General features: G+C 69.9%; 59 protein-coding genes and 3 tRNA genes (2 of these 62 running past the window's edge). 38 read left to right on the top strand and 24 right to left on the bottom strand.

All coding sequences use genetic code 11. From position 1 onward, the window contains the following. The 6 genes from hisD to IWX63_RS08135 all read left to right on the top strand — a co-directional run. On the top strand, positions 1-1337 hold the 3' portion of the coding sequence (hisD, locus tag IWX63_RS08160) for a histidinol dehydrogenase (RefSeq protein ID WP_199277653.1). The gene continues 10 nt to the left of window position 1, outside the view; 1337 of the gene's 1347 nt are visible here — the last part of the coding sequence; the start codon falls outside the window, past its left edge; it ends in the stop codon at positions 1335-1337. After that, positions 1334-2143 (top strand): ABC transporter substrate-binding protein, encoded by an 810-nt coding sequence (locus tag IWX63_RS08155; protein ID WP_199277652.1) that lies wholly within the window; start codon positions 1334-1336, stop codon positions 2141-2143. Before hisD ends, IWX63_RS08155 begins: the two co-directional genes overlap by 4 nt. 81 nt (positions 2144-2224) lie before the next feature. Continuing rightward, positions 2225-2839, top strand: coding sequence for an amino acid ABC transporter permease (locus tag IWX63_RS08150; RefSeq protein WP_199277651.1), 615 nt, complete (start codon positions 2225-2227; stop codon positions 2837-2839). Then, the gene (locus IWX63_RS08145; RefSeq protein ID WP_199277650.1) at positions 2832-3692 is read left to right on the top strand and encodes an amino acid ABC transporter ATP-binding protein; all 861 of its coding nucleotides are present in this window, start codon (positions 2832-2834) and stop codon (positions 3690-3692) included. Before IWX63_RS08150 ends, IWX63_RS08145 begins: the two co-directional genes overlap by 8 nt. A 74-nt stretch (positions 3693-3766) precedes the next feature. Continuing rightward, on the top strand, positions 3767-3925 hold the full coding sequence (locus IWX63_RS08140; protein WP_199277649.1) for a hypothetical protein: 159 nt from the start codon (positions 3767-3769) through the stop codon (positions 3923-3925). Between the two features lie 61 nt (positions 3926-3986). Continuing rightward, positions 3987-4682, top strand: coding sequence for a DsbA family oxidoreductase (locus IWX63_RS08135; RefSeq protein ID WP_199277648.1), 696 nt, complete (start codon positions 3987-3989; stop codon positions 4680-4682). 94 nt (positions 4683-4776) lie between these two features. On the opposite strand, the gene IWX63_RS08130 is transcribed toward IWX63_RS08135, so the two are convergent. Both IWX63_RS08130 and IWX63_RS08125 read right to left on the bottom strand, forming a co-directional pair. Continuing rightward, a complete protein-coding gene (locus IWX63_RS08130) occupies positions 4777-5622 on the bottom strand; it encodes a metal-dependent hydrolase (RefSeq protein ID WP_199277647.1) in 846 nt (281 codons plus the stop codon). A gap of 100 nt (positions 5623-5722) precedes the next feature. Continuing rightward, a complete protein-coding gene (locus tag IWX63_RS08125; RefSeq protein ID WP_199277646.1) occupies positions 5723-6055 on the bottom strand; it encodes a hypothetical protein in 333 nt (110 codons plus the stop codon). A 125-nt stretch (positions 6056-6180) separates the two neighbouring features. Between IWX63_RS08125 and IWX63_RS08120 the strand changes: the two genes are divergently transcribed. From IWX63_RS08120 to IWX63_RS08100, 5 genes are all read left to right on the top strand, one after another. Next, positions 6181-7152, top strand: a complete 972-nt coding sequence (locus tag IWX63_RS08120; RefSeq protein WP_199277645.1) for an MsnO8 family LLM class oxidoreductase — start codon at positions 6181-6183, stop codon at positions 7150-7152. Between the two features lie 138 nt (positions 7153-7290). Further along, positions 7291-8247, top strand: a complete 957-nt coding sequence (locus tag IWX63_RS08115) for a PRC and DUF2382 domain-containing protein (RefSeq protein WP_199277644.1) — start codon at positions 7291-7293, stop codon at positions 8245-8247. Positions 8248-8351: 104 nt separating this feature from the next. Continuing rightward, entirely contained in the window at positions 8352-8780 is a 429-nt protein-coding gene (locus IWX63_RS08110) for a hypothetical protein (protein ID WP_199277643.1), read from the top strand. A 61-nt stretch (positions 8781-8841) separates the two neighbouring features. Beyond that, entirely contained in the window at positions 8842-9978 is a 1137-nt protein-coding gene (locus tag IWX63_RS08105) for an aminotransferase class V-fold PLP-dependent enzyme (protein WP_199277642.1), read from the top strand. A 251-nt stretch (positions 9979-10229) separates the two neighbouring features. Further along, positions 10230-12020 (top strand): immune inhibitor A domain-containing protein, encoded by a 1791-nt coding sequence (locus tag IWX63_RS08100; RefSeq protein WP_442859116.1) that lies wholly within the window; start codon positions 10230-10232, stop codon positions 12018-12020. A 176-nt stretch (positions 12021-12196) separates the two neighbouring features. Here the strand turns inward: IWX63_RS08100 and IWX63_RS08095 are convergent, their stop codons facing one another. The 6 genes from IWX63_RS08095 to IWX63_RS08070 form a co-directional block, all read right to left on the bottom strand. Next, positions 12197-12955, bottom strand: coding sequence for a hypothetical protein (locus tag IWX63_RS08095; RefSeq protein ID WP_199277641.1), 759 nt, complete (start codon positions 12953-12955; stop codon positions 12197-12199). Between the two features lie 141 nt (positions 12956-13096). Then, positions 13097-13561, bottom strand: a complete 465-nt coding sequence (locus IWX63_RS08090) for a GtrA family protein (RefSeq protein WP_334685733.1) — start codon at positions 13559-13561, stop codon at positions 13097-13099. Positions 13562-13685: 124 nt separating this feature from the next. Beyond that, positions 13686-14210: a flavin reductase family protein gene (locus tag IWX63_RS08085; protein ID WP_199277640.1), complete on the bottom strand. Its 525-nt coding sequence runs from the start codon at positions 14208-14210 to the stop codon at positions 13686-13688. A 34-nt stretch (positions 14211-14244) separates the two neighbouring features. Continuing rightward, positions 14245-14697 (bottom strand): redox-sensitive transcriptional activator SoxR, encoded by a 453-nt coding sequence (soxR, locus tag IWX63_RS08080; protein ID WP_043443035.1) that lies wholly within the window; start codon positions 14695-14697, stop codon positions 14245-14247. A gap of 128 nt (positions 14698-14825) precedes the next feature. Beyond that, positions 14826-15464 (bottom strand): nucleoside/nucleotide kinase family protein, encoded by a 639-nt coding sequence (locus tag IWX63_RS08075; protein WP_199277639.1) that lies wholly within the window; start codon positions 15462-15464, stop codon positions 14826-14828. A 91-nt stretch (positions 15465-15555) separates the two neighbouring features. Next, on the bottom strand, positions 15556-16305 hold the full coding sequence (locus IWX63_RS08070) for a hypothetical protein (RefSeq protein ID WP_199277638.1): 750 nt from the start codon (positions 16303-16305) through the stop codon (positions 15556-15558). Positions 16306-16508: 203 nt separating this feature from the next. Between IWX63_RS08070 and IWX63_RS08065 the strand changes: the two genes are divergently transcribed. The 5 genes from IWX63_RS08065 to IWX63_RS08045 all read left to right on the top strand — a co-directional run bounded on the left by IWX63_RS08065 (position 16509) and on the right by IWX63_RS08045 (position 23041). Next, the gene (locus IWX63_RS08065) at positions 16509-16823 is read left to right on the top strand and encodes an MmcQ/YjbR family DNA-binding protein (RefSeq protein ID WP_199277637.1); all 315 of its coding nucleotides are present in this window, start codon (positions 16509-16511) and stop codon (positions 16821-16823) included. A gap of 369 nt (positions 16824-17192) precedes the next feature. Continuing rightward, complete coding sequence (locus IWX63_RS08060; RefSeq protein WP_334685732.1) at positions 17193-18653, top strand: hypothetical protein; 1461 nt, start codon at positions 17193-17195, stop codon at positions 18651-18653. A gap of 58 nt (positions 18654-18711) precedes the next feature. Then, on the top strand, positions 18712-20406 hold the full coding sequence (pelF, locus tag IWX63_RS08055; protein ID WP_199277636.1) for a GT4 family glycosyltransferase PelF: 1695 nt from the start codon (positions 18712-18714) through the stop codon (positions 20404-20406). Further along, on the top strand, positions 20403-21482 hold the full coding sequence (locus tag IWX63_RS08050; protein ID WP_199277635.1) for a putative glycoside hydrolase: 1080 nt from the start codon (positions 20403-20405) through the stop codon (positions 21480-21482). Before pelF ends, IWX63_RS08050 begins: the two co-directional genes overlap by 4 nt. Before the next feature lie 50 nt (positions 21483-21532). Then, positions 21533-23041, top strand: a complete 1509-nt coding sequence (locus tag IWX63_RS08045) for a hypothetical protein (protein ID WP_199277634.1) — start codon at positions 21533-21535, stop codon at positions 23039-23041. Between the two features lie 9 nt (positions 23042-23050). Here IWX63_RS08045 and IWX63_RS08040 read toward each other — a convergent pair whose 3' ends face one another. The 5 genes from IWX63_RS08040 to IWX63_RS08020 all read right to left on the bottom strand — a co-directional run bounded on the left by IWX63_RS08040 (position 23051) and on the right by IWX63_RS08020 (position 28829). Beyond that, positions 23051-24031 (bottom strand): acyl-CoA thioesterase, encoded by a 981-nt coding sequence (locus IWX63_RS08040; RefSeq protein WP_199277633.1) that lies wholly within the window; start codon positions 24029-24031, stop codon positions 23051-23053. A gap of 64 nt (positions 24032-24095) precedes the next feature. Beyond that, positions 24096-25139, bottom strand: coding sequence for a zinc-dependent alcohol dehydrogenase family protein (locus IWX63_RS08035; protein WP_199277632.1), 1044 nt, complete (start codon positions 25137-25139; stop codon positions 24096-24098). 52 nt (positions 25140-25191) lie between these two features. Next, complete coding sequence (locus tag IWX63_RS08030) at positions 25192-26817, bottom strand: BCCT family transporter (protein ID WP_199277631.1); 1626 nt, start codon at positions 26815-26817, stop codon at positions 25192-25194. 329 nt (positions 26818-27146) lie between these two features. Continuing rightward, positions 27147-28370 carry an MFS transporter gene (locus IWX63_RS08025; protein WP_199277630.1) on the bottom strand — a complete coding sequence of 408 codons (1224 nt, stop codon included), beginning with the start codon at positions 28368-28370 and terminating at the stop codon, positions 27147-27149. Positions 28371-28553: 183 nt separating this feature from the next. Next, positions 28554-28829 (bottom strand): hypothetical protein, encoded by a 276-nt coding sequence (locus tag IWX63_RS08020; protein ID WP_199277629.1) that lies wholly within the window; start codon positions 28827-28829, stop codon positions 28554-28556. A 135-nt stretch (positions 28830-28964) separates the two neighbouring features. Here IWX63_RS08020 and IWX63_RS08015 point away from each other — a divergent pair, with 135 nt between their 5' ends. From IWX63_RS08015 to IWX63_RS08000, 4 genes are all read left to right on the top strand, one after another. After that, entirely contained in the window at positions 28965-29306 is a 342-nt protein-coding gene (locus IWX63_RS08015; protein WP_199277628.1) for a thiamine-binding protein, read from the top strand. A 53-nt stretch (positions 29307-29359) separates the two neighbouring features. Then, positions 29360-29896, top strand: coding sequence for a GNAT family N-acetyltransferase (locus IWX63_RS08010; RefSeq protein WP_199277627.1), 537 nt, complete (start codon positions 29360-29362; stop codon positions 29894-29896). Positions 29897-29910: 14 nt separating this feature from the next. Further along, entirely contained in the window at positions 29911-30735 is an 825-nt protein-coding gene (locus tag IWX63_RS08005; protein ID WP_199277626.1) for a spermidine synthase, read from the top strand. Between the two features lie 82 nt (positions 30736-30817). Continuing rightward, positions 30818-32548, top strand: a complete 1731-nt coding sequence (locus IWX63_RS08000) for a cation:proton antiporter (protein ID WP_199277625.1) — start codon at positions 30818-30820, stop codon at positions 32546-32548. 12 nt (positions 32549-32560) lie between these two features. Here IWX63_RS08000 and IWX63_RS07995 read toward each other — a convergent pair whose 3' ends face one another. Continuing rightward, a complete protein-coding gene (locus tag IWX63_RS07995; RefSeq protein WP_334685731.1) occupies positions 32561-33466 on the bottom strand; it encodes a LysR family transcriptional regulator in 906 nt (301 codons plus the stop codon). A gap of 134 nt (positions 33467-33600) precedes the next feature. Between IWX63_RS07995 and IWX63_RS07990 the strand changes: the two genes are divergently transcribed. Both IWX63_RS07990 and IWX63_RS07985 read left to right on the top strand, forming a co-directional pair. Continuing rightward, complete coding sequence (locus IWX63_RS07990) at positions 33601-35007, top strand: MFS transporter (protein WP_199277623.1); 1407 nt, start codon at positions 33601-33603, stop codon at positions 35005-35007. After that, on the top strand, positions 35004-35789 hold the full coding sequence (locus tag IWX63_RS07985; protein ID WP_199277622.1) for a 3-hydroxybutyrate dehydrogenase: 786 nt from the start codon (positions 35004-35006) through the stop codon (positions 35787-35789). Before IWX63_RS07990 ends, IWX63_RS07985 begins: the two co-directional genes overlap by 4 nt. A gap of 151 nt (positions 35790-35940) precedes the next feature. Here the strand turns inward: IWX63_RS07985 and IWX63_RS07980 are convergent, their stop codons facing one another. Then, positions 35941-37392, bottom strand: a complete 1452-nt coding sequence (locus IWX63_RS07980; protein ID WP_199277621.1) for an NCS2 family permease — start codon at positions 37390-37392, stop codon at positions 35941-35943. A 134-nt stretch (positions 37393-37526) separates the two neighbouring features. Between IWX63_RS07980 and IWX63_RS07975 the strand changes: the two genes are divergently transcribed. Further along, positions 37527-38144, top strand: a complete 618-nt coding sequence (locus IWX63_RS07975) for a copper resistance CopC family protein (protein WP_199277620.1) — start codon at positions 37527-37529, stop codon at positions 38142-38144. 35 nt (positions 38145-38179) lie between these two features. Here the strand turns inward: IWX63_RS07975 and IWX63_RS07970 are convergent, their stop codons facing one another. Continuing rightward, a complete protein-coding gene (locus IWX63_RS07970; protein WP_334685730.1) occupies positions 38180-38824 on the bottom strand; it encodes an FAD-dependent monooxygenase in 645 nt (214 codons plus the stop codon). A gap of 254 nt (positions 38825-39078) precedes the next feature. Here IWX63_RS07970 and IWX63_RS07965 point away from each other — a divergent pair, with 254 nt between their 5' ends. After that, entirely contained in the window at positions 39079-40098 is a 1020-nt protein-coding gene (locus IWX63_RS07965) for a universal stress protein (RefSeq protein ID WP_199277619.1), read from the top strand. Positions 40099-40125: 27 nt separating this feature from the next. On the opposite strand, the gene IWX63_RS07960 is transcribed toward IWX63_RS07965, so the two are convergent. Further along, positions 40126-40497, bottom strand: coding sequence for a metallopeptidase family protein (locus IWX63_RS07960; protein WP_334685729.1), 372 nt, complete (start codon positions 40495-40497; stop codon positions 40126-40128). A gap of 146 nt (positions 40498-40643) precedes the next feature. Between IWX63_RS07960 and IWX63_RS07955 the strand changes: the two genes are divergently transcribed. The 14 genes from IWX63_RS07955 (at position 40644) to IWX63_RS07890 (ending at position 49096) form a co-directional block, all read left to right on the top strand. Then, positions 40644-40716 (top strand) — tRNA-Glu (locus IWX63_RS07955). A gap of 114 nt (positions 40717-40830) precedes the next feature. Beyond that, a tRNA-Asp gene (locus IWX63_RS07950) sits at positions 40831-40904 on the top strand. A 71-nt stretch (positions 40905-40975) separates the two neighbouring features. After that, positions 40976-41048 (top strand) — tRNA-Phe (locus IWX63_RS07945). A 123-nt stretch (positions 41049-41171) separates the two neighbouring features. Further along, positions 41172-41384 carry a hypothetical protein gene (locus IWX63_RS07940; RefSeq protein ID WP_199277618.1) on the top strand — a complete coding sequence of 71 codons (213 nt, stop codon included), beginning with the start codon at positions 41172-41174 and terminating at the stop codon, positions 41382-41384. A 234-nt stretch (positions 41385-41618) separates the two neighbouring features. Further along, the gene (locus IWX63_RS07935; RefSeq protein WP_199277617.1) at positions 41619-42098 is read left to right on the top strand and encodes a hypothetical protein; all 480 of its coding nucleotides are present in this window, start codon (positions 41619-41621) and stop codon (positions 42096-42098) included. Positions 42099-42162: 64 nt separating this feature from the next. Further along, positions 42163-42621 carry an Asp23/Gls24 family envelope stress response protein gene (locus IWX63_RS07930; protein WP_199277616.1) on the top strand — a complete coding sequence of 153 codons (459 nt, stop codon included), beginning with the start codon at positions 42163-42165 and terminating at the stop codon, positions 42619-42621. A 7-nt stretch (positions 42622-42628) separates the two neighbouring features. After that, positions 42629-42820, top strand: coding sequence for a DUF2273 domain-containing protein (locus IWX63_RS07925; protein WP_199277615.1), 192 nt, complete (start codon positions 42629-42631; stop codon positions 42818-42820). A gap of 44 nt (positions 42821-42864) precedes the next feature. Then, the gene (locus tag IWX63_RS07920; protein WP_199277801.1) at positions 42865-43245 is read left to right on the top strand and encodes a hypothetical protein; all 381 of its coding nucleotides are present in this window, start codon (positions 42865-42867) and stop codon (positions 43243-43245) included. Then, positions 43242-43844, top strand: a complete 603-nt coding sequence (locus tag IWX63_RS07915; protein WP_199277614.1) for a DUF6286 domain-containing protein — start codon at positions 43242-43244, stop codon at positions 43842-43844. Before IWX63_RS07920 ends, IWX63_RS07915 begins: the two co-directional genes overlap by 4 nt. After that, positions 43841-44500, top strand: coding sequence for a hypothetical protein (locus IWX63_RS07910; RefSeq protein ID WP_199277613.1), 660 nt, complete (start codon positions 43841-43843; stop codon positions 44498-44500). Before IWX63_RS07915 ends, IWX63_RS07910 begins: the two co-directional genes overlap by 4 nt. A gap of 170 nt (positions 44501-44670) precedes the next feature. Beyond that, positions 44671-46017, top strand: coding sequence for an ABC transporter substrate-binding protein (locus IWX63_RS07905; RefSeq protein WP_199277612.1), 1347 nt, complete (start codon positions 44671-44673; stop codon positions 46015-46017). Between the two features lie 140 nt (positions 46018-46157). Beyond that, complete coding sequence (locus tag IWX63_RS07900; protein ID WP_199277611.1) at positions 46158-47123, top strand: carbohydrate ABC transporter permease; 966 nt, start codon at positions 46158-46160, stop codon at positions 47121-47123. Continuing rightward, positions 47120-48082 carry a carbohydrate ABC transporter permease gene (locus IWX63_RS07895; RefSeq protein WP_199277610.1) on the top strand — a complete coding sequence of 321 codons (963 nt, stop codon included), beginning with the start codon at positions 47120-47122 and terminating at the stop codon, positions 48080-48082. The genes IWX63_RS07900 and IWX63_RS07895 overlap by 4 nt, the downstream gene beginning before the upstream one ends. 3 nt (positions 48083-48085) lie before the next feature. Then, the gene (locus IWX63_RS07890; protein WP_199277609.1) at positions 48086-49096 is read left to right on the top strand and encodes a LacI family DNA-binding transcriptional regulator; all 1011 of its coding nucleotides are present in this window, start codon (positions 48086-48088) and stop codon (positions 49094-49096) included. Between the two features lie 61 nt (positions 49097-49157). Here the strand turns inward: IWX63_RS07890 and IWX63_RS07885 are convergent, their stop codons facing one another. From IWX63_RS07885 to IWX63_RS07855, 7 genes are all read right to left on the bottom strand, one after another. After that, entirely contained in the window at positions 49158-49997 is an 840-nt protein-coding gene (locus tag IWX63_RS07885) for a hypothetical protein (protein ID WP_199277800.1), read from the bottom strand. A 5-nt stretch (positions 49998-50002) separates the two neighbouring features. Next, positions 50003-50812 (bottom strand): exodeoxyribonuclease III, encoded by an 810-nt coding sequence (locus IWX63_RS07880; protein ID WP_199277608.1) that lies wholly within the window; start codon positions 50810-50812, stop codon positions 50003-50005. A 26-nt stretch (positions 50813-50838) separates the two neighbouring features. Beyond that, positions 50839-51663 (bottom strand): ammonia-dependent NAD(+) synthetase, encoded by an 825-nt coding sequence (gene nadE / locus IWX63_RS07875; protein ID WP_199277607.1) that lies wholly within the window; start codon positions 51661-51663, stop codon positions 50839-50841. 111 nt (positions 51664-51774) lie between these two features. Continuing rightward, entirely contained in the window at positions 51775-52773 is a 999-nt protein-coding gene (locus IWX63_RS07870) for a sugar phosphate isomerase/epimerase family protein (RefSeq protein WP_199277606.1), read from the bottom strand. Then, positions 52770-53993, bottom strand: coding sequence for a Gfo/Idh/MocA family protein (locus IWX63_RS07865; RefSeq protein WP_199277605.1), 1224 nt, complete (start codon positions 53991-53993; stop codon positions 52770-52772). The genes IWX63_RS07870 and IWX63_RS07865 overlap by 4 nt, the downstream gene beginning before the upstream one ends. Further along, positions 53990-54898, bottom strand: coding sequence for a sugar phosphate isomerase/epimerase family protein (locus tag IWX63_RS07860; RefSeq protein ID WP_334685728.1), 909 nt, complete (start codon positions 54896-54898; stop codon positions 53990-53992). The genes IWX63_RS07865 and IWX63_RS07860 overlap by 4 nt, the downstream gene beginning before the upstream one ends. A 41-nt stretch (positions 54899-54939) precedes the next feature. Continuing rightward, positions 54940-55548: the 3' end of a substrate-binding domain-containing protein gene (locus tag IWX63_RS07855; protein ID WP_199277798.1), read on the bottom strand. Its footprint extends 630 nt past the window's final position; the window shows 609 of its 1239 coding nt (coding positions 631-1239); its start codon lies off the right edge, out of view — the gene reads right to left on this strand; the stop codon is at positions 54940-54942.

Below are 55548 nucleotides of genomic sequence, written 5' to 3'. Positions count from 1 at the left end.
CGGCGCACCATATGTCCTCGGTCACGGGCTCCTACGAGTGCCTGAAGAGCGCTGCAATCGGGGGCGTGCCGGCACAGCGGCTGCCGCAGGTCGTCGAGACGGTGTCGGAGATGCTGTCGGTCATCGAGAAAGGCGGGCGCGACGCCGTCGCCGAGTATTCGCGGGTCCTCGACGGATGGGGCGGCGGTGACGTCGAGGTGGATGCCGACGCCCTGCGGCGGACCGGCGATGCACTGACGCCGGCCCTGCGGACCGCGCTCGAGGCGGGGGCCGAGCGGACCCGGACGTTCGCCGGCCTGCAGCTCCAGCACCTGCAGGACGTCGAGGCCGAGGTGATGCCCGGAGTGGTGGTGGGTCATCGGTACGTCCCGGTCCAGCGTGTCGGGGCCTACCTGCCGGCCGGACGATTCCCCATCCTTGCCAGCGCCTTCATGACCGTCGGCGTCGCCAAGACGGCAGGGGTTCCCACCGTGATCGCGTGTTCGCCTCCCACATCCCCGACGGCCGGCAACCCCGCGGTGTTCTATTCCGCCTACCTCTCCGGCGTCGACCGGGCCTTCGTGGTCGGCGGCGTCCAGGCCCTGGCCGCCATGGCCTTCGGATTGCTCGGCGAACAGCCGATGGACATGCTCGTGGGCGCCGGCAACGCCTACGTCACCGAAGCGAAGCGGCAGCTGTTCGGCAGGGTCGGCATGGACCTGCTCGCCGGTCCCTCGGAGGTCGCCGTGATCGCGGATCACACCGCGGACCCCGTGATCGTCGCCGCGGACCTCCTCGGCCAGGCGGAGCACGGCCCCCAGTCACCCGCCGCCCTGGTGACGACGTCGCGGGAACTCGCCGTCGCGGTCATCGCGGAGGTGGACCGCCAGCTCACGGACCTGAGCACGCGCGATATCGCCGGTGCCGCCTGGCGGGACTACGGAACGGTCTACCTCGTGGAGGACGACGCCACGGCCGTCCAGCTCATGGATGTGCTCGCCCCCGAGCACCTGGAGGTCATCACGGCGGACGACGCCTACTTCCAGAAGAACCTGACGAACTACGGATCCCTCTTCCTGGGGCCCTGGTCGACGGTGGCCTATTCGGACAAGGGCATCACCGGGACGAACCACGTGCTGCCCACGGGGGGCGGGGCGCGGTCCTCCGCCGGCCTCTCCGTCGCCCGGTTCCTCAGGCCCCTGACCTTCCAGCGCATCGACCGCACGGCGACCATGGACCTCGCCCCCTTCGTGTCCGAGATCTCCGCCTACGAGGGGATGGAGGCGCACCAGCGCACGGCCGACCTCCGCATCACGCGATTCGAGACCCACCCAGCATCGACCAAGGAGCAATCATGAAGAGCAGGCGCACAATGACGTCCTTCGCAGCGGCAGCGATGGGGGTCGCCCTGGCCCTCACCGCGTGCGGGGGAGGAGACAGCGGCGGAGATGCGGCCGGAGGAGGCGACGGCGGAGCCATCGAGACGATCACTATCGCGACCTCCAATGATGCACCCTTCTCCTTCACGGACGAATCGGGTGCCCTCCAGGGCATCGACGGCGAGATGATCAACTGGATCGCCGACAAGAAGGGCTGGGAGGTCGAGGTCTTCGTGTCCGAGTTCGCCACCCTGATCCCTGCCATCCAGGCAGGCAAGGCGGACGCCGTCGTCGACGCCATGTATATCACCGACGTCCGCAAGGAAGAGGTCAACTTCACCGATACCTGGTACCAGCAGGGCGAAGGCATGGTGATCCCCGGAGACTCGACCATGACCAGCCGCGAGGATGCCAAGGGGACCGTGATCGGCGTCCAGACCGGCACCACCTTCATCGAGCTCGCCGAATCGCTCGAGCCGAAGGAGATCAAGTACTTCGACTCGCAGGCGGCACTCCTGAAGGCCGTGGAGAACAAGCAGGTCGACGTCGTCTTCACCGACGCGGCCGTGGTCGCCTACAGCCTCGTGCAGAATCCCAACGACGCCATCAAGATCGTGGACCCCTACGAGCCCTACTTCCCGGGCCTGATCGGCGCCGCCGTGACGAAGGAGAACACCCAGTTGCTCGAGGAGCTGAACTCGGGGCTCGCGGAGCTGAAGGCCTCGCCGGACTACATGAAGATCCTCACCAAGTACGGACTGACCGAGAGCAACGCCGTCGACTGACCCTGCTTCTCCCGTCCACCGAGCTCGAAAGGAAGTCCGGCCATCGATTTCATCCAGGGCACTCTCAGCTACTTCCCGCGATTGCTGGCAGCCGCGCCGGTCGTCGTCCAGCTCGCGCTCGGGGCGATGGCCCTCGCCCTCGTGCTCGGCCTGCTGGTGGCACTGGCGCGGCTCTCGAAGTCGCGGATCCTCCGGGGGATCGCGCTCGTCTACGTGGAGGTGATGCGAGGGACGCCGCTCCTGGTCCAGCTCGTCTACATCTTCTTCGTCCTGCCGGCCATCGGGATCAACATCGACCCGATCCCGGCAGGGATCCTCGGGCTCGGCCTGAACTACGCGGCCTACCTGTCCGAGGTGTTCCGCTCGTCCATCCTCGCCGTCGAAGGCGGCCAGACGGAGGCTGCCCTGTCCCTCGGTTACACCCCGGGCAAGGCGCTGTGGAAGGTGGTCCTCCCGCAGTCGTTCATCGTCTCCCTGGGACCGATCGGCAACTACTTCATCGCGATGGTGAAGGACACGGCCCTGACCTCGGTGATCGCCGTGACCGAGATCCTGAAGACCGCGAACGTGATCAACGCGCAGACCTTCGAGACGACGCAGATCTACACGGCCGCAGCACTGCTGTACCTGCTGATCAGCCTCCCGCTGTCCCGCATCGTGAGTGCCCTGGAGAAGAGAGCGAGGATCCATGTCTGACGAAGTGATCGTAAGCGCCCGGGACGTCCACAAGACGTTCATCGTGACCAAGACTCCCGGGCTGTTCGAGCGACTGCGGGGGAGACGGCATGAAGTCAACCGGATCGAGGTCCTGAAAGGCGTCGACCTCGATGTCCACAAGGGGGAGACGGTGGTGATCCTCGGCTCGAGCGGTTCCGGCAAGAGCACGCTGCTCCGCTGCATGAACAAGCTCGAGACGATCGACAGCGGCCGGATCCTCGTGAACGGGCACATGGTCGGCTACGAGGAGCGCGGGGGGAAGCTCGTGGACGAGAAGGCGTCCGTGACGGCCCTCAAACGCACCGATCTCGGCATGGTGTTCCAGCAGTTCAACCTGTTCCTGAACAAGACCGCCCTGGGCAACGTGATGGCACCCCTGCGCGATGTGAAGAAGATGTCCAAGGAAGCCGCGGAGAAGCACGCGCTCGAGAACCTGAAGAGGGTCGGCCTGCTGGACCGGAAGGACAACTACCCGTCCAAGCTCTCCGGCGGGCAGAAGCAGCGCGTCGCGATCGCCCGGGCGCTCGCCATGGATCCGAGTGTGATGCTGTTCGACGAGCCCACCTCGGCGCTGGACCCTGAGCTCGTCGAGGAGGTGCTGGCGGTCATCAAGTCCATCGCCGCCCAGGGCACCACCATGGTGATCGTCACCCACGAGATGCAGTTCGCGCGCGACATCGCGGACGTGATCGTGGTGATGGACCAGGGCATCATCGTGGAGGCGGGCACGCCGGACGAGGTCTTCTTCAGGCCGAAGCACTCCAAGACCTACGCCCTCCTGAAGCGTTCCGGCCTGGCCGTCGAACCGCCGGGACACCTTGATGCGCCCTAGGGCGGGGAGCGCGGGATAAACTAGTAAGCCACCTGATGTTCTCGGGTGCAGACGCGCAACCGAAGGAGACCATCATGGGAATCAGCAACACGCTCAAGAACGCCGCGGGCCGTTACCTCGGCAACAAGGGCACCGGCACTGCCGGCAAGCCTGCCGGTACCGGTCAGCGCGGAACGCCCGTCCCCGCGGGCAAGGCCGGCGGAATCCTCCGCGGCCTGCTGAACCGCAAGTAGCGGCGACGCTCAGGCGCTCCCTGCGGGAATAGCGCCTGAGCGTTCCGTGGTTGCGCAGGATATGCATATCGAGATCTGGTCCGACGTCAAATGCCCCTGGTGCTACGTGGGCAAGCGCCGCTTCGAGAAAGCCCTTGCGGGATTCCCCCACCGGGACAGCGTGGAGGTGACATGGAAGAGCTTCCAGCTCGATCCCTCCCTCCCCGACCACTACGACGGTACCGAGCAGCAGTACCTCGCCGAACGCAAGGGCATCGCTCCGGAGCAGGTCCAGGAGATGTGGCAGCACCTCGTCCAGCAGTCCGCCGGGGACGGTCTCTCCTTCGACTTCGACCGCGTGGTCGTGGGCAACAGCTTCACTGCGCACCGCTTCCTGCATCTTGCGAAATCCCGGGGACGGGGTGACGCGGCGAAGGAAGCCATCATGTCCGCCCACTTCGAGCAGGGACTGGACACCTCCGACGTCGAGGTCCTCGTCTCCCTCGGGACGGGCATCGGCCTCGGCGAGGACGAGATCCGGGACACAGTCGCGGGTGACCGGTTCGCCGCCGACGTCCGGGACGACATCGAGGAGGCCCGCACGCTCGGCGTACAGGGCGTGCCGTTCTTCGTCGTCGACCGCAAGTACGGGATCTCCGGGGCGCAGCCCGTCGAGCTGTTCCGCCAGGCACTGGACCAGGCGTGGCGCGAGTCCCACCCCCTGGTGTCGCTCACGCCGTCACCCGACGGCCCCGCCTGCGGCCAGGACGGCTGCTGACCGCGGTCCGAAGGGCACCCTGCATCGACCTCTCCCTCATCAGGCATCGGTACGGACCCGGCCCGGCCGTGTTCCAGCACGTCCCGCCGCGCCGTCAGCCGGCTCCCGCGGCTCGGGCGATCACCATGGCGCCGTCGTCGATCTTCATGACGGCCCACCCGATCCCGCCGAGAGCGTAGAGCGAGACGGGCACGAGCAGGCACCACTCGCGGAGTGATCCGGCGTTGCCGAGGACCGGCACCGCGATGTTGCCGTTGGGGCGCCACACCTGGGCGACGACGGGCATCTTCGCCAGGCTGCGCGGCCTCCTGAGCCGGAACGGGTACACCGGGTTGCAGCCGCCGGTGGTCAGCATGTCGCCGAGGATGTGCACCACGACGCCGATGCCCACCGCGAGCGGGAACCAGAACTGCTCCTCGGGCGCGAACGCCGTGATGAACGCGCCGGCGGTGAGGCCCACCGCCCACGGCGACCTCCGCATCCGGTCCGGGATGATCTTCAGGGCTTTCGCCGCGAAGGAGACCAGCAGGACCGTGAGGAGTCCCGCGCCGGGATAGATGGTCCCGAAATCGGCGGTCTCGACGGTCCACAATCCGGCGACGAACGCGACGGCGACGAACGCCACGACCCCGAGTGCGGAGTGGGTGCCGCGTCGGTGGCCTCCTGAGATGGCCCCGACGCCGGCGCAGAACATGTTGGACAGCGGGGGCAGGGAGTGGGCGATCGTGGCGCTGTGGTGATCGGCGTCGGGCAGGAGCGCCGCACCCGCCGTGACGAGGGCGCCGGTGACGACGCCGACAGGACTGACGTCGAGGAGCCCCAGGCCGAGGGTGACGGTGTCGGGCAGAATCGGCAGGAGATGGCCCGGATGGATCTCGATGCGGGTGGTGGCTGCTACCCAGGCGGCGGCGCCGCAGGCAGCATGGTGGGCGCCCATCATGGCGGGAGTCCTTTCGGTGAGACCGCGCCGGTCCGCAGGATCACGGCCGACGACGAGATCCCATCCTGACGCGTGCCACCGTCATTATCGGACCGGGGTCCTAGTGGGGCCGGTACTCGCGCCCATCCGCGGGGGCCTGCAGGGGAGTGGAGCGCAGCCACACCTCGACGTCGTCACCGATGTCCGTCGGGAGGGCGACCTTCTCGATGCGCTTCCGGAAGCTCGCCGTGATCTCGCGCTGGATGCGCAGGCGAGCCTCGTCGCCCGCTTCCGCGCGGCCCGCGGCAACGCGATCGGAGATCAGGAGAAGCCGTGCCTGGGAGCCGGCGATGCTGTCCGCGAGGCGAAGAAGCCCAGCCTCCCCGCTCAGGGCGGGTGCCGCCGGCGCCGGCAGCTGCTGTGTCCTTCGACGGAACCTGGTGAAGATGCCCATGACGCTGACCCCGCTGGTGTTCTGGGCCGGCCGTACCCCGTTGTCCGGCTGGCTCGGGCGACATCCCTGACGCCTGTGGCGCCACACTACCGGAATGGTGCCGCGGCGTCGTTGGTTCCAGGGATATGACCTCCTTCGCCCGCGTGTCCATCCTCGACCGCGCCCAGTCCCGGACCGGTTCCTCCGAGGCCGAGGCCCTGCAGCACGTCATCACGCGGGCGCAGCGGGCGGAGCTGCTCGGCTACCGGAGGTTCTGGGTCGCTGAGCACCACGGTGTGCCCGGTATCGCGGGGTCGGTGCCCGCCGTGCTGGCGGCCGCCGTCCTCTCCGCGACGACGAGGATCCGCGTCGGGACGGGCGGCATCATGCTGCCCAACCACCAGCCCCTGGTGGTCGCCGAGCAGGCAGCGACCCTGAACGCGCTGAGCGGGGGTCGGTTCGACCTCGGTGTGGGCCGGTCGCTCGGTTTCACCTCCGCGGTGCGCACCGCGCTCAGGGCCGGCAGGGAAGATGCCGACCGGTTCGAACAGGACATCGCCGATCTCCTCGCGTTCCTCGGAGGCACCGCCCCGATCACCGCCCGTCCGGCGGACGGCGGCCGGACACCGGTCTTCGTCCTGGCTACGGGCCAGGGTCTGGACATCGCAGCGCGAGCGGGCCTCGCCGTCGTGCTCGGCGGACCGGCCCTGTCCCGGGACGCCGATCCCGCGCTCGAGCGTTACCGGGAGTCCTTCCGCCCGTCCCCGTGGTGGGACGCGCCGCACGTCACGGTGTCCCTGAACGTGGCGGTGGCACGCACGACGGCGGAGGCTCGGCAGCTGCTCCTGCCCGAGGCCCGGGCGCTCGCCGTCTCCCGCACGAAGGGATTCTTCCCATCCCTGGACGATGCCGCGGACCCGTTGACGGAGCGGCAGGACGGGCTCGTGCGGGAGTCCCTCGCCGGGGCCGTGTACGGGACGGTGGCGGAGGTGCAGCAGCAACTCACCGCGCTCCGGGCGCGGACGGGCGCCGATGAGCTGCTGGTCGGCGGCGGGGCCCACGACCTGGGGGCGCAGGCGCGATCGGACGAACTGCTGGCCGCGCTCGTCCTGGACTGAGGCCCGCCGGAAGCATCCACGGCCGGTGGACGCCTGGCCCGGTCGTGATAGTAAGCATGCTTGTTATATGGGGGTGGATCGCTCTAGTCTGTCGTCAATGCGTCGCTTCACGCGGGCGACACCGACGACAGGAATCCCATGCTCACGATGCACGATCTCGATCACCTCCTCGGCCACCGCACCGCGGTCGTCACGGACCAGGGGGACAAGGTGGGCTCGATCGGCGAGGTGTACCTGAACGACGCCACCGAAACGCCGACCTGGGTGACCGTCCACACCGGCCTGTTCGGCACGAAGGAGTCCTTCGTGCCCCTCGAGGGCGCCGCCGTGCAGGACGGCCGGCTCGTCGTCGCGTATCCGCGGGACCTCATCAGGAACGCCCCGTCGATCGAGCGCGACGGACACCTGAGCCCGGAGGACAAGGGCGTGCTGTACGCGCACTACGGTCTGGATGAGAGAACGACGGCATCGGCGGCGACGACGGCGGAGGACGTGACGGCGTCGGACGACGGCGCGGTCACCCGGGAGCGGCGTGGCGGCGGCGAACCCTGGATGATCCGCTCCGAGGAGCAGCTCCGCGTCGGGACGGAGGCGTACGAGGCCGCCCGCGTCCGGCTGCGGAAGTACGTGATCACCGAGGAAGCCACCCGGACGGTGCCCCTGCTGAAGGAGGAGCTGCTGACCGAGCGGGAGCCGATCACCAAGGCCGACGCCACGATGGACGATTCTCTTTTCCAGGAGGACGTCGTCGAGCTCGTCGGCCACGAGGAGCGGGCCGTCGTGCTGGGCAGGGAGACCGTGCCCGTCGAGCGTGTCCGGCTGGCACGGACCACCGTCACGGGCAGGACCACGGTGAGGGAAGAGGTCCGGAAGGAACGCATCGTCACCATCGTCGACGGCGAATCGATGACCGACGCCGATGCCGGCTCCGACACTGACGACCGCTCCCGCCGGTCTGCGCGGCCTGGCCGCGCGCGCGGCAGGGCGGCCCGCACTGCCGGGCGCGGGCGGGCCGTGCCGGCCGACGATCGGTCGGAGCGGATCGCCACGAACAGCCCCAACCCCCTGCTCAAGGGCAAGAACAAGCGCCGCTGAGGGCCGGTCGCACACGCTTCCACCGCGCGCGGCGCAGTCGAGGTTCCGGATCCGGGCCTCCCCGCATGCAACGATGAAGGCACTGGAATCACACTGGGGGAATCTTGAAGAAACTGTTGACGCTCACTGCACTGCTCCTCGCACTCACGGCCTGCGGCTCGCAGGAGCCTTCGTCCGAAGCATCGCAGCAACCACCGGCCGAGGTGTCGCAGCAGCCGACGCCCCAGGCATCGCAGCAGCCGACGGCCGAGGCGTCGCAGCAACTGTCGACCGAAGACACGTGCTCCGAAGTCGAGGTGATTCTGAAGCCCATCGACTCCGGTATGTCGGACGAGAAGGTCGCGGAGATGGCCGGCCAGCTCGACGACCTGGCGACGGGGGCCTCCGACGCCCTGCAGGACCCGCTGCAGACCCTGGCCGATATCTTCGCCAAGGGACGGGCCGAGGTCCAGACGCAGGTGACCGAGATGCCGGAACTCAAGGCCGAGTTCGAGAACGCCGCTGCGACGGTCAGCGAGGAGTGCGGCATCTAGGTCGTCGAGCCCGCTGCAGGACGAACAGCGGAGCGTGCTCCGGGCCGACAGGAGGAACAGCATGAGCAGTCCCGCAGGACATGACGACGCCGTGTTCGCGTCCTACCGGGCGTCCTTCACGGAAGGACGCGGATTCCTGAACTTCGCCAGCTACGGGCCGCCGTCCCGGCCGGTCCGCGACCGGGTGGCGCACCTCCTGGAACTCGCCGCCGACGGCAGCGTCCGGTCGGGTGACACCCTGTACGGGGAGGACCTCCGTGCCCGGGAATCCTTCGCGCGACTCAGCGGTTTCCCCCTCCAGAACGTCGGGCTGACCGGCAGCACCTCGCTCGGTCTGTTCCAGGTGGCCTTCGGCCTCACCGGCGGATCGGTGCTCGTCAGCGCCGGCGAGTTCCCTGCCAACACCTACCCCTGGCTGCGCACCAGCGCCGCGGGCCGGGCGCGCGTCGACCTGACCGGCGGACCCGGCACCCGCATGACGCCCGACGTCGTCGCCCGTGCTTTGACCGGGGACACCGTCGCGGTGAGTGTCAGCGCCGTCGACTTCCGCACCGGCTACCGCGCCGACCTCGCCGGCATCCGCACGGTGATCGGCCCCGACCGGCTGCTGGTGGTCGACGGCATCCAGGCCTTCGGCGTCGCGGACCTCGAGTGGACGCTCGCCGACGTGCTGATCGTGGGCGCGCAGAAGTGGATCCGCGCCGGCTGGGGCGTGGCGGCCCTCGCCCTGTCGGCGCGGGGGATGGAGCGGATCGAGCCGCTGCTCACCGGGTGGACGGGCGTCACCGATTCCCGCAGGTACGACGGCGAGGAGCACCCGCCGCTGCCCGGAGCGCAGCGCTTCTCCGTCTCCAACCTCTCGCCCTACGCGACCGGCGCCCTCGCCGAGGCCCTCGCGCTCATCGAGACGGTGGGCATACCGGCGATCGAGGGCGTCGTCGCCACCCACGCCCAGGCGCTCATCGGCCACCTCCCCGCCGTCGGGGTGCCGGTCCTCTCGCCGAGGGACCGATCGGACACGGCCGGGATCGTGGTGGCCGGTGTTCCCGGGCGGGCGGCCGACGCGCTCGCGGCCCTGGCGGACGCCGGCATCACTGCGACGCTCCACGGGGAGGACCGCATCCGCTTCTCCGTGCATGCGACCACCCGCTCCGACGCGCTCGGCGAGGCGGCGACAGTGCTGGCCCCGTTCGCCTGAGTCCGCTGCGCCGCGGAACTATACGACCACCCTCCCCTCCGCGCCAGAGTCGGGGAAGAAGATGGTTCACAGCGTGCAACCGGTCGTCGAAGTGTCCGACGTCGATGCTACGGTCCCACCAGAACGTGTGACTCAGGCAACATGTTCGTCACTGGAGGCACCGGGTCGGTGGGTGCCCTCCGGCGGCTGGGACATTTCACTTAGGAGAACCCTTGAATTCCATCGCTCGTACCCGGGGGCTGCGGTGCGCGATGGCGCTCGCCGTGACCGGCGCCGTCGTGCTTGCTCCCATGAGCGCCCAGGCAACCCCGGGCCCCGCGGCGGACGCGTCGGCCGTGCCCTCCTCCTTCAGCTCCTCGCCCGGCGCCGACGGCACCGCCGAAAGGCTCGATGACCGCTCGGACCCCGCGGACGCCGCGCGCCGCGACCTCAACCAGCAGGCCGTCGGCAAGGTCCTCTCCGGAGAGGCGAAGGTCGAGGACCGGAACGGCTCGAAGGCCGTCAAGGTGGCCCCCGGCCAGTGGGCGCAGTACGGCCTGCAGGACAGCGACCAGATCCTCTCCTTCCTCGTCGACTTCGGCGACCAGGTCGATCCACGGTTCCCGGCGTCGACCGCCGGTCCCGCGAACGGCGCCATCAAGGAACCGGACCGCGCGGTGGACAACTCCACCTACTGGACCGATTCCTTCGACCGCCGGCACTACCTCGACATGTTCTTCAACGAGGAGGGCGAGTCCCTCAAGAGCGTCTACGGGGAGCTGTCCAGCGGGCGGTACACGGTCGACGGCGACGTCAGCGACTGGGTGACCGTCCCCTACAACTCGGCCAGCTACGGCGAGACCGAGAGCCAGGCGGACATGACCCGCTTCGTGCAGGACACCGCGAACGCCTGGTACGACTCGCAGATCGCGGCCGGGAAGACCCCTGCCGAGATCGACACGTACCTCGCGACGTTCGACCAGTGGGACCGCTACGACTTCGACAAGGACGGCGACTTCGACGAGGCCGACGGTTACATCGACCACTTCCAGGCCATCCACGCCGGTGAGGGCGAGGAGGCCGGCGCGGCGTCGTCGGCCATCTGGTCCCACCGCTGGGCCGTCGGCCAGGCGGGCCGCGGGACCGCGGGCCCGTCGGCGAACCCCTTCGGCGGCATCAAGATCGGCAAGTCCAGCGTCTGGATCCGCGACTACACCACGGAGCCCGAGAACGGCGGCCTGGGCGTGTTCGCGCACGAGTACGCGCACGACCTCGGCCTGCCAGACCTGTACGACACCAGCGGCGGCGAGAACGGTACAGGCTTCTGGAGCCTCATGAGTTCCGGTTCCTGGCTCGGCCACGGCAACGGCTCGATCGGCACCACCCCGAACCACATGGGTGCGTGGGAGAAGCTGCAGCTCGGCTGGCTCGACTACGAGGTCGCGACCGCGGGCGTGAAGTCCACGCACAAGATCGGTCCGTCCTTCCACGGCACGAAGGCCCCGCAGGCCGTCGTCGTGAACCTGCCGAAGGACGCCGCGGGCAAGGACCGCTTCTACATCGCCGAGAACCGTGTGTACGCGGGCTACGACGCGACGCTCGCCACCGGCCCGTACAACTTCGGCTGGGGCGTCACCGCGCCGGACACCGTGGAGCACTACGCCTACCAGGACGGTTTGAGCATCACGTACTGGAACACCGCGCAGCGCAACAACAACACGCGACAGCACCCGGGCGCAGGCCTCGCCCTGCCCGTGGACGCCCACCCGAAGGCGCTGACGTGGTCCGACGGCGCGATGGTCCGGAACCGCATCCAGAGCTTCGACGCCACCTTCGGCAAGCAGGCCACGGATGCGCTCAGCCTGCACCGCGAGACCGCGGCGGGCGCGACAACGCTCACCGTTCCGTCACAGCCCGGTGTCGCCGTCTTCGACGACACCGACCCGAACGCCTACTACGACGCCGCGAACCCGCAGGGCTCCGTCGTCGTCGCCGGCACGGGGACGAGGATCGAGGTCGTCCAGTCCAACGCGACGGGCATGCTGACCCTCCAGGTCCGCTAGCTCCCCGGGACCACAGAACAGCAGGAGCCGGGAGGTCACTCCCGGCTCCTGCTGTTCCCGCGCGGTCGTGCCCGGCGGCATCGGCCGCCACGTGACCGCCTGGTTCAGCGGCGCCGCCTGTCCACTGCCGGTGATCCACTGCCGGTGATCCACGGTAGCCGGCAGTGCCCTCCGGCTCAGTGGGTCCGGCGTGGGCGCCGCGGCTGTGCGACGACGGCGATCCCGACGGCGAGAAGCAATGCGACGATGCTCAGGATCCCGGCGATCGTGTACCGGAGCGACGTGCCCTCGACGGGCGGCTGGAGGGATTCCGCCTGCTCCGCCTGTTCCACCTGGTCCACCTGATCGATCCGGATCTCCTCGACCGGGGTCTGTACCCGGGAGGGCTCCGCGCCGTTCCCGGAGGTCCCGGGCTGAGGTGCTCGTGGCACCGATTGGTCGACGACGACGGCTTCGCCGACACCGGGTTGCTGCCCACCTGCCGGGAGGGCGGGGGCACCGTCCGCTTCGCCGGCCGGTGGAGCCTCTTCCGGCGTCACCGCCAGGACGGGGGACGGGGCCGACGTGGGGGCGTTCGATGTCGGTGGGGCCGGCGTGGTCTCCGGTGCTGACCCGGGACCCGTCGTCGGGGTCTCGACGGTGGGCTCGGGGGCCGCGGTGTCGGGGGTGGTGCCGATCACCTCCTCGACGGGAGGCTCCGCGTCCGCCGGAGGGTCGATCGGCGGCATCACCGGCTCGCTCGGGGGCTCCTCGACCGGTGGCACGGCCGGCGTGGTGCCGGTCGTCGCGGGCAGGGGCGAAGCGGACGGTGTGGGGGGCGGCACCTGATCGGAGGGCCGGGGCGCCGGAGCCGGGGACGCGACGGCGGCCGCGGGCCCGGACAGCAGCAGTCCGATGCTGATGGCCAGGGTGGGGAGGGTTGAGGGGGCGCGCATGGCGGAGGACTTCCAAGAACGGTGGTGCATGGTGGCGGGACGGCCCGTCAGCTTTGCAAGCAGGCTGACTACACCGTCAATATTACGCGGCAGGCATCGGCCATCCCACCGGAATCTTCCGCTGGACAGGTGGCGTCGCACTCATTCCCGGCCGTTCCCGAGGGCCCCGACCTCCACGCCCGGGCGGCCGGCGGAATCATGCTGCGGAGACTGGAACACCACGAAGCGGTACGCGAGGTAGCGGAACACGTTGCCGAGGAGCACGCCGATGACGTTCCCGGAGATGTTGTCCGCCAACGGGCTCCTGAGACCCAGGACGTAGTGCGAGACGAAGAGGCAGGCCGTCGCGATACCGAGGCCCACCAGATTTGTCAGTCCGAACAGGATCGCTTCCTGGCGCTTCGCCCGGCCCCTGAACTCGCGGAACGTGAAGTGCCTGCTGCCCAACCAGGAGACGCCGGTCGCCAGGGCGACGGAGGTCACCTTCGACGAGATGGGGCCCACGCCCAGTCCCGAGGAGAGGAGGTTGAACACCGAGATATCGACGACGAAAGCCACGGCCCCTACGGCGGTGAAGGAACCCAGCCGCTTCCAGGCATCGCGCACGAACTGGTCCCCTCTGTCGATGACGGTTCATTCTAGGCTTCGATCGCAGAGGCAACCAATGGCTCGCCAAGGCCACAACCGCCTGGTGCTCGTGGCCGGACCGCAGGGGCCGGTATCTCACGCGTCAGTACAGCAGCGAGTGATCGCCCAGGCGGTGGTAGGAGCGGTTGTGGTAGACCAGGGGCGCTCCGCCCGCACCGTCGTCGCCCTGCTCGATCGCGATGACCTCTGCGGCGAGGATCATCGACCCGCCGACGGGCAGCCGGTGCAGGATACGGCACCGCAGGGCCCACGGCGCCTCCGCCAGGAGCGGCTCGCCCGTGGGCAGCGGCCGCCAGGCCACCGCCCCGCCGAAGCGGTCGGCGCCGCGGGTCGCGAAGAGCTGGGCGATGCCGACCTGATCGGCGCCGAGCAGGTGGACCACCAGGGTGTCTGCCGCGATGAGGGCCGACGCCGAGGACGACGCCGTCGAGACCGAGAAGGCGAGGACGGGCGGCTCGGCGGAGACGGAGGACACGGACGACGCCGTCAGGCCGACCGGTCCGTCCACTCCCTGTGCGGTGATGACGGCGATGCCGGCCGGGTGCGCGCGGAACGCGTCCTTGAAGAGCTCGGCCGTGGCGATCGCGTGGCCGGTGGGAATCGTCATGCCGTCAACGCTAGAACCTCAACAGAGGTTGAGGTCAAATCGGCGGGTCGGGGTCCAGGAGGGTGGAGCGGATGCCCCGGGAGCCGGCGGCGTCGTCGGGGTTGACGAAGCCGCAGGCGGCCAGGGACAGGCAGCCGCACCCGATGCAGCCGTCCAGCCGGTCCCTCAGGTGCTCGAGCTGGGCGATGCGCTTGTCGATCTCCTGCTGCCACGCCGCGGAGAGCCGCTGCCAGTCCGCCTGGTCCGGGACACCGTCGGTCGGTAGCTCGGCGAAGGCGCGGGCGACGGTGGCGAGCGGGATGCCCGCGCGCTGGGCGGCGCCGATGACGGCGACGCGGCGGAGGACCGAGCGGTCGTACCGGCGCTGGTTGCCGGTGGTGCGGCGGCTGGTGATCAACCCCCGGCGTTCGTAGAAGTGCAGGGCGGAGACGCTCATGCCGCTGCGCGCGGCGAGCTGCCCGACGGAGAGGTCCTGGTCGGTCGTCACTCGAGGCTCCTTCCTGCTGCGGTGCCGGGGGTCGTTGTGCCAGCGTAGCTGCGAAGCCGCCGGCCGCCGTCGGCCCAGCACCCGGCGCAGGACTGGTCCCTGGCGGACCGAGGGGACCGACGCCCCGGTCAACAGAGTCGCCACTCGGACAGGTCGAGGATGCGGTCGGCCCTGTCCCGGGTGGCGGCGACGCGCGCGGCGTTGGGCTCGTCGACCCGACGGACCCAGTCCTCCGCCGCCGCAGGCGTCTTGCCGAACAGGATGTGCCGCGCGACGAGCCGCCGCCGGCGCAGCCCGGGTTCGACGTCGACGAACCAGACCTCGTCGAGGTGGCTCCGGACGTCCCGCCAGCCCGGCGCATCGAGGAGCAGGTAGTTGCCCTCGGTGATGATCAGGGTGCACGAGGGCGCCACAGGCAGGGCGTTCGCGAGCGGCTGCTCCAGCCGACGCTCGAACGCCGGCGCATAGACGGTGTGGCCGGGAGCGCTCGCCAGGCGTGCCAGCAGGGCGGCATAGCCGTGGGCGTCGAAGGTCTCGGGGGCCCCCTTGCGGTCCAGCAGGCCCAGGGCGACCAGGGCCTGGTCGGCCAGGTGGAACCCGTCCAGGGGGACCAGGGCGTGGTGCTCGGGGTCCAGCCCGGCGAGCGCCGCAGCGACAGTGGACTTCCCTGCACCCGGCGGCCCTGCGATCCCGAGCAGGGTCCTCCTGCCGGGGGCGGGATCGGGCAGGAGTGCCGTGAGTTCCTCGATGGTGTGAACGGTCGTCATCGCCGCGGATCCTCCTCCTGCGCCGGCCGCTCGGCCGACGTCGTCCCCGCGTCCATCATGCCGTGACGCCGGCCACCGTACCGGACTTCCGCTAGCCGGCAGGGCGCAGGGATGTGAGCATCGTCCTGATCTGCTGGTACTCCTTCGTCTCCATGTACGCCTGCGGCGTGTCGACGTGCATCGGCTTGCCGGGGTGGATCCGATACGGGTCGTAGGCCCCTCCGAACGCGGCCCCCGAGGGCGGCCATGTGAAGAAGTGTGCGATGGGGCAGGCGGTCGGCCCCTCCGGAAAGGGCGCGGAGGTGATGCCGTAGGCGAGGGTCGACGCCGCCATCGGATCGGCCACCAGGGGGTCCGTGCGGCCTTCGAAGACGAACATCGGGGTGCCCGTGGCCTGGGTCAGGGCCGGCAGCGGCTCCGAGTCCAGGAGTGAGTACGGCACCTCCGCCGGACACACCGCCCCTGTGACGAGGTTCGTCCGCAGGGAGGCGAGGCGCCGGCCGGCGGCATCCTCGACGGCGACGGCCACGCCCTCCGGTGGGATCGGGGTGGACGCGACGACGGTCCAGTCGCCCGGGTGGTCGAAGGACAGGCCTCCGCCCGGGGTCGTGTAGGTGGCCCACCCGGCGTCGGCAGCAGGCGGGGCCCCGGACGCTGGGGGCGCGGATGGTGGGTTCGTCGACGGCGGGGCCCCGGCGGTTGGGGTCGCGGACGCCGACGGGGCGACCGGGGTCCCTGCGGCGTCGGCATCGGCGCCGGCGTCGGGAGAAGCGCAGGAGGAGAGAAGAACGAGGCACAGGGCCCCGGAGGACAGCAGTACGGACCGGCCCGGACAACCCATGGTTACTCCTTCGTAGCGCGGGTGGATCGCTCCATGATGATGCCGTCCCGAAAGCCCGGCCGGGGCCGGACCCGGATCGTTATCCGGCGGGCAGGATCGTTGCCGGTCCGTGCGAACACCGTGACAGGGCGGTGGCCGCAGGATCGACGATGCGGTCCCGGAAAGCACTGGACCAGCCCTGCGGCCGGTGCCATGGTTGGTCCATGGTCAGCGAAGACGATGTGCGTTCCGCCTGCCTCGCCCTGCCCGGGACCTCGGAGCGGCTGAGCTGGAGCCGGCCCGCCTGGTTCGCCCGGACCCTCTTCGCCCGTATGTGGGATGACACCGTCCTGACGATCAAGACCGAGGAACGGGACGCGCTGCTCGCCTCCCAGCCGGGTGCGTTCTTCGTCCACCCCCACCATGACCAGTACGAATGTCTCGTGCTCGTGCGGCTGGGTCGCATCGACCTCGAGGAGCTGACCGAACTGATCCAGGAGTCCTACCGGGTCGCCAACAGCGCCGCACCGACGCCCTGAGCCGGTCACCCCTCCAGGGGCAGTGTGTGCTTGATCACCTACGGCACCCTCCACAGCTTCTCCGGCGCCGCGCCAGCGCGCGGGGCTGGGTAGTCCTCAACCCTCATGCGAGTAGTAGGGCGTGCATCCCGCGTAAGAGATGAAAGTACCTCGCGCAGATGCGTACGTAAGTGCCACTCGTGCAACGGACCGGTCCGGTCGATAGGTTCAAGGACGGCGCTCGTTGGCAGAGCTGGCGAGGACGCCCCCATCACCTTCGTGTGGGACGACTACCGGATCTCCGCCCTGTGGGCACCCATCCGTCTCACTCACGTCTCACACGAGGTCGCCCAGCCGCGCAACGCGGTGGCGAGCGGCCCAAGGAAAATCATGACTTCGCTGCAGTCCCTCCTCCAGGACTCCCATGCCCGGCACCGCACGGTGATCATCATCGTCGCGCTCATCCTGACGGCTCTCGTGCCGCTCGCCGACACCCTGCTGCCCGACGGTTGGTCCTACGCCCTGCTGGCCACCGGCGTGGTCCTCGTCATGGTGGCCCTGTTCACGCTCGCGCGCAGCGGCGTGTCCAGCGCCGGGGGTGACCGCGCGACGTCCGACGGCGGGGCGCGACCGGGCGCCGGGCTCCTGCTGTACCTCTCGCCGGTCATCCTCCTCAACCTCGTGTACCCGCTCGTAAGCCCCGCCATGGCCGCGGTGAACGCCGGGGGAGTGCAGCTCACCCTCGTGGTCCTGGCGTCGTCGATCACCGTCCCCTGGCTCGCGCAGGCCGCCTGCCTCCCTGCCTACCGCGCGATCGGGGACCTCATGGCGGAGCGGGACATGGCAGCCATCACCCGCCGGTTCTGCGCCACCTGGCCCGCGATGTTCGTCCAGGCGCTTCCGCTCGTGGTGGTCTTCGCCATCCCGCTCTGGCTCGCCACGCGCTGGTCCTTCACGGCCCTGGCCACCTACGCCGCCCTCTGCGCCCTCCACCTCCTCTTCGTCCAGTCCCTCGTCCTCGCCAATGTGGGAAACCGCCGCGGACTCTGGGCGGTCGCATGGGTGGCCTACGCTGCAGCCCTCTTCGTGGTCCCCACCCTCTGGTGGCTGCCGCCGCTGCTCGGAGCACTCACGCAGATCGTGCCCATGGGACGAGGCCTCGCCGCCGTGAGCCTCTCCCGCCTCGGAGCCCGCGACTTCTCCGCCGACCTCGTGCGGGGACTCCTCCTCGGTGCGGTGCTGTGGGCGGACAAGTTCGTGCTGTTCCTCGTCACCGGGGGCGACTTCCAGGTAGTCATCGTGTTCCTCGCGATGCTGCCCGCGGTCATCGCCTACAACTACTACTTCGTGAACCTCGCCCCGAAGGTGGACAGGGCAGTCACCGACCTGCACCGCACCATCTCCGAGGAGCCGCTCACGGTCCTCGCCGCACGGTCGGGGCGGCTCAGCCGCACCGTGGATCGGGCCATCCTCAGCACGGGCGCCATCGGCATGGTGCTGACGCTCGTGATCTCCCTCCTCCTCGACGGCATCCAGCCCGTCAACGTGCTGCTGGCCATCTCGGTGGGCGTCGCGTCCTGGGCGTTCATGATCCTCACGCTCCTCAGCTACGAACTGGACTACATCGGCGAGAAGGTCCTGCCGCAGGTCCTGGGCGGCATCCACCTTGTGCTCTGCGCTGCAGCCTTCGTACTGATCGGCGCGACGCAGAGCTCCACGGGTGCCGCGCTGGCGTACGGTGCGCTCGTCGTGGCAGACCTGGCACTCGTCGCCGTCGCCTGGGTGCTCTACAAGCGCCACTGGACCCAGCCCGAATACACCCTGTTCTGGCGCCACGCCACGTCCTGGTAGCAGCACTGCCGGCCCGGCTCCGCCCGACCCACCGCTTTTGATCGCAGAAGGAAGAACCATGTACGTGTTCAAGACCCCGAAGGCGCGCCGCGCCGCGCTCGCACCGACCGCCGCCACCGTCCCCGTGGCCCAGACCGCAGCGGAGCGCCATTACGTGGACGTCGACGTGGCGATCGTCATGGAGTCCACCTATCCCTACCTCAAGGGCGGCGTCTCGGCCGTCGTGCACGACATCGTCACGCACAACCCCGATCTCACCTACGGCATCATCCACATCTCCTGGGACGCCGATTCGCCCCACGAGGACCTCTACGGCATGCCGGCCAACGTGGCCTGGGTGCGGCCGGTCTTCCTGAGCCTGCAGGAGCACCGGCACGACTACATGGCCGCGACCTCCAAGGATCTCGGCATGACCCCGGCCGAGCGCGCCGCGCTGGTGGACCGCCTCTTCGACGCGCTCTACGCCCTGTCCGAACGACGTGAGGTGGAGCCGCTCTGGCAGCTGATCGACGAGGGATTCAACGAGCGCACGCGGAGCTACCCGCTCTGGGCCGTGCTCGGCACGAGGGAGTTCATGGAGGCGCTCTCCGTCAGGATGCCCCAGCTCGACCTCTCCCTCGCGGACTCCTTTTGGACGCTGCGCAACTTCTTCTCCCTCGCCTACGCCATCCTCGGAGAGACCATGCCGAGGGCGCGTGTCTACCATGCGCACACCACGGGGTACGCCTCGCTGCTCGGTGCGGCGGCGGCCCGTGACCACGACACCTCGTTCCTGCTGACCGAGCACAACCTGTACGTCCGCGACACTGTCAACACCCTGCTGGACCGCAACATGGCGTTGTCCATCACCTCCGAGGACTACCGGACGTTCGACGTCACCCCGGAGCAGCGCGCCTGGATGGCCTGGTGGACCGAGATGGGGCACTTCTGCTACCCGAGCGCTGCCCTGATCACCTACCTGTATCCGACGGCGATCACCGAGGCAGCACGCCTCGGTACCGACATCGACAAGGCCGTCGTGGTGCCAAACGCGATGGTCATCGAGGAGTTCGAGGACAAGTACCGTGCCCGGTTGACGGCGCAGCAGCTCCTGGCGGAGCACGGCGACGACCACGAGTGGAAGCTGGTCTACATCGCCCGCGTCGTGCCCATCAAGGGGCTGCTCGACCTCCTATCCAGCATGGACATCCTGCGCCACCAGGGATTCCCGAACCTCCACCTCGACGTCCTCGGCCCCACCGAGCACGTGCCCGAGTACTACGAGGCCTGCCTGGCCAAGATCGAGAGCCTGGGGCTGCACGATCATGTGACGATCCACGGCACGGTCAACGTCCGGGACATGCTCGACCAGTTCGACCTGCTCGTGCTGCCGAGCTACAACGAGGGCCAGCCCATCGTGGTCCTGGAAGCGATGGCCGCCGGGATTCCCACCGTCGGCACCGATGTCGGAGGCATGCGGCAACTGATCGGCGACGATCTGCTCACCGGGGACGGCCGGACCGTCGGTCCCTGCGGCGAGCTCGTGGTGGCCGGCGACGTGCAGCAGATGGCGGACAGCGTGCGTGCCGTGATCGGCAACAGGGAGCTCTACGCCGACTACGCGGCCAACGCCCGGATCCGGGTGCAGGAGTTCTTCCAGATGCACGAGATCATGTCCTCCTACAACGAGATCTACCGCACCGTCGGAGACATCAGCGATCTCCGCGCGCTCTCGACGGCGGACCTCGAGGACCTCACGCGGGCGGGCTCGTGACCGGAGTCGGTGCCTGGATCCGCTACGGCGGGCCCCTGCTCCCCGGCCAGCTCGAGTTTGCAGCAGAGCACTACCGGGCGGCCATCCTGCAGCCGTGGGAGACGGCCGCCGCACTGGAACTCAAGCGCCGCCGGCCGGACATGACCGTGCTCTGCTACAAATGCCTGTCCTCGACGCGCAGCTACGAGCCGGGGCCCGTCTACACCTCGGGTGTCTCCTTCGCGGAAGCCGAATCCTCGGCGGACGGCGCCTGGTTCGCCCGGCGGCTCGACGGCACCCGGATCGAGTGGGAACGCTATTCGGGCCACTGGCAGATGCGTGTGTGGGATCCTGCGTACCAGCGCCGCTGGGTGGAGAACGTGGTGGACGAACTGCGGGACTCACCCTTCGACGGCGTGATGGCGGACAACGACGTCTTCGACGACTACTACGGTCTCGACCTCCCCATCGACGGAGCAATAGGGATGTCCGACATCCGCTCGGCGCTCGGCGATCTCGTGCAGGCCGCCGGGACCGCGCTGAACGGGGTGGGGAAGATCCTGGTGCCGAACATCGCCGAGTCCCGCCGTGAGCCCGGCAGGTGGCAGGCGCATGCCGCGTACGGCGGGGGCTTCGAGGAGGTCTGGCTCGGTTACGGCGCAGAGCATCTGTTCGACCCGGTGACCGCCGAGGCGCAGCTCCCGCAGGCCGCCGGACCGGGGCTCTCGATCCTCCGCGTCCCCACCGACGGCGACGACCGGCACCCCAACGTCGCCTACGGCCTCTCCGCCTTCTGGATCTTCGGAGCGGGCAGGGGCGCCTACTCGGCCACGGGGCACGACGACTACAGCCGCACGCAGCACGCCCCGGAACTCGACTGGCAGCTCGGCCGACCGGTCACGGAGCCGACAGGCAGGGGGCACGCCTGGTGGCGGGAGTTCGAAGGCGGCTTCGCGGCCGTCAACTTCAACGCGGACGGCAGGCGCCGACGCAGGGTGCGGGTCCCCGCCGGGCTCGTGGACGCCGCCGGTGAGCCTGCGCCGTCGTGGGTGGTCCTGCCGCCCCGGCGCGGCGTCCTCTTCCGCCGCGCAGCCTGAGCCCGGCGACCGTCCGGCACCCTACCGTCAGGTTCTGCGCAGGATTCGCCATGATCGGGGTTCCGGGGGTGGTCGACACTCCCGTCATGCACCACCATGTGGACATGAAACTGAATGCCGCTGGGGCAACGTTCGTTTCCGCCGCACTCGCTGTCGCGTTCACCGTCTGCTCGCTCGCGGGTCCCGCGCATGCCGGCAGCCTGACCTCGAGCACGGGCCAGAAACTGCCCGCCTACCTGCAGGGCTACCGGCAGGGGCAGATGCTCTGCCCCGGGGCGTCCCTCACGGGCAAGGTCTCCGTGGCGATCGTCGATCCGATGATGGCCACCACGGACGCTCCCGGGGACTGCACGCTCTCGGACATGAAAGCCGCCAACCCGGGCACCACCTTCCTCGCCTACCTGAACATCGGCGCCATGAGGGACTTCGAGTCCTGGAACGGCGTCTTCCAGAACTCGTGCGCGGATACCGCCACGCAGGCCGGGAAACGGTTCGGCGTGACCACGTCGAACCCGAGGGTGGCCCGTACGGACGACGGGCTCGCCGGCTACCCCGGATTCTCCTACCTGACGGTCGCCGACCTCTCCCCGGCCTACGTGGACGCCTGCGCTGCGACGGCGCGGACCATGCTGAGCACCGATGCCCAGCGCGGGACCACGAACGCTCCTCCCGCCCGGTTCGACGGCATCTTCCTCGACGATGCATCGATGTCCCCCTCGCACGGCCAGGACATGGTCGACGTCGGGCAGTGGGGCCCCTGGGCCGACGACAACGCCTACGGGCGGGCGCTGATCGCGGCCGTCCAGCGGTTCGACGCGACACTCACCCGCACCATGGGCCGTGACATCCCCGTCGCCGTCAACCTGGGTGTCTACCCGGCCTGGAGCAACCAGGTGAACCTCGCCAAGACGCTCGCTGCCACACGTTCCGTCGACTTCGCGCTGCGGGAGCACGTGGTCGCGACCGGGACCGGCCGACCCCTGCCGGTCATCGACCTGGAGCAGGCGAGCTCCGCGTACCGGGCCATCACCGCGGCGGGGATGCCGGTGGTGGAGCACGACTACTCGGTCCCGCTGCGCGAGCTGCCGACGACGGGCTACCGGCAGGGCGCCGACATCGGCAGTTCCGCGCCGTGCCTCCGCGACGGCTTCGCCAACCGCTCCTCGGTCGTGTCCGCGGCGAAGACCCGACGCACGCTCGACCACCGCATGACCCTCGGGCACCTGCTGCAGGCGCGGACCGCGACGGCCCGGCTGATGGCGGCGACCGTCTCGCAGGCCGAGCCCAGCTGCCAGGACAATGCGTGGGACGACGGTGCGAACTTCGAGGCGGTCACCACGGCCTCGGTCAATGCGCTCGACACCCAGGTCACCGCCCTCACGAGAGCGGTGACGTCCGGTGCCTACGCGACCGCGGCGCCGCTGAAATTCTCCGGCGTGAGCGTCGTGCGGCTCTCCAACGGCTGCGTGGTCGCCGTCAACACCACGACCGTCACGCGATCCGTGACCGCGTACGGCAAGACCATCAGCGTCCCGGCGCGGTCGGCGACGATCCGCTGACGTAGCCCCTCAGCCGGGCTGCCGCTGCAGGTGCGTGGGCAGGACGCTGCCCGGCGCCCGGCTGCGGATCAGCAGCAGGTTCCGGGCGTGCTCGTGGAGCCGCCGGTCCTCCTCGGACCTCGGCACCCAGGGCGGCACCGGCACCGCCCGCCCGTCCTCGTCGCGTGCCACCATGACCGTGAGGCACGTGGTGGTGAGCTCCATGTCGCGGGTCCTCGGACTCCCGGAGCGGACGTGCACCGCGATGTGCATGCCCTTGTTGCCCGTGTAGACGAGGCGTGCCTCCACCTCGACGACGTCGCCGATACGCAGGGGCTTCAGGAACCGGACGCCGCCGGAGAACACGGCCACGGTGTCCAGCCCGCAGTACCGCGTGGAGCAGACGTACGCGGCTTCGTCGATCCAGTCCATCACCGTGCCGCCGTGCACCTTCCCGCCCCAGTTGACGTCCGTGGGGGCCGCGAGGAACCGGAGGACGGTCCGCTCCGCGGTGCTGCCGTCGGTGTATTCCTGGCGGCGCATCTCCTCGACGATCTCCTTGCGGACCTCGATGCGCGCGATCGCGTGGTCGCTCTCCACGCGCTCGGCCGCCGTCTGCGGTTCGAAGGGCGGCACCGCGACCGGCTTGCCGTCCGGCCCGACCGCCACGAAGATGACGAGGCACTCGCTGCGCTTCCCGCCGTCGTCCCCGGTCACGGACCCGGAGGAGACGATCGTGCGGATGTGCATCGAGGACGTCCCGGTGTGGACGATCGTGGCCTCCACCTCCACCAGGTCGCCCACCACGACGGGGTCCGCGAAGTGGATGTTCCCGACGTACGCGGTCACGCAGTAGGTCTTCGCCCAGCCGACGGCGGCGGCGTAGGCGGCCTTGTCCACCCACTCGAGCACGGTGCCGGCGTCCACCGAGCCGCTGTGTCCGAGGTCGGTGGGGGATGCGAGGAATCGCAGGGTGACCGAATTCGACACCGGGTCGGCGGGGTGGGGCATGGGTTCCATGCCCCAGTATCCCCATGCGCGGGGCGCCACGGGTAAGGACGGCCCCGTCAGCGCGTCACACCCCGAGGTCGACGACGGTCACCCCGCCCGCGGACGTGTCCCCGGCCATCGCCATCAGGGCGTCGGGAACGGCGTCGAGGGGGATCCTGCGTTCGATGAGGTCCTGCGGGCGCAGCCGGCCGGCGGCCACGAGGTCGAGCAGGCCCGGGTAGTCGTGGGCGGGCATGCCGTGGCTGCCGAGGACGGCGAGCTCCCTGCCGATGACGGCGCCCATCGGGATCACCGGGTCCGAGGGGAACAGGCCGATCTGCACGTGGCGGCCCCTCGGGCGCAGGGACAGGATGCCGACCGCGGCGGTCTCCTCGCGGCCGAGCGCGTCGACGGACACATCGATGCCGGAGGGAGCGGCGTCCCGCACGGCGTCGAGCACCGCGGACCGGGAGAGGCCCGCCGAATGGACGGTGCCCACCGCGCCGAAGCGGGCGGCGCGCGCCAGTGCGTCCCGGTCGATGTCGACGCCGATCACGCGCGCGCCCAGCGCCACGCCGATCATGACGGCGCTCAGCCCCACACCGCCGCAGCCGACCACGAGGAGGGACTCGCCCGCGGTCAGGCGCGCCTGGTGCACGAGGCCGCGGTACGACGTCGCGAACCGGCAGCCGAGGAGCGCGGCGGCACCGGCGTCGAGGGACGCGGGAACGGAGATGAGGTTCGTGTCAGCGTCGTGCAGGGCCACGAGCTCCGCGAAGGAGCCCCAGTGGGTGAAGCCCGGCTGGGTCTGGTTGCGGCACACCTGGCCGTTGCCTGCGGCGCATTCGGGGCAGCGCCCGCAGGCGCAGACGAACGGTGTCGTGACGCGCTCACCGACCGAGAAGCGCCGGACGTCGTCACCTACCGCCGCGATGGTACCCACGAGCTCGTGACCGGGGACGTGAGGGAGGCTGATGCCGTCGTCGTGCCCCAGCCAGCCGTGCACGTCGCTGCGGCACAGACCGGTGGCTTCGACACGGACGACGACGCCGCGCGGCGACGGGACGGGCTCGGGGACGTCCCGGAGCACGGGACGGGCGGAGAACTCATCGAAGCAGACGGCGCGCATCCCACCATTCTGCCCCGCGTGTTCCCCGCCCGGCGCATCACCCCGGATCGTGTCAGCCCTTCGGGATCGTGACCCTCCGTGCGGCACGCGCGCCGGTGCGCCGGGCACCGGTGATGAGCGGATCCTTCCTGAGATCCATCATGAGCGCCACGCACAGCCCGATCATGACGAGCAGGAAGGGGGCGGCGGCGATGATGGTGAGCGTCTGCAGTGCCTCGAGGCTCCCGACCGAGAGCAGGACGGCGGCAACCGCGCCGGTCAGCGTGCCCCACAGGATGGTCAGCCACTTGCGGGGGACCGCCGCGCCGAAGGAGGACAGCGATCCGAGCACGATCGAGGAGGCGTCCGCACCCGAGATGAAGAAGACGGCCACGAGGATGACCACGAGGATCGAGGTCACGGCTGCCAGCGGGTACTGGGCGAGGAGCGCGAACATCGCGGACTCCTGGCTCTCCGCGTTGGCGGCCGCGATGTCGACCCCGTTGTCCTGCTGGTTGAGCGCCGAGCCGCCCCACACGCCGAACCAGATGACGCTGATGACGCTGGGTACGGCGACGACGCCGATCACGAACTCCCGGATGGTGCGTCCACGCGAGATCTTCGCGAGGAAGGAACCGACGAAGGGCGTCCACGAGACCCACCACGCCCAGTAGAAGATGGTCCACGCGGCGAGCCATTCGTGGCCGCCGAACGCGCCCGTACGGGATGCCATCTGGGGCAGGCTGATGAGGTAGTTGCCCGCCGATGCCGGGATCAGTTCGAGGATGAAGACCGTGGGGCCGACGACGAACAGGAAGAACAACAGGGCCAGCGCCAGGATCATGTTGCCGTTGGAGAGCCACTTGATGCCACGGCTCACGCCGCTGACGGCGGAGATGACGAAGCAGACGGTGAGCACGGCGATGATGCCGATCTGCAGGGCCAGGCTGCTACCCATGCCGAAGACCTTCGAGAGGCCGCCGTTGATCTGCAGGACGCCGAGTCCGAGGGACGTGGCCGAGCCGAAGAGGGTCGCGAAGATCGCGAACACGTCGATGGCGCGCAGGGCCCGGGGTGCGGGGCGGCCGCCGAAGAGGGCCGTGAACGCCCCGCTGAAACCGACGCCGCGGCCCCTCCGGAAGGCCGAGTAGGCGAGAGCCAGGCCGACGACGGCGTAGATGGCCCAGGGGTGAATGGCCCAGTGGAAGAGCGTGTAGTTCATGGCCTGCCGGGCGGCCTCCGAACTGCCGGGCTCGATGCCCTCGACGGGCGGCGCGGTGTAGTGGGAGATGGGCTCGGTGACCCCGTAGAACATGAGCCCGATGCCCATGCCGGCGCTGAACATCATGGCGATCCAGGACAGCCGCGAATGCTCGGGCTTCTCGCCGTCCTGCCCCAGGGGGATCCGGCCGTACTTGCTGAAGGCCAGGAACAGGGCGAACACCACGAAACCGGTGGCGGTGAGGACGAACGCCCACCCGAAGTTCGCGACGAGGCCGTTCAGGACGGAGGTGGTGATGGCCGAGAAAGCGGCGGGGAAGATGACCGCCGCGAGCATCAGCAGGATGACGATCGAGAGCGAGACGAAGAGGACGGGCCTGTCCAGCTCAGCCTTCGTGGGAGCCTGTCCGGGAGGCACCTCGAAGGGTGTGTCCTCGCTGGGCGGTGATCCTTGGATGGGCTGGGTGGCATTAGACATGCTTTCCACCGTACGCGTGCGGGGGAGGCCGACTCGGGGCCGATCATGGGCGAGAACCCGCTTGCGATAGCCCTCCGACGGTGGATCACGCCTCGGGAATACACCGGACGGAACCCGCTGTCGGCGATGACGGGATGCGCCCCGGTTCCCTGTGGCGGCGGCGATTCCCGACGCCGGGTCGCGAGCCGTCCGGGACCCGCAGACGCCCTCCCGCGGGGCTGCGGACAGCGCCCGGGGAAAGCCGTACCGGGGAGCCGCCTCCGGGGCTCGAGTGTGACCAAGCACCCACGTCCGAGGCCCTCCGGCGTGCGAAGATACGCAGTCCCGGCTCAGGCGGCGCGGAGGCGGTGGCGTTCCCGGCGGTCCTTTACGGTGTCCGTCGCAAGGCTCAGGGCCAGGCCCGCTGCGACGATCGCGATCATCACGAACGGGAGGACGCCGAGGCCGATGCCGTCCAGCAGGAGCCCGCCGAGGAGCGCGCCGCCGCCGATACCGATGTTGAACGCCGTCGTCTGGAGGGCGGCCGAGAGGTCACGCGTGCGGAAGGAGGCGGTGCGCAGCATGCGGGTCTGCAGCATCGCGGGGATCCCGCCGAACGCGGCACCCCAGACGATGACGCCGATGAGTACCACCACGGTGCTGGAGGTCGCGAGGGCGAGGGTGAGGGCGGCGGCCATGACTGCCAGGACGACGCCGATGAACGCTTTCCGGGGGAAGCGGTCGGCGGCGTAGCCGGCCCCGACGAGGCCGACGATGCCCGCCCCGCCGTAGAGGAACAGGACGAGGGCGACGGACCCGGGCTCGAAGGACGAGACGTCGGTCAGCCAGGCGGCGATGTACGTGTAGAAGGTGTTCTGGCCGGTCAGCAGGATCAGGATGACCAGGCACAGCAGGACGACCCCGCGGACGCTCGGGTCGCGGCGCAGCGGGACGCGTTCCTCGCCCGCCTTCCGTTCCACATGGTGGTCGACGGGCGGCAGGAACTTCACGATCACCAGGGCGAGCAGGGCGACGGCCACGCCGATGATGGTGAACGCCGCACGCCAGCCGAACGCGTTGCCGATCGCCGTGCCCACCGGGACGCCGAGGACGAACGCCGCCGTCCCGCCGCCCGCGGTGATGGCGACCGCCTTGCCGAGCTGGTGCGCCGGGACGAGGTGTGCGGAGTAGGCGGCGACCACGGCCCAGAACAGGCCGTGTGCGAGGCCGCCGAGGATGCGCGCGCCCACGAGCACGCCGTACGTCGGGGCGATCGCCGCGAGCACGTTCGAGACCGCGATCACGAGGAGGACGACGACGATCAGGGACTTGCGGGAGAACCGCTGCGTCACGGCGGCCAGGGGCGTGGTGGCCACGACGACGGTCCCGGCGAAGATGGTCACGAGGTAGCCGGCGGTCGAGATCCCGACGCCCAGGTCCCGGGCCATGGCCGGCAGGAGGCCGGTGGGCAGGAATTCGCTCGTGACGGAGACGAAGATCGCACCGGCGAGGGACAGCAGTCCGATGTAGGGGAACGGCGCGGTGGTGGACACCTTCGCGGAGGAAACAGACAAGGGGCACCAATCGTGGGATTTCCGGCGGTCATCGCCCCGGTTGCACCGTTGAGGACCGGGAGGCGTACAGAGGTCGGGCCCTGGGAGCGGCGCGACTCCTGCGGCAACACCGGCGCCGTGCGGAGCATTCCCCGCGCTGCCCCGCTGCCCTGTTACCGTCAGGCCGGCGTGCGGCGGTTCTGCCTAGCGTCCACCGTCGGCGCGGACGGCACCGCCCTCATTTTCGTCGTCCTCTTCCTGCTGGGGCACCAGCGAGAGGCCGGGGCCGGCCTCCCTGTCGTCGAGCTCGCCCGCGACTTCGTCCTTGCGGGCCGCCGTCTCGGGGTCCACCTCACCCTCCGTCGCGAACTCGTGGTCGACCTCCCGGTGGACCTTGCTGTTGAGGACTTCGACGTCGTTGTCCTTCAGTCGGCCGAGGTCCTCGGGGAAGGGATCGTCGGGGGAGATTCTGCTCTTCATGGCCATCCAATCTGCCGGTCGTGGACTGTGCGGCATCCTTCTGCATATTAGGGGCCGACGGTGACGGCGACAAGCAGATGACCGAGCGCCCGGACCCGCCGGCTCGTGACGACGCCCCCGTGCCAGACTGGGTCCATGCTCGTAGCCTTCAGCGTCGCCCCGTCCGGAACCTCCGACCTCTCCCGCGAGAACGGCGACGGATCGGTGCACGATGCCGTCGCCGCCGCGGTCGCCGTCGTGCGTGAGTCCGGCCTGCCGAACTCCACCGATGCCATGTTCACGACCATCGAGGGCGAGTGGGACGAGGTCATGGCCGTGGTCAAACACGCCACCGAGGCCGTGGGCCGCTACGGCAGCCGCGTGTCGCTCGTGCTCAAGGCCGACATCCGCCCGGGGCACACTGGCGAGCTGACCGGGAAGGTCGAGCGGCTCGAGGCGGCGCTCGCCGAGCAGGAACAGTTCGAGGGTCACTCCTAGGGCTACCCCGATCGCGGCGCCGTGCGATAGCCTTGGGCCACTAAACTGACACGGTGACACAGCCCCCGCTGACGCTGCCCTACGTGATCCGGCCGGCCACCCCCGACGACGCCGAGGTGTACGTCGGCACCCACGTCGCCGGCCTGCACGAGACGTACGAGCACATCATGCCTCCGGAGTACCACGCGTACTACGACGCCGAGCTGCCCGCCCTGAGCGTGCGCCGTCGGGCTGCGTTCGAGGAGGCGGCGCGGACCCCCGGCGGTGCGCGGAGCTGGCTGGCGTTCGACGACGACGGAGAGCCGGTCGCGATCGCGACCTCCGGGCCGGGCCGCGATGCGGACCGCCCAGACTTCGAGCTGCACCACATCTACACGCTGCGGTCCACGCACGGCTCGGGCCTCGGACAGCGACTGCTGGACACGGCCATCGGCGCCAGGGCCGCGTACCTGTGGATCCTGAACGGCAATCCGCGGGCCGAGCGCTTCTACGTCCGCAACGGCTTCGCGCCGGAGGGGACCTCGATGCTCTGCGGACCCACGTGGCACCACCGGCCGATGTTCCGCATGCACCGCCCCGACCACGAGTGAGAAGGCTTTCGAAGATGGCAAAACCGGCAGGGCCACGCCCCGAGATCGGCGAGTTCCCGATCGACACCGGGACGTGCGAGCTCGAGCCCGATCCGTACAGCCCCAACGGCTGGGTCCTGCGCGTCAACGGCGTCCCGAGCTCCCATATCGACCTGGACGATCCGCTGCACCTGGACTTCGAATACATGCACTGGATCGCCTCGCTCGTCGATTCCCGCTGGGCGCCGTCGGAACGGCTGCGGGTGCTGCATCTCGGGGGAGGGGCGTGTTCGCTCGCGCGCCGCTTCGCCGCGAGCCACGCCCAGGCCCGGCAGGTGGTCGTCGAACTCGACGGTCGCCTCGCGGAGCTGGTCCGGACGTGGTTCGACCTGCCGCGGGCGCCCCTGGTGCGGATCCGGGTCGGGGAGGCCCGCGCCGTGACGGAGTCCCTCACCGGGGACAGCCGCGACCTCGTCATCCGGGACGTGTTCGCGGGGGCGGTCACGCCCCCTCCCCTGACGACCACCGAGTTCACCCGTGCGGCCAAGCGCGTGCTCGCGGCCGACGGCGTCTACCTCGTCAACTGCGGTGACAGCCCGAATCTGGCGATGGCCCGGCGGGAGGCCGCGACGATCGCCGCCGAGTTCAGGCACACCGCGATCATCGCCGATCCCGCGATGCTCAAGGGCCGGCGCTACGGCAACGTGATCATCGCCGGCAGCGACGCACCCCTGGCCGAGGATCCCGGGCTGGCCAGGGAACTGCTCGGCGGCGGTGTTCCCGCGCACCTCTGGCAGGACGCCCGCGTGAGGACCTTCGCCGCAGGCGCCCAGGTCCTCACCGATCAGACCGGGCACTAGCGTCCCGGCACGCATCCCGGAAGGGGTCGGGCGGACGGATCAGCCGGGGTCGGCGGCGGCCGCCGCGCACTAGGCTGTCAGGGTGGAACTGGGACTGCTCGGCATCATCGGAATCGCCGTCCTGGTAGGGGTGGCCGTGCTCTCGAGGCGTGTGGGGGTCGCTGCCCCGCTCATCCTCGTCGTGGTCGGCATCGTGCTCTCCTTCGTGCCCGGCGTACCGAGTTTCAGCATCCCGGACGAGGTGATCCTGATGGGCGTGCTGCCGCCCCTGCTGTATGCGGCGGCGATCAAGACTCCCGTCACCGACTTCCGCCGCAACGTCACCCCGATCGCGAGCCTGTCCGTGGCCCTGGTCATCGTCTCCGCCTTCGCCACCGGGTTCCTGCTGAACGCCCTGCTGCCGGGCCTCGGACTCGCGGCGGCGATCGCCGTGGGTGCCGTGATCAGCCCGCCCGACGCTGTCGCCGCAACCTCGATCGGGCGCCGGCTCGGGCTCCCGCCCCGGCTGCTGACGGTGCTGGAGGGGGAGGGCCTCGTCAACGACGCCACGGCCCTCGTCCTGCTGCGCAGCGCCATCGCCGCATCCGCGGGGGCGCTGGCCGGCTTCGGTGCGGCCGCGGCCGACTTCGCCTTCGCCGTCGTGGTCGCGGTGATGGTGGGATACGCGGTCGGCGTGGTGACGGTCTTCGTCCGGTCCCGCCTCGCCGACCCGGTCCTCGACACCGCGCTCTCCCTCGCCGTGCCGTTCATCGCCTTCATCCCGGCCGAGGAGCTCGGCGCGTCCGGCGTCCTCGCGGTTGTGGTCGCCGGGATCTACACGGGGCACCACAGCGCCAGCCGGTTGGATGCCCGCGCGCGGATCAGCGACAACGTGAACTGGCGGACGGTCCAGTTCCTGCTGGAGAACGGCGTCTTCCTGATCATCGGCCTCGAGGTGCGGAGCCTGCTGCAGAACATCGACGAATCCCTCCTGACCGTGGGGCAGACGATCCTCATCGGACTCCTCGCAACCCTCACCCTGATCGTGCTGCGCTTCCTCTGGGTCTTCCCCCTCGTGCTGCTCATGCGCCGCCTGCCGAGTCGTGCCGAGCGCCGCACGGTACAGCTGGGCCGCGGACTCGGCCGGCTCAAGGACATCCGGACGCTCGACGCGCGGCAGGAGCGGCGCAAGCGCGTCCTCACGCGGCTGTACCGGCGCCGGAAGGCGGACCTCGAACTCGAACGGCGGGAGGGGTTCGGCTGGAAGGGCGCCACGGTGCTCGGCTGGTCCGGGATGCGCGGCGTCGTGACGCTTGCGGCGGCGCAGTCCCTGCCGGAGTCCTTCGCCTACCGGGAGCAGCTGGTGCTGATCGCGTTCACCGTCGCGGTGACCACGCTGCTGGTGCAGGGCGGCACGCTGCCCCTGCTCATCCGGGTGCTGAGGATCGAGGGCGTCGACGCGGACAGCGACCGCGAGGCGTCGGCCACCCTGTTCGGCGAGCTGCGCATCGAGGGACTGCGCGTGCTGGACGACCCGCAGGTCATCGTGGGCGAGGACATCGAGGTGGACGACGACGTCCTGGACCGCGTCCGGGCGGACACGGGCATGCGGACGGAGTTCGAGTGGGAGAGGGCGCGGCTGCCCGAACGGAAGCTGGTGCGGTCCCCGCACCGGCAGTACCGGGACCTCCGGCTGGCCGTGCTCGAGGCGGAGCGGCAGGCGCTGCTAGCGGCCCGCGCCCGCGGCACCTACCCCTCGCGCGTGCTCTCCAGGGCGCAGCGCATCCTGGACGTCGAGGAGGCGCGGCTCCGGCCGCGGGGCGGTACTTCCTGACCCTGCGGCGTCTCATCCGGCCGGTTCGGGGCGCCGTCCGAGCAGCTGCGGCTCCATGGCCGCGGTCGAACGCCTCAGGGCGTCGACGACGGCGGCGATCGCCGGTTGGCGCAGCGCGTCAGCCCGCACCACGAGCCAGTAGTCGAGTTCCTCCGCGACGTCGTCGGGGAGGATCCGGACGAGGTCGGGGTGCCGATCGGCCATGAAGCAGGGCAGCAGGCCGAGCCCTGCGCCGGCGCGGGTGGCCTCGACGTGGACGAAGACGTTGGTCGAGCTCAGGGCATCGCGCATGGAGGGCAGGAGCCGGCGGGGTGCGTCGAGGCTGTCCACCTGCAGCATCGCGTCGATGAAGTACACGAGCTGATGGTCCATGGCGTCCTCGAGCGTCGCCGGCGAACCGTGCGCTGCGAGGTACTCCCTGGAGGCATACAGCCCGAGGACATAGGCGCCCAGCCGCTCCGCCTCCGCCCGGTGCACCTGCGGTTCGCCGACCACCACCTCGAAGTCGAGGCCCGTCCGTGTCTGCGAGGCCCGGCGGGTCGCGGTGACGATCTCGATCCGCAGCAGGGGATTGGCGGCCCGCAGCCGGGCGAAGGCGGGGGCGGCGATGAAGGCGCTGAAGCCGTCGGTGGCACTCATCCGCACCACGCCCGAGAGCGCGCCGTCGTCGTCGGCCAGTCGGGCGACCGCCTCCGCGACGACCGCCGCCGCGTCCGCCGCGCGCCGGCCCAGGTCCGTCAGTTCCCATCCGCCGCTGCCACGGGAGAGCACCCGCCCCCCGAGCGCCCTCTCCAGGGCCGCGATCCGCCGGGACACCGTGGTGTGGTTCAGCCCCAGCGAATCCCCGGCCGTGGTGAAGCGCCCGCTCTGGGCGACGGCGAGCAGCACCACGAGATCCTGGGCATTGGGCTCGGACATATCTGCAGTATTGCAGAGCGCGGGTGCCGATCTGGTCATTGGCGGGCCTGAAAGCCGCAGGGATACTCGAGAAGAACCAGCCAGGGCCCCGATGCGGGCCGGCACCCGTGTCAGCGTCGACAGAAGGAGATCCCATGAGCGTCAATCAACGCTCGAACACCCCCAGTGCCCGGCAGGGCGACGGAACACCGGGAGAGGCGTCGGGCCTCAAGCGGATCGTCGCGGCCGCCATGGTCGGGACGGTCGTCGAGTGGTACGAGTTCTTCCTGTACGCGACGGCCGCGAGCCTGGTCTTCGGGACCTTCTTCTTCCCCAACGCAGGCTCCGAACTCGACGGCATCATCGCGGCCTTCCTGACGTACGCCGTCGGCTTCGTGGCCCGGCCCCTCGGGGGGATCGTCTTCGGTCAGATCGGTGACAAGCTCGGACGCAAGCACACGCTCCAGCTCACCATCGTCCTCGTGGGCGTCGCCACCTTCCTCATGGGATGCCTCCCCGGGTTCGACTCGATCGGGTACTGGGCCCCGGCGCTGCTCGTGATCCTGCGCTTCATCCAGGGCTTCGCCGTCGGCGGGGAGTGGGGCGGCGCCGTGCTCCTCGTCGCCGAGCACAGCCCCGACCGGTCCCGTGGATTCTGGTCTAGCTGGCCGCAGGCGGCCGTCCCGGTGGGCAACCTCCTCGCCACGCTCGTCCTGCTGGGCATGAGCTGGATCCTGCCGCAGGACGAGTTCCTCAGCTGGGGCTGGCGCGTGGCCTTCTGGGTCTCCGCGATCATCGTGGTGATCGGCTACTACATCCGGACCCATGTCAGCGAGGCGCCGATCTTCCTGGAGGCACGCGAAAAGATCGAATCCGAGAAGGCGGTCAGCTACGGCGTCCTCGAAGTGGTCAAGCGCTACCCCAGGGGAGTCCTCGGGGCCATGGGCCTGCGGTTCGCCGAGAACATCCTCTACTACATCATCGTCAGCTTCACGATCGTGTACCTCAAGACCGTCCACCAGTACGACACCTCGCAGCTCCTCCTGGCCCTGCTGATCGCGCACGTGGTCCACTTCCTCGTCATCCCGCAGGTGGGCCGGCTGTCCGATGCGTTCGGCCGCAAGCCCGTCTACCTGGTCGGGGTGGTCCTCGGCGCCACCTGGGCGTTCTTCGCCTTCCCGATGTTCGACACCCTGAACCCGTTCCTGATCATCCTGGCGGTCACGATCGGCCTCGTCTTCCACGCCTTCATGTACGCGGGCCAGCCCGCCATCATGTCGGAGATGTTCCCCACCCGCATGCGCTATTCGGGCGTCTCCCTGGGATACCAGGTGACCTCGATCCTCGCAGGATCCCTCGCACCGATCATCGCGACGGCCCTCCTGCAGGAGTACGGCAGCTGGGTTCCCGTGGCCATCTACCTCCTGATCGCCTGCGGGATCACCATGGTCGCGGTCCTGACCCTGAAGGAGACCCGCGGAGCCTCCCTGCGCGAGGTCGACGCCGAGGATGCGCGCCGCCACGGCCTGGACGAGCCGCTCGCAGGACAGGTCGAGCGATGAGCACGACGGCGTCCCAGCCGGCCCCCGCCCTGACGGCGGGGCCGCTGTCCGGCCGACGGGCCCTGGTCACGGGCGGTGCGAGCGGCATCGGTGCGGCCTGTGCCCGTGCGCTCGCCGGACGGGGTGCGCACGTCGTGGTCGCGGACCGGGACGAGGCCGGCGCCGGAGACCTGGCCGCCGACCTCGGCGGCGATGCATGGGCGGTGGACCTCCTCGACACACGGGCGCTCGAGACGCTGACCCTCGAGGCGGACATCCTCGTGAACAACGCCGGGATCCAGACCGTCAGCCCCCTCGAGGAATTCGATCCGGAGGACTTCCGCCGCATCCAGCGGCTGATGGTCGAGGTGCCGTTCCTCCTCATCCGCGCCGCGCTCCCCGGGATGTACGCACGGGGCTTCGGCCGGATCATCAACATCTCGTCGGTCCACGGGCTGCGGGCCTCACCGTTCAAGGCCGCCTACGTCACCGCCAAGCACGGCCTCGAGGGGCTCTCCAAGGTCACGGCCCTGGAGGGCGGCGCCCACGGCGTCACGAGCAACTGCGTGAACCCGGGCTACGTCCGGACGCCGCTGGTCGAGCACCAGCTGGTCGACCAGGCACGCCTGCACGGCATCAGCGAGGAGGAGGTCCTCGAGAAGATCATGCTCACCGAGGCTGCGATCAAACGGCTCGTGGAGCCGGAGGAGGTCGCCTCGCTCGTCGCGTGGCTGGCGGGCGACGACGCAGGGATGGTCACCGGCTCCTCCTACGTCATGGACGGCGGCTGGTCCGCCCGCTGACGCCCGACGGCGGGGAGGCGGCGACGGCGGTCCCCCGACCGCCGTCGTCGGTTCCGCCCAGTGATGGCTCCCGCCCGGCGGGCATGTTCGATCATGACCACCGGGCGGGCGGATCCAGGGGAGTGTCGGGTGACGTCGCCGGGCCGACCGGTCAGACGCCGAGGATCTCCTCGATCGGCCCGATGCCGAAGAACACGACGAACGCCGCGGCCACGACCCACATCAGCGGGTGCACCTCGCGGCCGCGGCCCTGGATGGCGCGAATCAGCACGAACGCGATGAAGCCCGCACCGAGGCCGTTCGCGATCGAGTAGGTGAACGGCATCAGCGTGAAGGTCAGGAACGCAGGGATGGCGATGCCCCAGTCGTCGAAGTCGATGCGCCCCACCTGCGCCACCATCATGAAGCCCACCACCACGAGGGCCGGCGCCACGGCCTCGAACGGCACCAGGCTGATGAGCGGGGTGAAGAACATCGCCAGGAGGAACAGCACGCCCGTCACAACGTTCGCGAGGCCCGTCCGGGCTCCCTCGCCGATGCCGGCACCGGATTCGACGTAGATCTGGTTGGACGAGACGGACCCGGCGCCGCCGGCCACGGCCCCGAGGGCGTCGACCACGAGGACGCGGTTCACGCCCGGGATGTCGCCCTTGCCGTCGACGAGCTTCGCCTCGTTCGCAAGACCCACCATCGTCCCCATGGCGTCGAAGAAGATGCTCAGGAGGATGGTGAAGGTCAGCAGCGCCGCGGCGGTCCCGCCGAGATGCCCGAAGGCTCCGAACAGGCTCACGTTGCCGATGAGGCTGAGGTCCGGGACGCCGATCCACGAGCCCGACGGGAGCTCCGGGACCACCAGCGACCAGCCGGCGGGGTTCGGCTCCTGGCCCGGCGTGAAGCTGGCACCGATGTCGAAGACGGCTTCGAGGACGACGGCGAGCACGGTCGCGGCGAGCACGCCGATGAGGATCGCCCCGCGCACCCTGCGGACCACCAGGGCGATCGTCAGGATCAGGCCGAAGACGAAGACCAGCGTGGGCCAGCCGATGAGGACGCCGCCGAAGCCGAGCCCCACGGGCACGGTGGTGTTGGCGACGTCGGGGATGCGGCGCACGAAGCCGGCATTGACCAGGCCGATCAGGGCGATGAACAGGCCGATGCCCACCACGATCGCGATCTTCAGGCTCTCGGGGACGGCGTTGAAGACCGCCGTGCGGAAGCCGGTCAGGACCAGCACGAGCATGGTGAGGCCCGCGAGCATGACCAGGCCCATGATGTCCGGCCAGGTTAGCCCGGGATTCGTGGCGACGGTGATGGCGACGAACGCGTTGACGCCGAGTCCGGTGGCGAGGGCGAAGGGGTACTTGGCCCAGGCGCCCATGACGATGGTCAGGATGCCGGCCACGAGCGCGGTCACCGCGGCGACGCGCTCGAAACCGAGCTCGGCGCCCGAGGAATCGGCACCGGCGAGGATGAGCGGGTTGAGCACCACGATGTAGCTCATGGCGAAGAAGGTCGCGAGTCCGCCCCGGATCTCGCGGGAGACGGACGACCCCCGCTGGGTGATGTGGAAGTAGCGATCCAGCGCGGAACCGGTTTTGAGCATGGGAGGTCCTAGGGGGAAGGGGCGGGTCGGGGAAATTCTATCCCGGTGGCACCTCCGGGACCCCTTCGTGACGGACGCCGGCGGGGAGCCCGGCGTCCCAGCGCCCCATCAGGGACGCCACGTAGGGTGGGACCATGGCTGCCTTCCTCCTCCTGCCCTCCCGGCCCGCGGCGACCTCCCGCCGTCTCCGCCGTCGTCCCGGCCGGCCCCTCGCCGCGCTCGTCCCCGCCGTCCTGCTCACGCTCGCCATGCTCCTGGGAGCCGGCGGCGCCGCGACCGCTCACGACGAACTGACCGGGAGCAATCCGGCGGAGGGCGCCACGGTCGACGTGCTGCCGCCGAGCCTCGAACTCGGCTTCACCAGCGTGCCGTCCGGGATCGGCGCGCAGATCCAGGTCCTCGACGAGTCCGGGGCGGACTGGGCGGACGGCCCCGCGGAGATCGTCGACCGCTCGGCCACCCAGCCGTTGCGCCCGGGTGCCCCTGCGGGCGAGTACACCGTCAACTGGCGGGTGGTCAGCGCGGACTCCCACCCCATCGAGGGCTCCTTCGCGTTCACCACGCAGGAGGGCGGGGCGACGGCGCCGGACACCGCGAGCACGGCCGGTCCCCTGGACGTCCAGGACGACCAGACCCAGCAGGCCGGCGTGAGCGACTTCCCGTGGAGCATCGTCCTCATGATCGCGGCGCTCGTGGCCATCGCCGTCGCGCTCGCGGTCACGGCGCGGAAGCGGCTCGGCGCCGGCAAGTAGGCGCCTGCAGGCAGGGTCCTCCGGGGCTCCCCCGTCTACAGGGGCGAGATCGCTGCGCGTGGCGGTGCGAGGCGGTGCAGGGCGGACGGGCCCTGCTCCACGATGGCATCGCTGACCAGCTTCGCCTGGCGGATGATCTCCCTGGTGGAGGGCGTCAGCAGTTCACCGACTCCCACGAGGTAGAGCCCGATCGCACGCAGGGTGTCCTTGAAGTCGCGGCCGATCGCGATGTCCATCGAGCGCAGGAACCTGCGCAGTTCGTTCTGCGGGAACTTCGTGAGGACCACGTGGTCGGCGAGGAGGACCCCGTCCGCCGTCTGGATGGCCCACTTCTTGCGCTCCGCCGGAGCCTTGATGAGCTGGGGGTGACCGATGATGCAGAGCTGCTCGGCCACGGTGGTCTGGCGGACGTCGATCCGGTGGGCGGTCGCGTAGCCGCGCAGGAGCCGCATCAGTTCGTTGCGCTCCGAGAGGGAGGCGGAATCCGTCATGACGGTGCGCATGGGCCCGGAGTCGAAGCACTCGAGGCTCTCGACGACGATCGCGTCGATACCGCGACGGCTGAGTTCGCTGGCTACGGCGAGACCCGACAGTCCGGAGCCGATGACCACGGTGCTGGTCCGCTCGGCCACGGCGGGCGCGGAGACAGAGCGGACAGGGTCAAGCGGCAAGGAATCCACCGGGCTACCTCCACACGAAGCATGAATTCCGTACGGCCCGGCGCCTCTTCCGGGCCGTACGGACTCCTGACTGCGAACGGGTCAGCCAGGAGCACTGCGTGCGGGGTATCCCACCTGCCAGGCAGGACCCCGCGACGGGTCATTGCAGCCTATATAACATTTGGGACCGTGGATAGACCGATCATCAGCGGTGCGCTACAAATGGGGGACCGGCCGCTTTCGGCGGTCAGAGGTGCGACCGAGGGAGGCCTGCCGTGAGCAGCGAGAACACAGAAGGCCTGCCGCAGGGGCTGGCGCAGCACGGGATAGTCGTCGGGGTGGACGGTTCGGACCAGAGCACCTGCGCGCTGCTGTGGGCGGCGCGCGAGGCCGGGCGGCGCGGAGCACCGCTCTACGTGGTGACCGCCTACACGGTGCCGGTCTTCGCGGCGTCGAGCATGGACGCCGGCTACGCCACGGTGGACGACGAGGTGATCCGGGAGAGCGCCCGGGCCGTCCTCGACGAAGCCGTGTCCCATCTGGAGGGCATGGCACTGGAGGTGCATCCGCGGATCGAGACGGGCGACGCCGCCGGGGTGCTCCTCGATCTCTCGGAGGAGGCCGAGCTGATGGTGGTGGGCTCGCGCGGCCGCGGCGGGTTCGTCGGACGCCTGCTCGGCTCCGTGAGCAGCGCCCTGCCGGCCCACGCCAAGTGCCCCACGGCGGTCATCCCCGTCTGCACCGGCGCCCGCCTCGGCCATCCCGAACTCGGCAGGAAGCCGGGCAGGGACAAGGTAGCCCCCGTCGCCACCGTGGAACCGGTGGTGGTGGTCGGCGTCGACGGTTCGGAACAGGCCCGCACGGCCTCGCTCACCGCAGCCGAGGAAGCCAGGTCCAGGGGGCTGCCCCTTCGCGTCATCTGCTCGGTGGCGCCGTTCAACGGCTCGCTCGCCTGGGTCCCCGCGCCGGTGGACCGGAAGGCGCTGCACGCGGACCTCGCCGTCCAGCTGGCCGCCGGCCGTGACTGGCTGCAGAGCCACTACCCCGACGTCGACATCACGGTGGAGCTCGTGGACGGACCGCCCGCCGAGATGCTCATCGAGGCGTCGGCGACCTCGGAACTGCTCGTGGTGGGGACGCGCGGCCGCGGAGGATTCACCGGGATGCTCCTGGGGTCGACGAGCCAGGGCGTCCTGCACCACGCCCGCGGGCCGGTGCTGGTCGTCCCCGACCGGGCGGACCCGCGGCTCGAGGACCGGAGCTCGTTCGGTCCCATGGTTCCCCAGGCCGGCTGACCCGTCCCTCGCCGACGTTCCTCCCCGTCAGCCCCATCCGAGCTGGTGGAGCCGGTCGTCGTCGATCCCGAAGTGGTGCGCGATCTCGTGGACCACGGTCACCAGGATCTCCTCGACGAGCTCCTCGCGGTCCTCGCACAGGCGCATGAGGGGCCCGCGGAAGATGCTGATGCGGTCGGGCAGCGACCCGGCGCCCCACCAGGAGTCCCGTTCGGTCAGCGGGGTGCCCTCGTACAGGCCCAGCAGTTCGGTGTCGGCGGGCTCGCCCGGGTGCGGCTCGTACTCCTCCATCACGAAGATCGCCACGTTGTCCATGGCGCGCGCGAGGTCGTCGGGGATGCGGTCGATCGCGTCGTCGACGGCGTCCTCGAATTCCTGACGCGAGATCTCGAACGGCACGCCCTGATCGTACCGACTCCGGCCACAGGCGGAGATTTTGTGTAAAGACGGATGTGCATCTATAGTTCTATAGGTCCACGACAGGGAATGATCCGCCGGAAATGCTCGCCCTCCGGGAGGTCGCAGGAACCCGAACCGTGGTCCAGGCCCCCATCGTCTAGCGGCCTAGGACACCGCCCTTTCACGGCGGCGGCACGGGTTCGAATCCCGTTGGGGGTACGCATGAGATGCCCTCACGGGCGGTCAACCGGGACGAAAAGTGCTGGTAGGCTGGAACTCTTGCAAAAACAGCAAGTGAAGTAAGCAGTGAAGTGCGCAAGACGAAGTTTGCAAGGCCCTGTAGCGCAGTTGGTTAGCGCGCCGCCCTGTCACGGCGGAGGTCGCGGGTTCAAGTCCCGTCAGGGTCGCTCAGGCGGCCGGATCCCCTCGGGGAAGCCGGCCCGGCTGGATACGGTGACCATCTGCACGATGGTCGCGAGGCTCTGTAGCTCAGTTGGTAGAGCGTTCGACTGAAAATCGAGAGGTCACCGGATCGACGCCGGTCGGAGCCACCGCTGAAACCCCGCAGTTCCCCACGGAACGCGGGGTTTTCTCGTATGTGCGCCACGCCGGGGTGAATCCTCCCCGCCGCGGCGCCGACCGTCGCGGCGACGCTCGACGCAGCGACCCGCACGGTGCGGGTCGATGCTTCGGATGACACCGGACTGTCGCGCATCGAGTACTCGCTCAACCGCAACAGCGGCTCGTTCGAGACGTACGTGGGCCCCATCGCCATCGGGGACCGGGCGGCCACCGTCTACGTCCGTGCCGTCGATGCCGCGGGCAACGTGAGTGCTGTCGTCAGCGAGAAGTTCCTGCCGTCGAAGGCGAAGGGCGGCAAGCGCTGACCGTCGTGTCCGGCGGGGAAGGGCATCGCCGGCCTGTTCGGCGGTGCCCTTCCTCTTCCCAGCCAACGCCGGGGTTCCGCCCTTAGCATTGCGGCGGGGCCGGACCGGTCGTGTCCGGGACTGCGGTGCGAGCGCGTCCTGACCAGGCCACGTTGCCCGGGGGAACCATCAGGGATAGATCCGGGGTCACCGCGCGTTGGACCTCCGGCATCGCACCGAGACGAAAGGACACCAGTGAGACTCCTGTCTTCCGCTGTCGGGTTGTGCACCCTCGCGCTGGTCCTGTCCGGGTGCGGCCAGGGTGATCCGTCTCCCGCCGAGACGATGCTGACGATGCCGGCCAGCCCGTCCCCGCAGCCGGGCACGGCCGCGCCCTCCCAGGACCCGGCGGCGGCGCTCCAGGGTGCGGCCGGAGCGACGGCGGCCCCCGAGACCTCCCACCACTGCGTGATCGTCGCCGGCGGCGTCACCACCGCCATGCTCGCGCCGCTGACCCTGCGCTCCAGCTCGGACCCCGACGAGCTGCAGGCCCTCGAGCAGCAGATCCTCGACCTCCGTGACAAGGTGCCCGGGGACCTGCACGACGACTTCACCATGCTCGCGCTGTCCGTCGAGGCGCCTCCCCGGGGCTCGGGTGCGTTCGACGAGAAGGCGTTCCGGCGAGCCATGGTCCCGGTGCAGGATTGGCTCGGACGGCACTGCACTCACCCCTGACAGGGCGGTCGCAGCGGCCGGACCGTGGCTTAGGCTTGGGCACGAGTGAAAGGGGCGTTCTCCGATGATCGACCAACCCACGGGCCGGCAACTGCCCGTCCCCCAGGATGCGCCGGTCGGGAGGACCGTGATCGGCGATGCCGCAGCAGCGAAGATCGCCGCCATCGCGGCCCGGGCGGTTCCGGGCGTCCACGCGCTGGGCCCCGGCAGCGGACGCGCCCTGGGGGCCATCCGCGACGCCGTCGGCGCCAACGACCTCTCCCACGGCGTCAAGGTCGAGGTCGGCCAGACGCAGCTCGCGGTCGACGTCAGCCTCGTCGCCTCCTACGGGTTCGCGCTGAACGCGCTCGCCGATGCCGTCCGAGCAGCCGTGTACGAGGCCCTGACGGAGCTCGTGGGGCTCGAGGTCATCGAGGTGAACGTCGAGATCCTCGACGTCCACCTGCCCGCGCCGGCCGAACAGAAGACCGTGGAGCGCGTCCACCCCGCGGGTTCCACCCAGATCCCGCAGCCGCTCGAGTGAGGCACCCATGAACCCCACCATCGTCGGCATGGCCGCCGGAGCCGTCCTCGCCTTCGCGGCGCTGATCTTCGGCTTCTGGGGCTTCCTCCTCACGCTCGTCCTGGTGCTCTGCGGTGCCGTCGTCGGGCGCATCATCGAGGGCAAGCTCGATCTGCGCGGCGTCGTCGACGCCCTGTCCGGCCGCCGCTCGTCGTCGTGACCACCGAGCCCATCCCGGCGCGCCTCCCCAAGCACATCCAGCCGCTGGCGGCCGTCCCCGGGCATCCTCCCGGAGTGTCCCTCGCCGGCCACAACCGCATCACCACGCAGGCGCTCACCAGCACGGCGCGGGCGGTCGCCGCCGACGTGCTGGGGGTTCCTCCCGTGCAGGTCCGGGCGTCCTTCGCCGACGACCGGGGCCTGCTCGCGCTCACCCTCGCCCTGCCCCTGCCCGTGCCGCCGCTGTCGCGGGTGGCCGGGGATCCCGACGTCGTCGGGACGTTCGGCGGTCCCCTGTGGGCTCGCGCCGAGGCTGCGCGGTCCCCGATCCTCGAGCGGGTCCAGGAGCTCACAGGGACGCGGTTGAGCCGTGTGGACATCCGCATCATCGGCAGCACCGTCACCAAGGGGGCGAGGGTCCTGTGAGCGTCGATCCACCCGACCGGTCGACGCCGTCGAGCACCGCGCGCCTCGTGCGCCGGGAGTTGCACTCCTCCCGTGCCGCGGCCTCGGTGGTGACCGGCGCCCTGCTGATCGTGGGCTGCCTCGTCCTGCTGTTCGAGGCCGTCCTGCAGGCCGTGGGGGACGAGCCGTTCCTGCTCGACCTGGAGGCCGCGGCAGCATGGCTCGGCGCCCTGCCCGACGGCGTGCCCGCGTCCCTGCTCGGTGCCGGTTCCTTCCTGCTGCTCGTCGTCGGCTCGCTGCTGGTCCTGCTCGCGGTGCTGCCGGGCAGGCGGGCCCGCTACGCCATCCCGGACGAACGCGCGGCCGTCGTCGTCGACGCCGAGGTGGTTGCATCGTCGCTCGCCCGCAGTGCGCGGGTCGCCGCAGGGGTGGGGCCGGAGCAGGTCCTCGTCACGGTGGGACGCACCTCGGTGACGGTGCAGGTCCGGCCGACGTCCGGGATCCCGGTAGACGCGGACGCCATCCGCGCCGCGGTGGCGGACGACCTCCGGCGATCGAGTGTCGACCCCGAACCGCGGATCGCCGTCGTCGTGGCGGAGTCGGGGGTGATCGGGCAATGAATACGACACCGCGGGGGCTCAACCGCCTGCTCCTCGCCGTCGTCGGGCTCCTCGCCGCCGCGGCCGGGGCCGCCGGACTCGCGCTCCTGACCGTGCCCGCCGTCGCCTCCTGGTGGGCCTCCGCGGCGCCGCGGGTCGGCGAGGCCGTCGACGATACCCGGACGCGGACCACCCTCGACGGCCAGGACGACACCTGGTTGTGGCTGGCGCTGGCAGCGGCCCTGCTGCTGCTGATCGTGCTGCTCGTCCTCTGGATCACCGCGCAGGGAAGGGGGCGCACGGGCATCTTCGCATCGATGGACGAAGCCCGCCCTGCCTCGACCGGCCGGAGCCGCGGGACGACAGGCACCGGTACGGCCGATGCCGCCGGGACGGTGACGATCACGGCCGCGGCGGCCGAGCAGGCACTCAGGGCGGCGCTCCTGGAACGTTCGGATCTCGCCGCTGCCTCCGTCACCACGTGGATGATCCGGGGTGTCCCGAGCCTGTGCGTGCGGGTGTTCCCCCGCAAGGGCGTGCCCGCGTACGCGGTCGCAGCCGAGGTCTCCCGTCTCGTCGAGGCACTGGACCGGGTCACCGGCTATCGCACGCCGGTGCTGATCAGTATCCGATCCGGCGCGAGGGTCCACTTCTCGCGGTCGGACCGCGTCGCCTGAGCCGTGAAGTGGGTCACAATTTGGTATCGAAAACCGTAATGGGCCTACAGGCATCATGTAAGCGCTTACTGTTGCGATACCAATCAGTGAGGCGGAACATCCTCGGGTCCTGGCGCGTCCAGCCGTAGACCCGTCCGTGGACGGACCGCCAGACAAAGGAGTCTGTTTCAATGGCGACTATTCGCTCAAGGAAATTCGTGCTGCCCGTCGCAGCACTCAGTGTTTCCCTCCTCGCTCTCGCCGGCTGTGGTTCGGAAGGCTCGGACAGCGCGGGAGGATCGGGCGACGCGGACTGCGCCGCCTACGAGTCCTACGGGACCTTCGACAACGCCGAGGTCAGCGTCTACTCGACGATCGTCGACGTCGAGGCGGAGCGGCTCGAGGAGTCCTGGGCGGACTTCTCCGAGTGCACCGGCGTCGAGGTGGCCTATGAGGGCTCCAAGGAGTTCGAGACGCAGATCGGCGTGCGGGCCCAGGGTGGCACCGCTCCCGACCTCGCCATCTTCCCGCAGCCCGGCCTCCTGGCCGACCAGGCCTCGAACCTCAAGCCTGCACCGCAGGCCGTCTCGGATCTCGTCGACGAGAACTGGTCCGCGGACTGGAAGAAGTACGGAACGGTGGACGGCACTTTCTACGCCGCGCCCATGCTCGCCAACGTGAAGGGCTACGTCTGGTACGTGCCGGCCACGTTCGAGGAGAAGGGCTGGGAGGTCCCCACCACCTGGGACGAGATGACCGAACTGTCCGAGAAGATCGCCGGCGAGGGGGAGATGAAGCCCTGGTGCGCCGGCTTCGAGTCCGGTGAGGCCACCGGATGGCCGGGCACCGACTGGGTGGAGGACGCCGTCCTGCGCGAACACGGCCCCGAGGTGTACGACCAGTGGGTCGCGCACGAGATCCCGTTCAACGATCCCAAGATCGTCGATTCCTTCGACCGCGTGGGCGACATCCTGAAGAACGACGCGTACGTCAACGGCGGTTTCGGTGATGTCCGTTCGATCCTCTCGACACCGTTCGCCGAGGCCGGCCAGCCCGTCCTGGACGGCCAGTGTGCCATGCACCACCAGGCGTCCTTCCAGGCCGCGAACTGGCCCGAGGGGACCGCCGTCGCCGAGGACGGCGACGTCTGGGCCTTCATGACCCCGCCGATCGACGCATCCCAGGGTACGGCCATCACGGGCGGCGGCGAATTGATCGGCGCCTACGCGGACCGTCCCGAGGTGCAGGCACTGCAGACGTTCCTCGCGAGCGCCGAGTTCGCCAACGCCCGCGTCGCCCAGGGAGGTGCGATCAGCGCGAACAAGGGACTCGATCCCGCGGTCGCCACGTCGGACCTGGACCGCCAGTCCATCGAGCTGCTGCAGGACCCCAACACGGTCTTCCGCTTCGACGGATCCGACCTGATGCCGGGCGCCGTCGGCGCCAACTCCTTCTGGAGCGGCATCGTCAACTGGATCAACGGCTCCTCGACCGAGGAAGTCACGCAGACCGTCGAGGACAGCTGGCCCGCTTCCTAGGCAGGTAGCAGCGGGCACGCCGACCGGCCGGTCGGGGTGCCCGCGGACCTCCGGTGGAGCAGGGAGGACCGTGCATCGCGGTCCTCCCTGCCCCACCGCCTCCCCATTCACTTTCAGAAAGCACGCCAGGAGGCTGGGCTGTGGAAGAAATTGCAGACAAAGGTTTACAGGTGGTGGTGGGCCTCGCCGTCTTCGCCGCGATCATCGGGATCATCATGCTCCTGGTGGACAGGGCTCCCAAGAGCGGGCGTGAGAAGGTCCAGATCGCGGGCTTCCTGGCGCCGGCCCTGCTCCTGCTCGCCGTCGGGCTCGTGTTCCCGGCGCTGCAGACCTCGTACCTCTCCCTGACCGGCCGGAACGGCGAATTCGTGGGTCTCGACAACTTCGTCTGGATGTTCACGCAGCCGGAGGCGCTGGTCACCCTGCGCAACACCGTCATCTGGGTGGTCCTCGTGCCCCTGCTGGCATCCTCGATCGGCCTGGCCTACGCCGTGTTCATCGACCGGGCCCGCGGGGAGAGGGCGCTGAAGGCGCTGGTCTTCATGCCCATGGCGATCTCCTTCGTCGGCGCCGGCATCATCTGGCGGTTCGTCTACGCCTACAAGGGCCCCGAGCAGGATCAGATCGGCCTGTTCAACCAGATCCTGGTGTGGTTCGGCCAGGAGCCGAAGCAGTTCCTGCTCGATGCACCCGAGAACACCCTGTTCCTGATCGCGGTCATGATCTGGATCCAGACCGGCTTCGCGATGGTGGTGCTGTCGGCCGCCATCAAGGGCATCCCCACCGAGATCGTGGAAGCCGCACGGCTCGACGGCGCGAGCGCATGGCAGCAGTTCCGCAACGTCACCATCCCGACGATCCGGGGCTCGCTGATCGTCGTCGTCACCACCATCACGATCGGCACGCTCAAGGTGTTCGACATCGTGCGGACCATGACCGCGGGGCAGTACGAGACGTCCGTCGTCGCCAACGAGATGTACACCCAGGCCTTCCGGGCGGGTGAGCCGGGCCGTGGAGCCGCCCTGGCCCTGGTCCTGTTCCTCATGGTGCTGCCGGTGGTCGTGTACAACGCCCGGCTTCTCCGCAAGCAGAAGGAAATCCGATGAGCACGCTCCCCCTCGAGAACAAGGACCTCCTGCCGGACGCCGAGGACGACACCACCCGGGGCCGTCCCACCATGCAGAAGCGGGTCAGGCAGCGCCTGACCTCCCGCACCGCGACGGCGGCCGCCGTCATCATCGCCGTCATCTGGACCATCCCGACCTTCGGCCTGTTCATCTCGTCCTTCCGGCCCGAGGACAACATCAAGGGCAACGGCTGGTGGAACGTGTTCACCGACCGCCAGTTGACGCTGGAGAACTACGCGGACGTCCTCAGCCCCGGCGGGAGCCAGTCCCCGAACCTGTTGTCGTACTTCGTCAACTCACTGGCGATCGTGATCCCCGGGACCATCTTCACGCTGGTCCTCGGGTCGATGGCGGCCTACATGTTCGCCTGGGGTCGCTTCCGCGGCAAGGACAGTCTTTTCATCTTCGTCTTCGCCCTCCAGATCGTGCCCCTGCAGATGGCGCTGATCCCGCTCCTGCAGCTCTTCACGCGGGTCCTGACGTTCGGCGATTTCCAGCTGTTGCCCAGCGGCACCTACGCGCAGCTCTGGGTCGCCCACACGATCTTCGGCCTGCCGCTGGCGATCTTCCTCCTGCACAACTTCATCGCGGAGATCCCGGGAGAGGTGATCGAGGCCGCCCGGGTGGACGGCGCGAGCCACAGCACCATCTTCTGGCGGATCATCATCCCGCTCGCCACGCCCGCCCTGGCCTCCTTCGGTATCTTCCAGTTCCTGTGGCTGTGGAACGACCTCCTGGTGGCCCTCGTCTTCTCGGGCGGCGGGGCCGACGTCGCCCCCATCACCCAGCGCCTCGCCGAGCTCCAGGGCTCACGGGGCGGTGAGTGGCAGCGGTTGACGGCAGGGGCCTTCGTCTCGATGATCATCCCGCTCGCCGTGTTCTTCGGGCTCCAGCGGTACTTCGTGCGGGGCCTGCTGGCCGGTGGTTTGAAGGGCTGACCCGTGACAAGCATCGACGACGTCGCGTCGGCCCTCGGGGTCTCGACGGCCACGGTCTCCCGTGCGCTGCGTGGGCTGCCGGGCGTCGCCGAGGAGACCCGGGCGCGGGTCACCTCCACGGCGAAGAGGCTCGGCTACGTCCCGTCATCGGCCGCCTCGGGCCTCGCCTCGGGCCGCACCATGGCGATGGGCGTGCTCGTCCCGGTGATCGACCGCTGGTACTTCTCCGCCGTCCTGGAAGGTGTGGATCGTCAACTGCGCGGGGCCGGGTACGACCTCATCGTCTTCAGCCTCGGTGGTGCGGGCGTGAACCGGGACCGGGTGTTCCACCGATCCATCCTCCGCAAGCGCATCGACGCGCTGCTGGTCATGTGCATGCATCTCACCGAGGACGAGCGGACGGCCGTCCAGCAACTGGAGTACCCGAACATCGTGGTGGGCGGCGCGGTCGAGGGTGTCCGGCACGTCGGGATCGACGACGCCCGCGCGGCACGGGACGCGGTGGAGTACCTGATCGGGCTCGGCCACACGCGGATCGCCCATATGCGGGGCGGGGGGTCCTTCGACATCGACTTCGAGGTGCCGCGCCTCCGCGAGCAGGCCTTCCAGCAGACCATGACGGACCACGGGCTGATCGTTCGCGAGGACTGGTCGGCGTTCGGCGACTTCCGCTTCGCCACCTCCCGTGTGTCGGCCCTGAAGCTGCTCGCCGATCCGGCGGACCGGCCGACGGCGGTGTTCTGCTCCTCCGACGAGATGGCGTTCGGCGTCCTGAAGGCCGCGGCCGAGCTCGGTGTCGCCGTGCCGGGCGAGCTGTCCGTGATCGGCATCGACGACCACGAGTTCTCCGAACCCATGGGCCTGACCACCATCCGTCAGGATCCCGAGGACCAGGGCGCCTACGCGGCGGACATCCTGCTCGGGGAGCTGCTGCGCAACGAGCCGGCGGACTATCCGCCCTCGCGGCCCCACACGCTCATCGAGCGGGAGACGACCGGACCGGTCAGGGCCTGAGGCGCCGGCCCGTCATCGGCGCACGCCCGCGCAGGGTGGAGGCGCCGCTCCTCCGCCGGGGTCAGGAGGCTCGCGCGAGCTGGCGGATCGGGATCCACCGCGACGCGAGGCGCCGGTAGGACGCGGCGGCGCCCATCATGTCGGCCTCGGCCAGACTCTCGATCCCGAGGCGCACATCCATGGGTGAGTCGTCCGGGAACACGCGGTCGGCGACCGGCCCGTAGTCGACCTCGACGACGGCGTCCCGCCGGAAGATCTCGAGCCACTCGACGATATCCGTGAGCTCGTCCAGCAGGTCCATCTCCGGGGCGCCGACGGCCAGCTGGGCGACCGAGCGGCGCCCGCGGTCGATGCAGTCACCGATCCGCGCCGTGATCCGGACCGTGCTCACCCGGCCGTCGTCCTCGACGACCTCGGTGAGGTCGTCCTCGTGGATCAGGGCGAACCACGCGAAGGGCACACCCCACGTCGCCGACCGCGTGTACAGCTTCGCAACCGAATCGGCGAAGGTGTCCGGGTCCAGCCGGGCCTGGTGCGCCTCACGGGCGATCTCCGGCACGAGGACGTCGATCAGGGGTCCGCGCAGGCTCTGGTCCAGGGACTCGGCGGCGAGCGTGGTGCGGACGGCGAGCTGGTTGGGGCAGTAGTAGGGCGTCGTCGTCCCGTTCAGGCTGGGGAAGTGGGTGACCCGCACGAGGTCGGACTCGTGATGCGGGAAGGGGTCCGAGACGGTGCGCAGGATGCGCCGCAGCGACTGCTCGTGCTCCATCTCCTCGGTCAGTTCCCGCTCGCGCGCCCGCTGTTCGAGGATGGCCAGCTGCTGGGCGTCGGAGAAGGCGTCGAGGGGCTCGTAGACGCGGAGATAGGAGACGTACGGGAACGGCCGGATGACACGGCCCATGCGGCTCACGGCCCGCTGAGTTCCACGACGACGGGGGCGTGATCCGAGGCGCCCTTGCCCTTGCGCTCTTCCCGGTCCACGAAGGCGCCGGTCGCACGGGCGGCCAGGGCGGGGGATCCGAGGACGAAGTCGATGCGCATGCCCTCCTTCTTCGGGAAGCGGAGCTGCTTGTAGTCCCAGTAGGTGTAGAGGCCGGGGCCGGGGGTGAAGGGCCGCGCGAGATCGGCGAAACCGGAGTCGAGGAAGGCCTGGAACGCGGCGCGCTCGGCCGGGCTGACGTGGGTATAGCCGCCGTCGACGAACAGGTCGATGTCCCAGACGTCGTCGTCCTGCGGGGCGATGTTCCAGTCGCCCATCAGGGCGATCTGCGCATCGGGGTCGTCGGAGATCCACTGCTGCGCGTGCCCGCGGAGGGTGTCCAGCCAGTCGATCTTGTACGGCATGTGCGGGTCGTCGAGCGCCCGCCCGTTCGGTACGTACAGGCTCCAGACCCGCACCCCGCCGCACGTCGCCGCGATGGCCCGAGCCTCCTGCACCTCGTCGGCGCCCGGCTTGCCGAAGGGGGGTTGGCCGGGGAAGGTCCGCTCGACGTCGTCGAGGCCCACGCGTGACGCGATCGCGACGCCGTTCCACTGGCTCAGGCCGAAGTGCGCCACCTCGAAGCCGCTGTTCTCGAACAACTCCCAGGGGAAGTTGTCGTCCTTGCACTTCGTCTCCTGGATGGCCAGGACATCGACGTCGGACCTGTTCAGCCAGGCTTCGACGCGGTCGGCGCGGGCACGGAGGGAATTGACGTTCCAGGTGGCGATCTTCACGCCCCCTACGTTACCAACGGTGCCCTTTACTCCCGCCACCACGAGTCGAACATGGTGACCGGCACCGCGCGCTTGTGCCGTGTGGTCCAGTAGCGGTGCTCGATGGCCTTGGCGGCATCGGTGTCGACCTCGCGGCCCTCGAGGTAGTCGTCGATCTGCTCGTACGTGAGGCCGAGCTCGTGCTCGTCGGCACGGCCTGGCAGCTCGTCCAGCAGGTCCGCCGTCGGGATCTTGTCGAAGAGCGCGGCCGGGGCTCCGAGTTCCTTCAGCACGGCGCGGTTCTGGCGCTTGTCGAGGCCGAAGAGCGGCAGCACGTCGGCTCCGCCGTCCCCGAACTTGGTGAAGAACCCGGTGACGGACTCGGCGCCGTGGTCCGTGCCGACGACGAGCAGGTTGTGCTGCCCGGCGATGGCGTACTGGGCCATCATGCGGGCACGGGCCTTCGCGTTGCCCTTGGTGAAGTCCGAGATGCTCTCGCCGGTGGTCTTCACGTACTCCTGCTGGATGCCGTCCACGGCGGGAGCCACGTTGAACACCTTCGAGGTGCGCGGCTGGATGAAGGCGAGGGCTGCCTGCGCATCCTCCTCGTCCTTCTGGACGTTGTAGGGCAGGCGGATGGCGATGAAATCGGCATCCGCCCCCTCGGAGCGCAGTTCGTCGACGGCGAGCTGGGCGAGCCTGCCCGCCAGGGTGGAGTCGAGCCCGCCGCTGATGCCGAGGACGAACCCGCGTGTGCCTGTGGACCGAACGTAGTCCTTCAGGAATCCGACCCTGCTGCGGACTTCCGCCGCCGGGTCGATGGTGGGCTTGACGCCCATTTCCTCGATGATCCGTGCCTGGAGTTCATGCATGATCCAAGGCTACTCCGCCTGCATTTCTACAAGGTTACGAAATGAGCGGAATCACACCGGCGGACGCCGCGCCGGGTGCAATCCCGGCGCGGCCGGACCGAAGCTGGGTCCCTACTGGCTGAAGGCGGCGTCGAAGGACGTCTCGGACGGCGCGAAGTCGAAGCGCCTCAAGAAGGCGAGGGCCTCGAGCGCCCCCTGCAGCCGGTCCATGCCGGCGTCCTCCCATTCCACGGAGATGGGACCGGCGTAGCCGATGGCCGTCAGCGCCCGGAAGCTGTCTTCCCAGGGCACGTCGCCGCGGCCCGTGGAGACGAAGTCCCAGCCGCGCCGCGGGTCCCCCCAGGGCAGGTGCGACGACATGATCCCGTTGCGCCCCCCGCCCATGCGCATCTTCGTGTCCTTGCAGTCCACGTGGTAGATGCGGTCCTTGAAGTCCGAGATGAAGGCCACCGGGTCTATCTGCTGCCACATGAAATGGCTCGGGTCCCAGTTGAGGCCGAAGGCGGGGCGGTGGCCGATGGCCTCGAGGGTGCGCTGCGTGGACCAGTAGTCGTAGGCGATCTCCGAGGGGTGGACCTCGTGCGCGAAGCGGACCCCGCACTCGTCGAAGACATCCAGGATGGGGTTCCAGCGGTCCGCGAAGTCCTGGTACCCGGCGTCGATCACGCCGGCGGGCACCGGCGGGAACATGGCCACGTACTGCCAGATCGAGGAGCCGGTGAAGCCGACGACGGTGTCCACGCCGAGCTTCTTCGCGAGGCGCGCGGTCAGCTTCATCTCCTCGGCGGCGCGCCGGCGCACGCCCTCGGGGTCGCCGTCGCCCCAGACCCGCGGTCCGACGATCGCCTCGTGGCGGAAGTCGATCGGGTTGTCGCAGACGGCCTGGCCCTTGAGGTGGTTCGAGATGGCCCAGACCTTCAGGCCGTTGCGTTCGAGGATGTCGAGCCGGTCCTGGATGTAGGCGTCGTCGTCCCAGCGCCAGGCGTCGAGGTGGTCGCCGGAGACGGCGATCTCGAGGCCGTCGTAGCCCCACTGGCCGGCGAGCTCGGCGACCTTCTCGAAGGGGAGGTCGGCCCACTGGCCGGTGAACAGGGTGAAATTGCGGGTCATGCGGTCTCCTTGGCAAGGGGGGTGGTCCACGGCTGGGTGTGGGCGGCCGAACCGACCTGGACGACGGCGCTCCGGGCCGCCGCGCTCTCCTCGACCGCGGCGAGGACGCGCTGGATCTGCAGTCCGGCCTCGAACGAGGGCTGGGGCGGCTCGCCCGTCCGGATGGAGGTGAGGAAGTCGCGGAGCTGGTGGGTGAAGGTGTGCTCCCACCCGATGATGTGGCCTGGGGGCCACCAGCCCTCGAGGTACGGGTGGCCGGGCTCGCTGACCAGGATGCGCCGGAAGCCCTGCTCCGTGACCGGCCCGGAGGCCTCCATGAACCACAGCTCGTTGAGGTTCTCGAGGTCGAAGCGGAGGGCACCGCGCTCGCCGAAGACCTCGATGCGCAGGCCGTTCTTCACCCCGGTCGCCATGCGAGAGACCTCGACGGTCGCCACGGCGCCCCCCGAGAGTTCCGCGGTGATCCAGGCGGCGTCGTCGACCGTCACCGGTTCCGGCCCATCCGCACCGGGGCGCCGCCCGACGAAGGTCCGCAGCCGGCCGGAGACCTCGGTGACCTCCTGGCCCGTGAGGAACTGCACCTGGTCGAGCGCGTGGGACGCGATGTCGCCCAAGGCCCCCGACCCCGCGGTCTCCCTGCGCAGACGCCAGGTCATGGGGGACTCGGGATCCGAGAGCCAGTCCTGCAGGTAGGCGACGCGCAGCTGGCGGATGGCGCCCAGCCGCCCGTCCGCGATGAGCGTCCGCGCGTGGGCGAGGGCCGGTATGCGCCGGTAGTTGAAGCCCACCATGGACTGGACGCCCCGCGCCCTCGCCGCTGCTGCGGCGGCCACCATCCCGGTGCCCTCGGCGATCGTGTTGGCGAGGGGTTTCTCCACGAGGACGTGCTTGCCCGCCTTCAGGGCCTCGATGGCGATCTCGGCGTGCAGATAGCCCGGCGTGCAGATGTCCACGATGTCGACGTCGTCGCGGTGGATCACCTCGCGCCAGTCGGTGGCCGAGCCCTCCCAGCCGTAGCGGGCCGCAGCGTCCGCGGCCTTCCCGGCGTCGCGGCCGACGACGACGCGCCGTGCGATGTCGGGGACGTCGAAGTGGCTGCCGACCGTCCGCCAGGCCGCCGAGTGCGCCTTGCCCATGAAGGCGTAGCCGATCATGGCGACGCCGAGGGGGCCGGGCCGGGCGCCGGTGGTGTCAGCGGGTGCGGGCACGGTGGTGGTCATGGGGTTTCTCCTTGTAGGGGTGCTGCGTCCCGGGGCCGGGAGGAATCCGCGCGGCGGAGGAAGCTCAGCCCATTCTCCGCCAACCGGTCCTGGGATACGGCCAGAGGGCGCCAGATGGCCGCGGCGGTGGCGATGCTGGCGTTGTACGAGGTGAAGCTCTCGATGTTCAGCGGGCCCTGGTATCCGACGTCGTCCAGGGCCCGGAACAGTCCGGGCCAGTCGGTCTGGTCCCCGCCCGGGGCGCCGCGGTCGTTGCCGCACACCTGCAGATGGACGAGGTCGTCGCCGGCCCTGCGGATGGCGTCGGGCGTGGATCGCTCCTCGATGTTGAGGTGATAGGTGTCCAGCGCCAGCCCGACGCCGTGGCCGAGGAGTGGTCCGATCGCCTCGATCGCCTGGCCCACCGTGTTGATGAGGGAGGTCTCGTACCGGTTGAGCGGTTCGATCCCCAGGACGACGCCGGCGCGGACGGCCGCCTCCGCCACAGGGGCGAGGTTCCGGCGCAGTTCCTCGTAGGCCTGCGCGCGTTCGGCGGAGTCCATGCGCCAGAGCCGGCCGGTGTGCGCATAGAAGGGACCGCACACCGTGGGTGCGCCGATGCCGCCCGCGAACGCGACGCAGCCGAGGAGGTACTGCTGGGTGCTCCGGATGGCGGCGTCGGGGGCGCCGACCAGGTTCCGGCCGGGCGCCATGGCCCCCACCACGTAGGGTTTCAGCCCCGTCTCCGCCAGGACGTCGCGGACCGCGTCCACCGTGAGGTCGCCGACGTTCTCGAGGGGCAGCTCGACGGCGTCGAAGCCCATGGCGGCGATCCGGCGCAGGAGGGGAGGCAGGTCCGCGTCCGTCAGCGGGGACGTCCAGACCCAGGTGTTGACGCCGATCGGGCGGACGTAGCCGGTGTCCACGGTCCTGCCTCCTTCCTGCTGCTGCTGGGGGTACCGCGCGGTCAGGGGATCTGGCGTTCCTGCCAGACCTCCGGATACCCCGGCAGGTCCTCCCCGCCGAACTTGGCGTAGTGGCCGTCCGGCATGCCCTCGTTGGCCGTCAGGAACGCTGCGCGTTCGTCCTCGGTGATGGGCGACTGGGGAAGGACCCACTCCGCCGGGATCTCCTCGCCCTTGAAGATCTTCTCGAGCGCCAGCAGCGGAGTCCGCCACTGGAAGTTCGAGTAGACGGGCGCGAGGGCGTCGATGCCGGTCTCGTCCCACTTGCGCAGGAAGCTCATCTCGTCCTCGCCCGTCATGACGGGCAGGTCGGCCCCGGCGTCCTCGAAGGCCTCGATGGCGGCGACGGCGCCGTCGCCGGCGTCCATCCAGACGCCCTGGACGTCGCCCTTGGCCAGCTCGTCGGCGATGATCGACTTGATCTCCACGGGGTCCGCCCCGGTGAAGTAGTCGACGGCCTCGATGCCGTTCTCCTCGAAGATGCGTTCGGCGGCGGCCCAGCGCTGCTCGAGGACATCGACGCCGGGGAGGATCCGCAGGGCGACCACCTTGTCTCCCTCCCCGAGCCGTTCGCTGAGGAACTCGGCCGTGTCGATGCCCCACGCGAAGCC

Source organism: Arthrobacter sp. CAN_A2 (assembly GCF_015752045.1).
GTDB lineage: Bacteria > Actinomycetota > Actinomycetes > Actinomycetales > Micrococcaceae > Arthrobacter_D.
The sequence above is the reverse complement of the archived record's forward strand: the minus strand, read 5'-3'. Positions and strand labels throughout refer to the sequence as shown.

Bases quoted from the DNA above. Each gene is read 5' to 3' on its own strand.
- IWX63_RS08155 (WP_199277652.1), top strand. From the start codon at position 1,334: ATGAAGAGCAGGCGCACAATGACGTCCTTCGCAGCGGCAGCGATGGGG.
- IWX63_RS08145 (WP_199277650.1), top strand. From the start codon at position 2,832: ATGTCTGACGAAGTGATCGTAAGCGCCCGGGACGTCCACAAGACGTTC.
- IWX63_RS08140 (WP_199277649.1), top strand. From the start codon at position 3,767: ATGGGAATCAGCAACACGCTCAAGAACGCCGCGGGCCGTTACCTCGGC.
- IWX63_RS08135 (WP_199277648.1), top strand. From the start codon at position 3,987: ATGCATATCGAGATCTGGTCCGACGTCAAATGCCCCTGGTGCTACGTG.
- IWX63_RS08130 (WP_199277647.1), bottom strand. From the start codon at position 5,622: ATGATGGGCGCCCACCATGCTGCCTGCGGCGCCGCCGCCTGGGTAGCA.
- IWX63_RS08125 (WP_199277646.1), bottom strand. From the start codon at position 6,055: ATGGGCATCTTCACCAGGTTCCGTCGAAGGACACAGCAGCTGCCGGCG.
- IWX63_RS08120 (WP_199277645.1), top strand. From the start codon at position 6,181: ATGACCTCCTTCGCCCGCGTGTCCATCCTCGACCGCGCCCAGTCCCGG.
- IWX63_RS08115 (WP_199277644.1), top strand. From the start codon at position 7,291: ATGCTCACGATGCACGATCTCGATCACCTCCTCGGCCACCGCACCGCG.
- IWX63_RS08105 (WP_199277642.1), top strand. From the start codon at position 8,842: ATGAGCAGTCCCGCAGGACATGACGACGCCGTGTTCGCGTCCTACCGG.
- IWX63_RS08100 (WP_442859116.1), top strand. From the start codon at position 10,230: ATGGCGCTCGCCGTGACCGGCGCCGTCGTGCTTGCTCCCATGAGCGCC.
- IWX63_RS08095 (WP_199277641.1), bottom strand. From the start codon at position 12,955: ATGCGCGCCCCCTCAACCCTCCCCACCCTGGCCATCAGCATCGGACTG.
- IWX63_RS08085 (WP_199277640.1), bottom strand. From the start codon at position 14,210: ATGACGATTCCCACCGGCCACGCGATCGCCACGGCCGAGCTCTTCAAG.
- IWX63_RS08075 (WP_199277639.1), bottom strand. From the start codon at position 15,464: ATGACGACCGTTCACACCATCGAGGAACTCACGGCACTCCTGCCCGAT.
- IWX63_RS08070 (WP_199277638.1), bottom strand. From the start codon at position 16,305: ATGGGTTGTCCGGGCCGGTCCGTACTGCTGTCCTCCGGGGCCCTGTGC.
- IWX63_RS08065 (WP_199277637.1), top strand. From the start codon at position 16,509: ATGGTCAGCGAAGACGATGTGCGTTCCGCCTGCCTCGCCCTGCCCGGG.
- IWX63_RS08060 (WP_334685732.1), top strand. From the start codon at position 17,193: ATGACTTCGCTGCAGTCCCTCCTCCAGGACTCCCATGCCCGGCACCGC.
- pelF (WP_199277636.1), top strand. From the start codon at position 18,712: ATGTACGTGTTCAAGACCCCGAAGGCGCGCCGCGCCGCGCTCGCACCG.
- IWX63_RS08045 (WP_199277634.1), top strand. From the start codon at position 21,533: ATGATCGGGGTTCCGGGGGTGGTCGACACTCCCGTCATGCACCACCAT.
- IWX63_RS08040 (WP_199277633.1), bottom strand. From the start codon at position 24,031: ATGCCCCACCCCGCCGACCCGGTGTCGAATTCGGTCACCCTGCGATTC.
- IWX63_RS08035 (WP_199277632.1), bottom strand. From the start codon at position 25,139: ATGCGCGCCGTCTGCTTCGATGAGTTCTCCGCCCGTCCCGTGCTCCGG.
- IWX63_RS08030 (WP_199277631.1), bottom strand. From the start codon at position 26,817: ATGTCTAATGCCACCCAGCCCATCCAAGGATCACCGCCCAGCGAGGAC.
- IWX63_RS08020 (WP_199277629.1), bottom strand. From the start codon at position 28,829: ATGAAGAGCAGAATCTCCCCCGACGATCCCTTCCCCGAGGACCTCGGC.
- IWX63_RS08015 (WP_199277628.1), top strand. From the start codon at position 28,965: ATGCTCGTAGCCTTCAGCGTCGCCCCGTCCGGAACCTCCGACCTCTCC.
- IWX63_RS08005 (WP_199277626.1), top strand. From the start codon at position 29,911: ATGGCAAAACCGGCAGGGCCACGCCCCGAGATCGGCGAGTTCCCGATC.
- IWX63_RS07995 (WP_334685731.1), bottom strand. From the start codon at position 33,466: ATGTCCGAGCCCAATGCCCAGGATCTCGTGGTGCTGCTCGCCGTCGCC.
- IWX63_RS07990 (WP_199277623.1), top strand. From the start codon at position 33,601: ATGAGCGTCAATCAACGCTCGAACACCCCCAGTGCCCGGCAGGGCGAC.
- IWX63_RS07985 (WP_199277622.1), top strand. From the start codon at position 35,004: ATGAGCACGACGGCGTCCCAGCCGGCCCCCGCCCTGACGGCGGGGCCG.
- IWX63_RS07980 (WP_199277621.1), bottom strand. From the start codon at position 37,392: ATGCTCAAAACCGGTTCCGCGCTGGATCGCTACTTCCACATCACCCAG.
- IWX63_RS07975 (WP_199277620.1), top strand. From the start codon at position 37,527: ATGGCTGCCTTCCTCCTCCTGCCCTCCCGGCCCGCGGCGACCTCCCGC.
- IWX63_RS07930 (WP_199277616.1), top strand. From the start codon at position 42,163: ATGATCGACCAACCCACGGGCCGGCAACTGCCCGTCCCCCAGGATGCG.
- IWX63_RS07925 (WP_199277615.1), top strand. From the start codon at position 42,629: ATGAACCCCACCATCGTCGGCATGGCCGCCGGAGCCGTCCTCGCCTTC.
- IWX63_RS07910 (WP_199277613.1), top strand. From the start codon at position 43,841: ATGAATACGACACCGCGGGGGCTCAACCGCCTGCTCCTCGCCGTCGTC.
- IWX63_RS07905 (WP_199277612.1), top strand. From the start codon at position 44,671: ATGGCGACTATTCGCTCAAGGAAATTCGTGCTGCCCGTCGCAGCACTC.
- IWX63_RS07895 (WP_199277610.1), top strand. From the start codon at position 47,120: ATGAGCACGCTCCCCCTCGAGAACAAGGACCTCCTGCCGGACGCCGAG.
- IWX63_RS07885 (WP_199277800.1), bottom strand. From the start codon at position 49,997: ATGGGCCGTGTCATCCGGCCGTTCCCGTACGTCTCCTATCTCCGCGTC.
- nadE (WP_199277607.1), bottom strand. From the start codon at position 51,663: ATGCATGAACTCCAGGCACGGATCATCGAGGAAATGGGCGTCAAGCCC.
- IWX63_RS07870 (WP_199277606.1), bottom strand. From the start codon at position 52,773: ATGACCCGCAATTTCACCCTGTTCACCGGCCAGTGGGCCGACCTCCCC.
- IWX63_RS07865 (WP_199277605.1), bottom strand. From the start codon at position 53,993: ATGACCACCACCGTGCCCGCACCCGCTGACACCACCGGCGCCCGGCCC.